The sequence below is a fragment of the Pseudoalteromonas sp. XI10 genome, assembly GCF_001469895.1.
GTDB lineage: Bacteria > Pseudomonadota > Gammaproteobacteria > Enterobacterales > Alteromonadaceae > Pseudoalteromonas.
Map to the genome: position 1 here is coordinate 115343 of NZ_LOPY01000052.1, position 57671 is coordinate 173013.

Sequence of the window (57671 nt, forward strand, 5' to 3'; positions counted from 1 at the left end):
CCAGGTATTAGCTATATTCGCCGTGAAGGTGGCTATCGTACTGTATATATCTACGGCAGTATCGATGAAGAAGCAATTGAACCGGGTGAAGTGGTTAAGCAAGTTGATGAGAACTTATTACCACAGTTAAAAGAAGAATACCCGTCAGTTAAAACTGAGCTAGGTGGTTCTATTGAAGAACAACAAGCGCAAGCTAATGAGCAAATCATGTTCTTCATCGGCGGTATGATTTTAGTGTATATCTTGCTTGCTGTACCGCTTAAGAGCTATTCGCAGCCTCTAATTGTTATGTCGGTTATTCCATTTAGCTTAACCGGTGCTATTTGGGGTCACTTCTGGTTTGGTTTAGATATTAGCTTGATGTCGGGCTTTGGCTTGATTGCTGCAGCCGGTGTTGTAATTAATGACTCGTTAGTTATGACCGACTTTGTAAACCAAGCACGCCGCGAAGGTATTTCAACTCGCCAAGCAGTTATTGAAGCAGGTTGTGCGCGCTTTAGAGCAATCACCCTGACATCAATTACAACCTTTGCCGGTGTATTACCGATTATGTTCGAAACCAGCTTGCAAGCTAAGTTTGTAATTCCAATGGCTGTAGCACTTGGTTTTGCGGTTATGTTTGCAACTCTAATCACTTTAGTACTAGTACCTTGTTTGTATATTGTAATGAGTGATGTGGGTAATGGCTTCTTGAATGTATTCCGCGCAGGGCACCGAGTCGCGACCAGAAGAAAGCTAGCAAGGGATTAATAACCCATTCGCGAAAAGCCAACCAAGCGGTTGGCTTTTTTGTACCTAACGCATTTGCTAGTAACTATTTGCTATATAAGACGTTTGGTTACATTCTTTTGTTTGATTTGTGATTCGGTCACGATTATACTCAGTCTTGTTTTTGGCAAACTAACTGAAAGGTTAGGACGCAAAGTTTCCGGTCTAAGGTTTTAAACTATGATAGCGGGACCGCTGATAAGCACATAATCTAGTGCTTTGGTTCACTTGCCTCAAACTAAAAGTATTTATTTTGTTCGGTTGTTAAATGCCTATTAGTTGTTCTTAGGGTGATATTTTGTTTATGCATACGTCAATGGCCTCCGGGAAGTGGTTGCCGATTGGTTGCTTAAATCATCATACCCAACTGTTTGTTGGAGATAGGGTGATTGTAACCTTTTATGACATGCAAGGAGAGCTAGTCGATTTATCATTCGAATACCCGATCAGCAGTTCCGATCAGGGTGAGCCTCATAATTGGCCACGTTCTGTTGCCGAGCATATAAACGTGCATGTTCCGCTGGTAAAAGCGGGCAAAATGACTGAACAAGGTTTAGTGGTTGCATACCGTTCAAACCAAATTTATGCCCTTGAAGGCTCGGGCATTACGCATGTAAAAGTGGCGTTTAATTGCATCGCAAAATGTAAAGAGCGAGTGCAAGATAGTTTGCAAGATTATGACTATGTATATCCACAAGCATGCAGCGATTACAGTGCAGGTGTTAAAGTACTACAGCCAAAAACAGGTCATATTTATATGTGTAAACCATGGCCATTTAGCGAGTTTTGTCGTGTTAAAGATTCACACAACCCGCTGTTTGAGCCAGGCGTAGGAAAAAGCTGGGCTATGGCTTGGCAGCAAGTATCGCATTAAAAGTTTCCCCCTAAATGCTATTTTAGCATTGCTTAGCCCACTCAATTTGAGTGGGCTTTTTTAATACCAACCCGCAATAATACTTAATCATTTTGAGGGATTAAACCTGTCGCTAACTGCGTTAAAAATTTCTCATTTAGAACAACTAAATAACGAAATTTTTGCCTTGTTATCAACGAGGTTCTATCGCCTCAAAATAGACTACTTAATTAAGCTGATTGGTATAATTCTGTGATAAACTGCTAGCAATTCGTTTTTTATTTTGGTTTTTTCTTGTGTCGTCAAATTCGTATTCTTTGTCTTTATTAGCGCATCCTCCTGTTGCAAAAAAACAGCCTCAGCAATTAACTACTCACCAACTGACTCGCACCGATAATTATTATTGGATGCGTGATGATGAGCGTGAAAATGAAGATGTATTAGCGCATTTAAATGCCGAAAACGATTATTGCGATAAACAACTTACCGACATAAAACCACTGCGCGAACAGCTATTTAATGAGTTAAAAGACCGTATTGTAAAAGACGACAACACGGTACCCGTGAAAGATGGCCAATATTGGTATCACTCAGAAGTACGTGGCGACGATGAATATGCACGCCATTATCGTAGCAGCTCAATAGAAGCGCGCGACAAGCACTTATTGTTAGATGTAAATCAATTAGCTGGCGATTACGAATTTTATGAGTTAGGTGAAGTTGCAATTAGCCCTGATGAGCAGTTGCTTGCTTACTCTGAAGACACCGAAGGTCGCCGTATTTATACCGTGCGTTTTAAAAATATTGCCAGCGGTGAGATGTTTAGTGATGTGCTGGAAAACACCGAAGGCCAAGTGGTGTGGGCTAATGATAACAAAACGGTGTTTTATGTGAAAAAAGACCTGCAAACCTTATTGGGCTTTCAGGTTTACCGCCATGTTTTAGGCACCCCGCAAGCTGATGACGTACTCGTTTATGAAGAGCAAGATAAAAGCTTCTTTATGGGGCTTGGCAAAAGCCGCGATGAAAGCCTTATTATTATTGACCTTGCGACCACAGAAACAAACGATACTTGGGTGCTTGATGCCAATAACCCAAAGGGTGAATTTAGTGCCTTAATGCCACGCGAAGAAGGCCATGAGTTCGATGTCGATAAGATAGGTGATACCTTTTACATTGTTACCAACTGGCAAGCGAAAAACTTTCGCTTAATGACCGCGACGCAAAGCACCATTGCCGATAAAAGTCTTTGGCAGGAGCATACACCGCATCGCGAGAATGTATTGTTAGAAGGGGTCGAAATTTTCGATGAGTATCTTATCCTCACTGAGCGAGAGCTTGGCCAAACACGTTTTGTGGTGGTGGATCAGCAAGCCGAGCGTCTTACTTTAGAGTTTGATGATCCTTGTTATTATGCTGCAATTGCAATGAATCCAGAGCCGAATGTGAGCTCTGCGCGTATTTATTATTCAAGCTTAACGACGCCAGGTTCTTTGTATGATGTTGATTTAAAAACAGGTAACAAAACCTTATTAAAACAACAGCAAGTGCTCGGGGATTTTAATCCAGAGCATTATCGCTCAGAACGTGTAATGGTTACTGCAAGGGATGGCGAGCAAGTGCCGGTTTCTTTGGTTTATCGTATTGATAAATTTAATAAAGATGGTACTAACCCGCTGTTGCAATATGGCTATGGCGCATACGGTATTACCATCGATCCTAGCTTTTCAAGTAGCTCACTAAGCTTGTTAGATCGCGGCTTTGTTTATGCGATTGCACATATTCGTGGCGGTGAAATGCTAGGTCGTCATTGGTATGAGCAAGGTAAAAAGCAATATAAACAAAATAGCTTTAGCGATTTTATTGATGTTACGCATGCGCTTACAGAGCAAGGCTATGCAAACCCAGAAAAGGTTTTCGCGTCTGGTGGCAGTGCTGGTGGTTTATTAATGGGCGCTGTGGTTAACCAAGCACCTGAGCTTTATTTAGGTATCGGCTGTCATGTGCCATTTTTAGATGTGCTAACCACTATGCTTGATGAGAGTATTCCACTGACGACCAATGAATACGACGAGTGGGGTAACCCAAATGATCCTGCGTTTTATGATGTGATTCAGGCTTACTCGCCGTACGATAATATTAAGTCGCAGGCTTACCCTAATATTCTTGTTACCACCGGGTTCCATGACTCTCAAGTGCAATACTGGGAGCCAATGAAGTGGGTTGCTAAGCTGCGTGAACTTAAAACCGATGACAACATTTTGGTATTTAAAACCGACATGGATGCAGGCCATGGTGGCGCATCGGGTCGCTTTAAAAGCCTTGAGGAAAAGGCATTAGAAATGGCGTTTTTTATTGCTTTATTACCGAATTAAGGCTTAGATAAATAAGTAAATAAATTTTATAAGCGTAAACTTAAGTTGTATTTCAAAGGGGTGAGCATGTTTAAAGCCCATGGTGATTGGCGTTATTTTGTTGAGCCGCCAGTGATTTATGTGGAAGTTAGTGGCAGCTTTAATAAAGAAGCCGTTGCTTCATTTAGTATTGAAGTCGGTCAAGAAATCATGAAGTACCCTGAAAATTCAATTCAGTATGCAGTGGTTAATTTGGAACAATTTGAATTAGCAACTGCAGATAGTATTGAGATTGCAAAGGCTTACTTTCAGGCTGTAAAAGCGCGGGGTTACAAACGCGTTGATTATATTAAAGCGAATATCATTGCTCGCAATTTATTAGAGACAGTTTGGTCTGGTGTTGAAATGGATATTAACTTTCACCCAGATGCTGAAAGCTTTTTTCAAGCAAGACCCGAGTACGATAATTTAAGAAAGTGGTTAAAGTAATGCTTTCTAAATATAAAAAAAGCCCTCATTTGAGGGCTTTTTCGTGTCAATTCTAAATATTAACCAAGGTAGGCTTTTAACATCCAAACAAGTTTCTCTTGTTCTTTAATGTAGTCGCCCATTAGCGATGCTGTACCTTCGTCATCTGCATCACCTGCTTGTGCAAGGATTTCACGCTGCATTTGAATAAGCGTGCTGTAACCTGCTAAAAGGTTTTCTACTGCAGCAGTACCTTCAGTGATATTTTTAGCTTCACTGATCTTGCTATCTTCGATGTACTCAGAGAATGCATGTACCGGTGTACCGCCTAATGTTAAAATACGCTCTGCAATCTCGTCTACTTTCTCAAGTAGTAAGTTATAAATTTCTTCAAACTTAAGGTGTAATTCAAAAAAGTTACGACCTTTAATATTCCAATGAAAGCCGCGTGCGTTCATGTATTGGATTTGGTAGCAGCTTAGTAAAGAGTTTAGTGAATTTACGATATCTTCACTTTTTGCGCTGTTTAAACCAATTGCATTTACCTGTGACATAGATTGCTCCTTAAAAAAACCGTTAAGTGTTTACTTGCTAGTGCTTGGTGTTAAGTATTAGCCATCTTGGTTAATCTGTAAAATGGTTTAATTCGAACACTGTGATAGGTTTTAGCTATCAAAGGTTGTTTTTGTCCATTTGTGCACTATCAACATAACTTTGAATTACTTTATATAGACTTGGGGCAACTGAGCAAAAAATCTACCTTATTTTGCAAATATTCAAAAATTAGGCAGAAAGTATGATCTAAAACAAGGTTTGTACTCGCTGATAAATAGGCCGATTTAGAACTTGATTTAGGTCAAAAAAACAACGAACCAGAAGCGCATAATGACTTTACCGCATTTAACCAGGAGAAGAAAAATGGACGGTAAAACAGTTAAAGAAAACAAAGCTGAAATAGTTGTTGTAGTGATTGCATTACTTGCATTTGTTATCGGTTTGGTAGGTCATCTAGCAGGTGCTAGCTTCGCAAACTTTGATACCTTTGGCTATATTGCTGCACCTGTACCATTGATCTTAGGGATCATTGTTTTAATCTCATATAAAGTGGCTGCAAGTGCTGAAGATTAAAGTATCACTCACTTTGATTTATAAGCTTAATAATGTAATCCATCACTTGGCGTGAGTAGATCATACTGGTGTGACTCAAATGAAACACCTTATGTTCTGCCATGCCATTGAGCTTGGTTTCATCTATCAAAACTGTACCATCAGAGACACTGCCTTTGGCAATTAGCGGCATTAGCCCTATTGGTAAGTCACCAGCAATACTATAAAGCTTGGCATTAAACGGCCAATCGCCATTCTCAGGTAATAAAAACTCCACGCTATTTTTTAACAGCATTTCAAAGCCCTTTTGCTGCATTTGCTTAGCAATATGACTGCCTTTATGCGGGGTGCCTAAGGTGATCACCTTTTCGACATGGCGGCTTTGAAGAGAATTGGCCTCTAAGTAAGCGCGAGCAACTAAGCCACCCATAGAGTGGCAAACTAAGGCGGTAGGTTTACCACCGATAAAGCGATCAATCTTGTCGAAAATCGCTGCTCTATCGGGAGAGAGCGTGTTATAGGTCAAATTGAGTATTTTTAGACCTGACTTTTCAAGACGCGCGCACAGAGGGCGCATCACAAAGCCCGACATATAAAGTCCGTGTAATACTACAACCTGCCTAATTGCCATCGCGTTCCTTACATTAACTGTTGCGGTTTAATTTCGATATTTGCTGTATCTGAGCTAACCCATACTTCACCATCTTGAATGGTAATAGTGAGCTTAATATTACGATCAGCTAAGTCGGCTAATGCCTGAGTCGCAGCATAATCGAGACTAAAAATACTTAAGTTTTTAAAATCATACAACTTAGGTTGATGTTTTTGCCACCAAATCGCTTGGTTATTTTCGCCGTAGGTATATAAAACAACTTGCTTCGACTTATTGCAGGCTTTTTTCAGGCGTTTTTCGTCTGGTAGCCCAAGCTCAATCCATAATTCAATTTCTTCGCTATAGTTAATGTGCCAAAGCTCAGGCTCATCATCGGCGCATAAGCCTTTAGTAAACTCTAAGCCTTCACGGGCATTTAGCGCAAAAGCCAACAAGCGAATCATCAAACGTTGTTCGGTTTCTGATGGGTGTTGTGCCAGTGTTAAATTGAAATCTTGATAAATGTGGCGATCCATATCACTTAACGATAATTGCGCTTTAATAATGGTTGATTTAAGAGCCATAACTGCTTACTTGAAAAAATTTGCGTCATTATAGCGCAATTCGTTGCCGAGCCAGTTAAAATACCGTGAAATTATCTTGTAGGAGTTAAAAATGGCCATCCAGTGGTTCCCGGGTCTACAGTCTTAACTTCCATCACTTTCCATACTCATTTTTAAATAAATCTAAGTCATTGAAATTAATTGTTTTTATTGCCGTTCTTTTCCGCGGTCTTCCACCAGCTGCCAGATGCTTTAGTACCCACTAAAGTACCCATGGGTTCTAAAAGCGTATATACTGACCTAAATTAAGCAGGAGTTTATATGCCTAGGCCAGTAACTAAACTAACAGATAAGAAAGTTAAAGCAGCAAAGCCGCAGGAGAAAGAGCAAACTCTTTCAGACGGTGGCGGTTTGCAATTGCGTGTCTTACCCAGCGGTACAAAATCCTGGCAGTTTAAGTACAAAAATCCAGTTACGGGTAAATACAACAAAATGCCTTTAGGTATTTACCCAGATAAATCCCTTTCAGACGCAAGGGATGATGCCGCTGATAAAAGAAAGCTACTAGCCAATGGCATTGATCCAAAAACACATAAGTTAGAGAAGAAGAAAGAGGAAGTCCGTAAGCATAATAATACTTTTTTCGCTGCAGCAGAGCTTTGGTTTGAGCGTAAAAAGCCCACTGTAACTGAGCAGCATGCATCTCGAGAGTGGAAGACATTAGAAAAGTATGTATTTCCAAAAATGAAAAGTATGCCTTTGGAAAGCATTACAGCACCAGAGACTATAGAGGTTCTTAGGCCTTTAGAATCCGATGGAAAGCACTCAACAGTAAAGCGTATTTGCCAGAGCCTTAATCAGATCATGGATTACTCTGTTAATCACGGCTATATACAAGCTAATCCATTAGCCAAAATTATTAAGGTGTTTTCTAAGAATGTGGTAGAACATATGGCAACTATTGAGCCAGATGAGTTGCCTGAATTCTTAAAAGCTTTATGGAATGCGCCAAATATTCAAAATAAGACTAGGTTATTGATTCTTTGGCAGCTACACACCATGACTCGCCCAAAAGAAGCTGCTAGGGCTAAATGGGAAGATATTCACTTTGATGAGAAAGTTTGGATAATTCCAGCTGAAGAAATGAAACGCAGAAGAGCGCATAGAGTGCCTTTAACACCTGCTACTTTAGCAATATTAGAGCAAATGAAACCACGCAGCGGCCATCAACAATATATTTTCCCTAATGAACGTGATCCTAATAGCCATGCAAGCACCTATACAGTGAATGCAGTTATAAAGCGCAGTTTAGGCTATAAGGATAAGCTGGTGGCTCATGGCCTTCGTTCTGTTGCATCTACGGCGCTTCATGAGCAAGGCTACGATAGCTTATTAGTTGAAGCTTGCTTAGCTCATGCTGATGAAAATGAAACTCGAGCAGCGTATAACCGCTCTGATTATTTAGAGCAACGCAGGCCAATAATGGAGTGGTGGAGTGACTATATCATTTCATCTTAAAATTTAATTTAGAGTATTTTTTCATGATTTTCTTTGATTAACGCAATCAAAAATTGATTCATGCTTATATTCTTATTTTTCGCGCTGAATTTTAACATCTGGTAAGTCTTTTTATCCAAATCAATAGTTACAGTTCTTATTGAGTTTTTTCGCCTTTTTGCTTGCCTCCAAGCGGTTAGAAATTGGGTTTTATTATTCTTCTTACTTAAGTAGCTGAATGCTTTTCCACCATTTTCTAGAGTGCTTAAACTCTCAAACTCCTTTGCAATGCTAGGGACCTTTTTCTTAAAGTAACTTTCACTCCACTTCAAGAAATCATCCATTTCGTCTTGAGATAAGTTTAAAGCGTAATCAAGAATGAATTCTTCTTTATTTGCCATATGTCACTAAAATGTGTTACTTGTATCGTTACTGTAACGTTACTTGTATTTTTTTTCAATAATGGAAAGTACCTTGAATGATAGTAGTGAAGAGTTTTTTAGTATAATAACCTCTCTTTCCCCTTACTCGCTTTATGCTTTTTTTAAGTTATATTTATGTCCAAGTTTAGCTTGCCACGAGTCAATATCAGAGCTCCAAACTACTAATTTAATAAAAAACCTAAGAGTCAGTTCGAGAGAACTGAAGTTGAGTATTGATGAGTTGACAGTGCATGACTTGATCAAAACATCGTTTCAAATTGATAGAGTTCGAGTAGGCAGGTCTAGCAAGGTCGTTCAAAAAATCAAGTCAGTTGAAGAGCTACTCCTGTCTGTAATCGACGAAGAAAGGATAGACTTAATAGTGTTAATTCTGAAGAATAAAGAAGGCTTCGAACGACCTTTGATGACCAGAGAGATTGCATTTTTAGTATTCTGCTTATGTCATAGTAAATCTATAGCTATGACGGATAAATATATCAAAACAAAGTTCAGAATCGATATTTGTAGCCTTATGACTAAAATCCAAGGTCATAGAAGGTTTAATTTCAAAAACAGTATTTTTCAATGTTTTAATAGAACTGAGGTGGATGTACTTTTTACCTGCTATTGTGCTATCGGATATAACCACTCTAAACCGGATGAACCTTTTGAACTAAGCATGATCGGACTACAAGTTCCGCTGGAGTTTAAGAACATTTTTGAATTTATGCTCAACTATATAACTGAGGAGAGGTTATATAGTTGCGTTGAACAAGTGAGTGATCATTCGAATAGATATAAAAATTTTGGGTGTGTCGGTAAAAGTAAGTATGTTGATTTCAACAAATTTTTTATCAATGCATTCAACTCGCAGGATTCAGTTACCAAAAAGCAACTACTTTGCGACATTGAAGTTTTGAAAGGTAAGGGGAAGGTTTCAACAATAAAAAAAGTAGAGGAACGTTTTCTTATGTATCTTTTTAAGAGAAATGAAGGCGGTTATAAGGAGGTGTATTTAGACAATATTGTTAGGTCTATAATAAAAGAGCTAGATGCTGTTAAGCAAATGACAACACTTTCTTTCTTAATAAAGACGTTTTGTACTTTCTACTTATCAGAGTTGATTAACCTAAGAGAACAGCTAATTCGACAACTAGAAGGAGAGAGTATTTTTCAGGTCCGTATGTCTGATGACGAACCTTCATTTTTTGATGTCCGTATTAAGGAAAATAGTAATATCTTGCTCGTTAATGAAGTATTTAGGTTCGGCTCTTAACTGCTTAAAGTAATTCTAAGTTATCACCACAAGTGCAGAGTGAAAGTCACTAAGGAACTGTAAGGCAGAACGGAATAAAATTGAAAATAGGCTAGGTAGCTTAGGTAAGGTTAAACCTTTGGAATTCGTATATTTAATATATATGTGATGCAACATGGCTTTAGCAAAGAGCGAGAATAAAAAAGTATAAATTTACAACTTACGCATTTGATGTGAACCCTCCAATAAAAGGTGTAATCATGCGTAATTTAAAAACTCTAAAGTCAATAGTAAATCCTTTTGATGAAAAATATGAAGTAGTTGAAAGTTACTTCAACTCAATCAAGAAGCGTCTCTCTGATGCGCAAGCATATAACCCTAGGCTTTCTGTCGTCAGGTTTGATATTCATTATCCTAACAATAATTCAGTTCAGCCAAGTGATCGCGATATTAGACGCTTTATTAACTCCCTAGCAGCTCAATTGAAGTGTAGTTACTCATTTAAGCAACATGGAAAAAAACAATATCTAGAATACATTTGGGTCAAAGAATTTGGTAAACAGAGCAATAAATTTCACTACCACTTTTGCTTGTTATTGAACAAAGATGACTTTGGATTTGTTGGTAGTACTGAGCCAAATACAGGTAAAAAGACGCTAGCCTATTTAATTTGCGAGGCATGGGCACGTACTTTAGGGGTTGATAGAAAAATAGCAAAGGGAGGCATCTATTTAGGTAGGAGGCCTATACACTGGTTATCAAAGAAGCAACCTGACTATGAAATAGAGTATAACAATGTACTCAAAAGGTTAGCTTATATGGCTAAACCAAGGGATAAAGTAAGAAATGGGATTAAAGGGAAGAGTTTCTCCATAGGTAGGTACAGCATTTATACTCCAAAGGAGAAAAAATGGAATGCAGACTTGCTTTAGCCTATTGGTAATCATAAGGCTACATGTGATGGATAAATAGGGGGCGTATTGCCCCCTTACTTATTTTTCATCAAGTACTTCTTTTAAGATAACTAAAATTGCAATAGCGTGACTCAGCAGTCTTGCAGTTTTGTTGTATCTAAGCATTTTACCTCCTCTGTTAGTTGGTTAATAAATTAAGTTCGGCAAATGAAGCATATGAGTTACCAATAATTAAGTGATCAAGAACAGCAACATCAATAAGAGATAAAGCATTTATAAGCTTTGTTGTAATCGCTTTATCAGCACTAGATATTTCACAACTTCCTGATGGATGGTTATGAGCCAATATGACGCTTGCTGCATTAGTTCTTAATACATCCTTCACTACTTCTCTTGGATAAACAGCAGCGCTGTTAATCGTTCCATAGAAGAGTTCTTTGTATTCAATTATTTGATTGCTACTACTAAGAAAAATAATCGCAAATACTTCTCTTTCTGATCCCCCTAGTTTGGCTTTTAAGAAATCGACTGTACTGAGTGGTGAGTTCAAGTTTCCTTGGTATTTAAGTCGCCTCCACAAAATTCTTGATGCTAATTCCACAATTTCGTCATCATTAAGGCTGGCTCGGCTTTCATTGCTTTTTATTTGTGCATTTAACATGTAAACCCTCTTAGGTTAGATATTTCAAAGAGGTTATATAGATCTGATTTTATTTCGATTTATGGTTGCTGAAGGAGTTTTAGGGATAAGTGTTTTTTTACATAAACTCCTCATTCGATGACAAATAAGGAGTCATCAAATGAGATTAATTAAATTAAAAGAAGTCATGCAAAAAACATCATTAGGTCATTCAAGCATTTATAAATTTATTGCTGAGGGCACTTTTCCTAAGCAAGTATCATTAGGTGCTAGGTCAGTGGCTTGGGTTGAGTCAGAAGTGGATGACTGGATAATGGAGAAAATAACAGACAGGTAAACCTGTCTGTTATTTAGCAAAAATAATATAGATACTATTGATTTAAAAAGCTGATTTCTTCTATTGGAAATAACTTGGTGGAAAGTAGGGTTTAAATTATGTGATTAAAATAAGGTCAATTGTTGTAGCAATTACTACTAAATTGTTTTCAGTTTGAGCAGACATTAAATAATGAAGCTTCTAAAGCGCCTTGGACCCTGAGAGCATTCGTAAATTGTCCTGATTCGTTCCCTTCTGTATATGTAAAATGATTAAAGTCACTTAAAGATAATTTTCTACTTACTATTTTAGGCTGCTTTTTGGGGCCATCATTTGGAGTGAATAATTCGTCTAAGCGAGGGTATTTGCTTATTTCGCTTGAGTCCCAAATAGTATAAACATAGTCTATTTGGTTTTCGAAACAGTATTCTAAATTACCGATATGAGACTTATCTAAGCCATAAAACCTTGTATCATGGGCTATTTCCAACTTTGAATTATCTAACCTATTGTTTTTAATTTCATATTCAGCATGGTTTAAAAACCTAGAGTTAACTGGACTGTGAGCTTTTCTAACTCTCCCCCTGCATGGATCTTTACGTTTAAATTCATGGAAGATTAATAAATCATTTTTTATCTCAATAGCATCAATATCAACAGGGAATTTTAAACCCTTGTTCATCAATACTCGTTGCGCAAGTAATGATTTTAATCTGGGAATATCTAAGTTACCTAACCACTTAGGAGCAAAAGATGCGCTACCTTCAAATTGAAGATTTAACAACCTATCTACTTCAGAGTTCATTTTTCTTAGAGAGAGTGGCTCCCCTTCCTTTTCATTCCATTTCTTCAGTTTATACTCGCCTTCTACCTTTACGCATTCTCGGATCACAAAGAAACTTTCTGATGTCTCAAGGGGGAGAATGAAAAAAAACCTTTGAGAGGAACCTTTCTTTCGCATTAGGCTGATAAATTTCTTATCTAGCTCCTTCTGGTCCCAACTTAAAAAATCAGGAATAACTTTGAACCAATGGCGTGATAAATGTATTTTTTTGATATTGCACCATTCGTATCTAGTACAACACCAACCTAATGTAGATTGATTTGCAATTTTCGGCAAAACAACTTTTTCAAAATATAATTCGGTGATATAAGCATCTCTTCTACCTGATTTTCTTTGAACATCAGGATCAAAATCGGCGTACTCTAATAAGTGTAATAAAGTGTTTCTATTTGCCCAAACTGTCAAGTAGAAGCTCCTCGTAAATTTATTTAATGATCTAAGATGCTTTTTTTATTGAACAGCTATCAAGAGCCAAAATCAGAGCTTGCTTTACTTCCACTGCTAAAGCATCTACGACTTTCATGCAAACGGAATTGCCAAATTGTTTGTAAATCTGGCCTTGAGATACCGCATCTACAATATACTCTTCAGGGAAGCCTTGTAATCGAGCGCATTCTCTAGGTGTTAACTTCCTAGGGCGTTTACCTAGCTCAGATTGATCAATTAGTATCTCAGAGCCATCTTTATAGTAGCGCGCACTTATTGTATTTGTATATTCACTTTCAGCATTGAAAAGTGAATAACCAAAGCCATTTCCTTTCGTTTTATGTTCTTCTTTTCTCCGCTGGTGGCCAGCCCAGAGTTTTTCGGATATAGTGAATTTATCATCACTCGGTGCTATTTCGCTTAAATCTTCTAAAATATCACCTACTTTAGTTGGTGTTTTAGGAGGCGTAGGCCATTTAAATAACTCATCAAAATCACATCCATCAAATTGATTCTTATCAAATCCAACTATAAATACCCGCTCTCTATTTTGTGGGGCACCAAAGTCACCAGCTCTAAGTACTTTATAATCAACCCAATAATTTAGTTTCTCTGATAACGCATGTCGTGTTTCTTCACTTAGAGGTACGTCATCAGGTATTTCTAGGTCAAAATTACCTTTTAAAATATCTAAAATAGTTTTTAAAGTACGGCCTTTATCATGCCCTTGAAGCTGTTTAACATTCTCAAGTACAAAAGCTTTGGGTTTTTTTTCAGTAAGAATTCTTTGAATTTCGAAGAACATTGTTCCACGGGTATCATTAAAACCTTGCTTTAGGCCAGCTTGAGAAAAAGCTTGGCAAGGGAAACCACCTAAAAGTATGTCATGATCTGGAATATCTGATGCAGCAATTTGAGTGATATCACCGTTGGGCATTTCACCAAAGTTAGTTAAATATGTTTTTTGAGCAAACTTATCCCACTCAGAAGTAAAAACACAGTGTCCACCGAGTTTTTGGAAAGGCAACCTTATACCCCCAATCCCTGCGAATAAGTCTATGAATGAAAATTCAGACTGAGATAAAGGTTTCTGTTTAAATGGTGCATTATCTAGATGTGATTTTAACTCCGTCTCTAGATTGAAAATATCAGTTAGCTTTTTTGATGTAGGTTTATGTTCACCAGTTTCCCATCCTCTAACTGTGCGTTCGCCACTAGATGCCATTCCTAGTAAATTTGCAAACTCAGTACGCCCTAAGCCTAAGTTTTCACGTATACTTTTGATTTGTATTGCTATATCTTTATTCATTAGAACTGTACTCTTGTCGCTATTCACTTATCCGGTTTAACACCCGGGAGAATAGCACTGTACAAATGATCAGTCAATAATTATAAGGAGTATTGGCATGGCTGAGCAACGAATTGACTTGCTTATAAATGAATGTAGCGCTCTTCAGAGTGAGATGGATTTAAGCTATAGAAATGTTTCGCCTAGTATTATTTTTTCTAATACAGGGAGAAGAGGCGGTAAAAAATACTTTAACCTCTCTCTTGTGGAGTTACTGCAGACTTTAAAAGATATTCAGGATAATTTGGAACTGTATCTTAATGCAGCTCAATACGTTGAAGGGGATATGAGAGATTTATTCTCAAACACTTTAACTTCACAAACAGTGAATGCTTTATCTACGGTTCAAACGCTTCCTCTCTTTAGCCTTATAAATAAAATATTGTATAAGACTAATCAGCTTAACGAAGATTACAATGATAAAAAGTTACACTTATCGGCTGATACGATTGCTCAAGCAATCACTTATGTTGAAAGTCAAATTCCAGATAATGAAGAGTACTTGAGGTCTATTGCCACTGAGCAGCCGATTGATATAGGTGTAGGAAAAGCTACAAATAAGATTTATTACGGCGCTCCAGGTACAGGAAAAAGCCACCGTATAGATGAAGTAACAGAAAACCACTCTCGTTATGTAACGGTATTTCACCCAGACACGCAATATAGTGATCTTATAGGTGCTTTAAAGCCTGTTATGATCGATGTAAATGGTGAAAAGAAGATTTCTTATAATTTTAGGGCTGGACCTTTCACAAAGGCACTTATAGAAGCTCTAAATGATACTAATAAACATGTTTTTCTTGTAATTGAAGAACTTAATAGAGCACCTGCAGCAGCTGTTTTTGGTGAGATATTCCAACTATTAGATAGAAATGCGCAGGGCGAAAGCCAATATAAGATAGAAGTATCAGATCCTGATATGTTGCTCCATATCAAGGAGCATCTAAATGAGCCTGATAAGTTTCATAAGCTTTACTTACCCTCAAACTTCTCAATTCTAGCAACTATGAATAGTAGCGATCAATCAGTCATGCCAATGGATACAGCCTTTAAGAGACGTTGGTTATTCGAATATTTACCAATAGATTTTACTAAAGCAGGCAATGGTAATTTTGAGATTGCACTTTCTGATGGTGAGAAGATAGAAGTGCCTTGGAAAGTATTTGCAGAAGTTGTTAATGATACTTTGTCTTCCTTACAAGTACCTGAAGATCGCCTACTAGGGCACCGCTTTGTATCTGATGATGAGCTTACGAGCATTGAGGAAGCCAATAATACATTAAAAGGTAAAATATTAGTTTACCTCTGGGATGATGTACTTCGTCATGGAAAGCGTGATGTGATTTTTAATACATCAGAAGTAAGCACTTTTGGTCAGTTGTCGCATAAATTTGGAGAAGGTGATCCTATTTTCTCCGAAACATTTGAAACTAAACTACAAGAGACGTTAAGCAGCGCACAAAAAGCCCAAGAAGTGGCCGCAGATGAACAAGCAGAATAGATGTAATTAAAAATGCGTAAATTACACCTATTTGAAGACAGGCAAAGTATTGTAAAAGCAATGCCCAAGAAGTTAGTTCAAAAACTGGATCAACTTGGGCTTCTTTACAGTAATAAGCAAAAAGTAATGTTTTGTGGCTTAATTAGCTTTGATGATCAAATTGCAGTGTTCCTTCCACGGAACAGTGATTTTGTAGAAGCTGATGAATTAAGTCAAAAAGAGGTATGTGCGACACTTTTGAAAGCACTGAAGCGTTATTTAGATAACAAAGACAACGCTATAAATGCTGATGAATTAATTGATGAAGGGGTATATGGAAAAGAGTACCTAGGTTTAATATTTGCCTTATTTGAAGACTACTTCAACAATGGTCTTTTTACACGTCGAATATCCGAGAGGAAGGTAAACTCAGGTAAAATAGATTGGAACCGTACTATTAAGCAATCAATACCATATATGTCAGGCGACAGTCCTGTTTATTTAGAGTTAGCTGGTTCTATCAAACGCGTATACTCTAATTGTGAAACTGCGAGGATTCATGCTGAAATATTACGCAAGTTAGATCAAAAAATTGGGTGGTTAATTAATGTTGATGGAGCAATAACTAGAGAGCTTATCGATGTTCCTGCCTCATTACTGAATAATGAGGCGAAGCTTTATCACCTGAATAATGAGCTAACAAGAGCATATTCAGATCGCGATATTTATCTCATTAAACAGTTAATAAATTATCTTAAATTAGAAAGTATGTCTCAGCAAAGTGACTTCTCTATTGGTGTAAAAAGGTTTGAAGGCATGTGGGAACATATGCTGTCAGAAGCACTGAAAAACGTATTTCCTATTAACAAAAAGCTAGCTAAGCCTGTATATAAAATAAATGGTGAATTGAAGTTAGCTAGTAGGAAAGGACAAAGAACCGATATAGTGCTTAGAGATCCTAAAACTGGTGACTTCACTGTTATTGATGCTAAATATTACTCTGCAAAAAGCATAGAGACGGCTCCAGGGTGGCCTGATTTAGTTAAGCAATTTTTCTACGTAAGGGCTGTGAAATCAATATATCCTGAGAACAGTGTCTCTAATATGTTTATTTTCCCTGGTAAGAATGGACCAATTGAATCTGCATATATGGCTGAACCAAGCAAACATGTTATTCAAGATGAAGACTTGCTTGCCGACTACGCTGAAATTAATTGCTTATATCAATGCCCATTAAAGATACTTGATTTATATAATAAAAACCAAAAAAAGGATTTATAAAAATGCAGCTTTCCCCAAAAAATGCTATTGAAAAGGGATTGGTCAAAGGTAGGGATGATAGTGAACTAAATCCGGAAGATTACGAAGGTAAGAGTAGTATCGACCTCGATGTTAGATCTATCATTTATAAAAGTGATAGATCTAACATTTCTGAATGTGATAGATATACGCTTGAATCTCAAGAGATGGCTTGCTTGATTTCGGAGCAAGTAATTGATGTGAAACCAGGCTACGTAGCTTATGTTTTTTTAAAGAATAGATTGTCTTCACAAGGTTTACTGGCATTTAACACTGGGATTGTTGATAGCGGCTTTAACGGTCCAATTTCTACATATGTTACTAATTTTTCAAAAGAAAGCATTCCTCTTGGACGAGAGCTACCTTTAACTGAACGATACTTTTTTAGAGTAGTTTTTCATAAGATTGATTTTGACTCGAATGATTACTTAAAGTGTAAGGAAAGAAAATATCTCTATCATAAATATGTTTCCGATCAGAAAAGGTATTTTCGACTTTTACCTAAAAGTTTTTTGGACAGAGATAAACTTCAGAAGACTGTTCGTGATGAGGTGAATAGCACTTCTTTATCAAGAGCTGCAATATATGCTGGTATATTTGCATTAGGGGCGACTTTTTTCACTGTTGTTATTCCACCATTAGCCGCAGATGCCAGAGATTATTTCTATCATGATTTTGACTCTAAATTAGACAAGGTTCAAACTGAATTAAAAGCAGTAAAAGCAGAGTTGGAAGAATTAAAAAAAGTTAAACCCAATAACTAAAGGCATCAATTTTATCGCTGAACGAAAAAAGGAAGGCTTTTAATCACAGATAAGTCTTCTTTGCCTTGCGGTTGCACAATTGAGTAATTGCTCACCTCAACCAGTTCTTTTTGGGCGTTAAAGGCAATAGATAGACCGACTACGCGAGCAAGAAATTTATCATTTTTTCCATCACCAACAAACGCACATTCAGAGGGAGGGACACCATATTCTTTTGCGATCTGTTGCATGAAGCTTGCTTTACCTTCGTTGTCTGTAGGTAAAAGGTTATAAAAATCGAGGTTACCGCAGTCATCGAAAAAGTACTCACATGCACTAAAAGCATGGTCTATCTTTAGCTCTCGTTGAACTTTATCGGCTAAAGCTTTTATTCCTCCACTAATCAATACAACCTTGGCATTTGTAGCTTTTATTGATTTTATTAGCTCATGTGCCCCATTATGTAACTTGGCTGATTTTACAATTTCATCTACATGCCATTTCTTGATGCCATGCTCTTGCTGAATACGAATTGTATCTTTCATCCAGTCTAAGTAGCCATTATATCCACCAGCGTTCCAGCGGTCTTTTGATAACTCTTCCTTTAAGTAACATTCCTCACTAATTAATTTAGCTAAAACAGTCCAAGCACTAGGGGCTACTTTACCATTATCTAAAGCAAAATCCTTTTGGAGTAAAGTGCCTTCCATATCGAAGAACCATATCTTCGGTAAGGTTTTTCCGCTTATATCTTTCATCTATGCCTCGGGCTTCAAAATCATATATATATTATCACAATGCGACAGAAGCTATTAGCTCTTTAGTTCGGAGAGCAGCTTAAGTTTTTTGATAGCAGTTGAATTAATCGGTTAGCCTCAAGCAGCCTTTTTTCAGGATGATTTACTAACTAAAACTTAGAGGTGAAACGCCTAGAGGTGAAACATGTTTCTATAAATAAAATTTTTGGTTTTTAAGCTGTAGAAATTAAATTTCTACCTGCTACTCTTTTGAGGTGGAAATTTACATTAGTAAATTTGGTTTATTTACTTTGTTTTATTGGTTTAATGTGGTTTTTAATCTGTACATAGTTTTTTATTTTTTTCGTATATTTCTCATATGTACGAAAATTGTTTGACATGAAACAAATATTTGTACAATATAAGTACAAATATTTGATTTGGAGTGATTCATGTCTAGAAAAGCTGATAGAGAAAAGTTTGTTGAATTAGCAGAAAAAAGAGTTTCAAAAACGCTAAAAGACATCAAGTTAATAGGTAATTTGTCAAATAAAAGTAACTACGAATACAGTGAGCAAGATGTTAAGAAAATTTATTCTGTATTAAAGAAAGCTCTAGAAGAAATGAAGGCTCGTTTTGATGCTAAAGGAAGTGCTGAAGATGAAGTATTTAAATTATAACAAGGAAGTAAGTAATGTCTGATTTCAAGTTTTATTTCCCTCCTCTATTCGGGGGGGAAAGAAAAGGTTTAAATGATGGTGGAATTGTTCAGTTTAGTGCTTCTAAAGCTTTGGCTCGTGAAACTACTCAGAATATTGGCGACAACCCCGATAATTCTGGAAAGCCAGTTATAGCAACATTTGAACATGTAAATATTGCAGCAAGTGAATTCCCCGGTAGAGATCAGCTTTATAGAATATTTGAGCAATGTTTAGCTCATGTAAAAAACGGAGTAGCGAATGAAAAGCTCTTTTTTGAAAATGGACTGGCTATTCTCAAGCAACCAGAGATTTCATTTCTAAAAATTAGTGATGAGAACACTACGGGCCTTGTCGGATCTGACAATGATGATACTCAATCTTTTTACAAATTAATTCGCTTATCAGGTTCTAGTTCTGCGCAGGCCAATGTTGGTGGAACATATGGTATCGGACAAAGGGCGCCTTTTGCTCACTCTCCTTTAAGGACAATATTTTATTCATCTATGACACCTGATGGCCCTGTTTTTATTGGAAAGTCAATTTTAGCTACCTTTCCAGATCCGGAAAAAAACACAGAAAATCAAAATATTGGCTGGTGGTGTAAACCCAATGATGATGGCTCTGATTGGGAGTCATGTAGGGATAACTCACTAATTCCTAAAGTTTTTAAACGTGATAAGGTAGGTACGGACATTTGGGTTTCAGGCTTTAGTGAGGATTCTTGGGAAACTACAATACGACACTCTATTTTAGAACATTTTTTTGCTGCGATTCAAAATAAACAACTAATAGTTCAGTTAAAAAAAGATAATGAGATTATAACTAAAATTGATCATGAAAACTTAGCAGAGCATATTGCTATAGCAGCAGACGAGGACAGAAGTGTTTCTCCTAGAACTGAGCATATGAGAGGTTTAGGCTCAACAGTATATTATGAAAAAGCTTTAACTAGCCCCTTAAATGGAACCCCATTCATAAAAGATCTTCCAGTTATTGGAGAAGTCAAATTATATGTTTTCGTGGACTCAAAAAATGAGGCGATGCCCAATAGATGGGCAACAATGAGAAGCCCTAGAATTATTGTAGAGCATTTTGGTAGTAACCTTTTAAAAGGATTTGCTGCCGTACTAATTTGTGACAACGAGAATGGCAATCAATATCTAGCGCAGTTAGAGGATGCTACTCATGAGCAATGGAATGAAGAACAAACTCGAAATTGGACATCAAAACAGAAAAGTGAAGCTAGAAGTGTTCTCAAGAGTATAACTAAATTTGTTCGTGAGACCCTTAAAGAAATTAGAGGAACAAGTCTGAAAGAGCAGGAGGATATTCCATTTCTTGGGGATTACCTTCCGGTAGATATCAATGAAGAAGAGCATGATGGGGCTAATGGGAGCGCGGAGACTCACTTCAATACGGATACTGAATCAGGAGCAAGAGTTACCAAGCCTTTCAGTGAGATAGTTTCTAGTAGGCCAATAAAGCAACCTCCACCAAGTGCTTATTATCGAGAAAATTTAACCCCTAAAAAGAAAAAGAAGAAGAAAAAGAAGAGCTTAATTCCTAGTCCGAAGCCCTCTCATATTCCTAGTAACAAGAAAGGGCCTAAAAGTAGTTTTGAAGGTAAGAAAGAAGGTGTATCTAAAGTCCTAACAACAAGAAATATTCATTTTAGAAGCTTTAAAGCTAAAAATGGATATCGCTTGATACTGCGTTCTGCAGTAGATATATATGGTGAACTGTCTTTGGACGCCGTTGGAGAAGACAATAGTTACTCGATAGGTGTAACTAGTGCAACGGATGTTAGTACAGGCACAAGTTTAAATTTTAGTGGTTCTAAAATTTTTGGCATAAAACTCAAATCTAATGAGAAAAAAGTTATTTTGGTCGAGTTAGAAGGCCCCGCTGAGATTTGTCTAACGATAGGGGATAAATAAAATGGCTACTAAAACAATTTCCTATCCATATCCGGTATTAGGTAATCGAGATGACATCTTATCAAGTGACATAGATTTTGATTTAGAAACAGAAGCTATTGATAATAGGCTAGTTTTAAAAATACCGCAATTGAATGTAGAACACCCTGAATTGAAAGAGCTTTTGGAAGTTGAAAGTGCTGCTTGGCTTATAAGAATTCGATGCTCTAGGACGTATTTTAGAGTTGTAGATTTAATATCTAAATCTTCATGGTCCAAAACATTGGATAGCTCAAATCTAGAAGGAGAAGTAGTTATTGATGTGTCCATTATAGCTACAAAGGATATTTCAGACTATTACCCAACCGGAATGAACGAGGACTACGGCAATCAACGTTTTGATATTGAAAATTGTAGTGTTTTGGCATTAGGGCCGAGTTTTAAAATACAAATAGATAAGCAATTTGATCCTTTAAAAGCGCCAATGGCTTCTTTTATAAAAATTAAATGTGGAGAGTTCAACTCCGGTCCATTTAATATAATTTTAGAAGATGACTTGATTGAGGTTGAACTCTCAAAACAAGATTGGTCTGAGTACTCGGGTATTAAAGATCGAGCGTATAATGTGTTACATAGCTCCTTAATACTGCCTATATTGAGTGAGGCTATAAGTAAAATAGATGATTATTCAGATTCTCTATGGTCATCTCGCCTAAAAGCCTTAATTGATGAGCAACAGCTTGAAATTGAGTACCCGTTGCACACAGCGCAAAAACTGCTTAGAAACCCTATTTCTCGTACATTTAAAAGCCTGAATTCATTTCTTGATAACTTGGAGAGGTAGAAAGTGCCAAAGCTCAAAATATTTTCGAGTGAAATAATAAATGAACTAAAAAATAAACTGGAATCTACCGATTACATAAAAGAAGTGTACTCAAAGAGTAGTCCTCCATTGGAATTTGATGTTGAGAAACTATTGGTGACGCATATAGAAGTGCCTATTGATGCCCCAATACTACAAGTTAAAGATAAAAAAACATATTATGAAGCTGAAAATGCAATCGCGCTTTTTGAATATCTAGGGGAGCTAAACTCAACTCAAGCTGCTGATATGAGATTATGGTCTACATTAGCTCATACTAAGTTTTGGGACTATAGTCTCAGCAGGTGGAACAGTATTGAAAAAACAGATAGATATATATTAGAACATTGGTTTGATAGCAAAAAAGGTGGTTTGGCAGCGCTAAGAAGGAACTCTATCTCAAGGCTTTGGTGGGCTGCGTATTTGACCGTTGCTCCTTGGGAAAAGGATAGCGAGTTAGAGGTTTATAAGTCGAGTGACCGGTTTGTATTTACTAAAATTTTGTTTTCACAGCAACAAATCTACTTCGATGTAATGGAAAGGCTATTTGGTAGTAATCTTCGGCTAAGAATTTGCTGGCTTCATACACTGTCTACTCATTTGGATAAAGTTACTAATAAAGATAACCTATCGAAGGCTTTAGCGAAAAGCTTAAGTATTGTTCTAAAAACAAAGCAATTAGAAGCTTTACCTGTTAATCAGTTAGAGCATTTACTTAGTACCCTTGCTGATGATTGTGTTAAGTCTATAAATTCTAAATAATCAGTTTTTTGATGCTTTAGTCGTCTAGGCTCTTTATAGCAAAGAGCTTAGACACGTTAAGATGCATGAGTAATAATCGTCTTTTTAATACGTAGTGGTTGAGCTTCAGTTTTAGGTGGCTCTATCAAAGTAACTAAACGATAAAGTTCAGGCACATTGATTGGACAATGTTTTTATCTAGTAAGAAAGTAGTTAAAAAAACTTTTTAAAGTATAGTAATCTTCACTCTTAAAGGCTATTCCAAGGCTACCAGCATAGACTTCAGGCTCTTCCGCACTACCTTCATTAATTGCTTCAATTATTGTATATCGGGTTGTATTCTCCTCTCTTCGCTCTTCGTCAGCATAATCCACCCATAGAACATAGTACTGTTCATCTACTTTGAAATAGAAGCTTGGGCAAAGGTCATTGTGCCAGCTTTTATCAATTAGATATGGATGCTCTTTTAAATCAAATCCTAAGTCGAAGTCTTGACCAAATTCTTGCTTGTATAAACTCACTTGTGAACTCCTTAAAATATAAATGAGATTTTTATTTATTCTTATTTATATTTTGTTGATGGGTTTAGGAATAAAGTAAACTTTTAAATAATCCTGCTCAATGTAGTAAACTATCCATATTAGCTAAGTACTAATAGCATATCTTTACTTTTAGTACCCACATTAGTACCCATGGCCAAGGGCCTGAAAATAAAGGTAATATAAATCAAATGAGTAGAACAGGAATACAGTGGTTCCCGGGTCACATGAACAAAGCCCGAAACGAAATTAAAGAAATCATGCCACAGATGGATGTGATCATTGAGGTACTTGATGCCCGTATTCCTTATAGTAGTGAAAACCCAATGGTTACTGCGCTGCGTGGCGATAAGCCAGTGATCAAAATCATGAACAAGGCGGACTTGGCTGATCCTAAGTTAACGCAAGCTTGGAAAGACTACTTTGAGCAGCAAAGTGGCGTAAAAGCGATTGATTTTGGTAATGATAAAGCGGGTGAAGTACATCGTATTAATGAGCTTTGTAAAAAATTAGTGCCGCATAAAGTAGGCGCTGATAAACAAATTAAAGCCATGATCATGGGTATTCCAAACGTTGGTAAATCAACGCTTATTAATACCTTAGCTGGCCGTATCGTGGCAAAAACAGGTAATGAACCTGCGGTAACCAAAGCACAGCAACGTATTAAGCTTGACGATGGCATTATGCTTTACGATACGCCGGGTATGTTATGGCCTAAAGTAGAGAACGAAAACTCAGGTTATCGTTTAGGGGCAACTGGGGCTATTCGTGATACCGCTATCGACTACGAAGAAGTGGCAAGTTACACCGCTGAATATTTATTGCAAGCATACCCAGAACTTTTAAAAAGCCGCTATAAAATTGATGAGCTACCAGAGTCTGACTGGGAGTTTGTTGAAATGGCAGGTAAAAAGCGTGGTTGTATCCGCGGTGGTAATCAAATCGATACTTACAAAATGTCTGAAATTCTTATTAACGAATTACGCGATGGCATTATTGGTCGTATTACCATGGAAACACCAGCTATGCGTGAAGAAGAAGAGCAAATGGTTGCTGAGCTTCGCGCTGCTGCAGAGGCGAAAAAAGCCGCTAAAGAAGAAGAGAAAAAACAACGCCGAGCTCGTGCGCGTAAGAATCGTCGATAAAATTAACACATTAATTTTGAGACATAAAAAAAGCCCTGTAAGGGCTTTTTTAGTTTCATATCTACCGTCACCGATATGAGCAATGTAGCAAGTAAAATAAGTAGGGTCGCTTATATGTTGCCAACATCAAGGGGCGTTGCGATTAGCAACATATAAGCTAAAGCTTTAACGTGGCGACACGTGTTTCAGGGTAGAGAAACAAATTTAATCTGAACAAGTCATCATACTTCGCTTGGCTTGTTGAGATTAATTATCAATTAGGTTTGCAATACTGTCAACATCTTTTTGAAAATAATTCTCATTTAGCTTGGGTTGTAGGTTTGGTACGAATTTTAGACATAAAAAAAGCCCTGTAAGGGCTTTTTGAGTTTCATATCTACCGTCACCGATATGAGCAATGTAGCAAGTAAAATAGTAGGGCGATCACCTGTTGCCAATATCAAGGGGCGTTGCGATTAGCAACAGGCGATCTTAGCTTTATCGTGGGCCACACGTGTTTCAGGGTCGAGAAACAAATCAGTTTATTCCGAACAAGTACTTTATCGTCTTGTTGATAGTGATTATCAATTAGATTTACGTATCTGTCAACACTCAATTGAAAATAATTCTCATTTCTTTGTGTTTATTTTTTAAGCTTCAGTTATACAATGCATTAGCACTAAAGTTAGGCTGTAAATTACGTGCAATAAAAACTATGCTGGGGCTATAACAATTAAAATAATCACATGCGATGTTCTCAATTTGGTCAATAAGCCTTCTTGCAATTGTATACTTGGCAATTTTATTTGCGGTTGCAGGCTGGGCTGATAAAAGAAAAGTATTGCCTTTTAAAGGCTTAACCTATGGTTTATCACTTGGGGTGTATTGCACCTCTTGGGCGTTTTTTGGTACCACAGCACAAGCTGCTTACAACGGTTGGTGGTTGGCTCCGACCTATGCCGGTACTATTTTGTTATTTATTTTTGGCTGGCAAGTTTATTGCCGCATAGCGCATATTTGTCGGCAGCAAAAAATAACCTCAATGGCAGATTTTATTGCGACTCGGTATGGTCAATCGTCGAGTTTGTCTGGGCTCATTTCATTGATTTCAGTGATTGCCATTGTGCCCTATATCTCTTTACAGCTAAGTGCAACTGCACAAAGCATCAACTTACTTACCGATCGCGCTGCCACACAAAGCCATGAGGTATGGGCCGATAGTACTTTTTACATCACGATTGTATTGGCACTGTTTGCTATTTTATTCGGCGCGAGGCGGTTAAAACCCAGCGAACATAACCCAGGATTGATTGCCAGTATTGCCTTTGAATCTGTGGTTAAATTATTGGCGTTTTTAGCGGTGGGTTTGTATGTGTGCTTTGCTTTATTCGACAGCCCAGTGGCTCTATTTGAAAAAGCGCATGACCTAAATATTGATCAGCAAGTGGCTGCAACGCAAAGTCCAACCTATGTGTATGTTGCTCATACTTTGCTTGGTATTTTGGCAACCTTATGTTTGCCAAGACAATTCCACATGAGTTTTATCGAAAAAAATAACGATAAAGAGCTGGCCACGGCACGGTGGCTATTTCCGATTTACCTATTACTTATTAACCTGTTTATTCTACCGATTGCATACGCCGGATTAATTTACTTTCAAGGTCAAGAAGTCGGCTACGACACCTTTGTATTGGCTTTACCTATGGCAGCTGATGATGCCTTTGTGGCGCTATTAGCCTTTTTAGGTGGCTTTTCAGCGGCAACCAGTATGGTGATTGTGTCATCAATTGTGCTTTCAGTGATGATCACTAATGACTTTATTAACCAGTTTATTTTACGCCGCTCGCAACTTACATCGAGTAGTCGCGGGCTTGATAAAAACAACCTACTACATGCGCGTAAAATCGTTATCGTATTGATTTTATTGCTTAGTTACTTCACTCACCGAGTGCTAGGCGAAAGTACAACCCTTGCCAATGTGGGTTTGATGTCGTTCACCTTAGTCGCGCAATTTTCGCCGGCCATGATCATTGGCTTATGGTGGCGACAAGCATCGTGTCGCGGTGCGCAATTGGGGATTTTAAGCGGTTTTATTATTTGGGGTTATACACTTTTACTACCGAATATCGCCGGAGGTTTAGGAAGCGATAGCTTATGGCTTGTGAATGGACCGTGGGGAATAAGCTGGTTAGCACCAACCGATTTATTCTCATTAGGCATGGAAAGCATTAGCCAAGCTCTATTGCTATCGTTAGGTGCGAACTGTTTAGTGTATTTCTTAGTGCCGTTATTTAGTCGTGCAACCTTGGCTGAACGCTTACAGAGTAATAAGTTTGTTTCGCAGCTGAATGATTCAAAGGTAAGCAATCATCTACAGCCTTTGAGCTACCATGACCTAGGTGCACTATTGCAACGATTTGCCGAAAAAGAAGCGGCACAGTCTTTGGTAAATCATTACTTTCCGGATGATAAAAGTAAGTGGAAGCGCCCTGCCAATGTCGAGTTAGAGCTATTGGTTGAGCGCGAGATGTCTGCGGTGATCGGCGGCGCATCGGCACGGCTTATTTTAGATGTAGCCAAAAATGAGCAGCGCCAGCCTCTAGAACAGGTTGCCGAGTTTGTTGATGAAGCAAGCCAAGTGCTTAAATTTAATCGTGATTTACTGCAATCAACAATCGAAAACATTCAACAAGGGATCAGTGTAGTTGATAGTGAGCTGCGCTTGGTAGCTTGGAACCAAGGCTACAAAAACATGTTCGCCTACCCAGATGATGCGCTTTACATAGGCCGCCCTGTTGCCGACATTATTCGTTTTAATGCCGAGCGTGGCTTATTTAGCGGCGAGAGCATGACCAGCGAGGTCGAAAAACGTTTAGCCTATTTACGCCAAGGCAGCGCTTATAAATATCAGCGCTCGCACAATGATGGCCGCGTGTTTGAAATGCAAGGTAACCCACTGCCAGGTGGCGGTTTTGTAACAACCTATACCGACATCACCGAGTTCGTAAAACAACAAAAAGCGTTAACAGAAGCCAATGTTAGCCTTGAAGAAAAAGTCGCAACACGCACCTTGGCATTGACTCAAGCAAACCAAGAATTGTCGATGGCAAAGCAAGTAGCGGAGCAAGCAACGGTCAGTAAAACGCGCTTTTTTGCTGCTGCTAGCCATGATTTGCTGCAACCTTTCAATGCTGCGAGCTTGTTTTGTTCTTTAATGAATGAAAAAGCCCAAGATACCGAACTTAAAGAGCTGGCGATGAATATTAAGAATTCATTGGGCAGCGCCGAAGAGTTGTTATCGAGTATTTTAGAGTTAACCAAGCTCGATTCGGGCTCGTTTAAAGTACAAATGAGCGAGTTTGCTGCCAGCTCCTTGGTTGAACCATTGCGTAATGACTACGAAGCCCTTGCCCGCGAAAAAGGCTTAAAGTTTATTATTGAAACCTGCGATGTTCGCTTGCATACCGACAAAGCGCTGCTGCGACGAGTGCTGCGTAACCTTTTGAGTAATGCGATTCGTTATACCGAGCAAGGTGAAGTGCGCTTAAAAATGCAGTACGACGACGACCATGTATCCTTTATTGTTGAAGACACAGGGATTGGTATTGCATCGAGCGATCAACAAACTATTTTCCAAGAGTTTAAACAGCTTGGTGCAAAGCCAAGCGCCGAGGGGTTAGGCTTAGGGTTGGCAATCACTAAACGTATATGTGACTTACTTAAAATACCCCTAGTGATGGGATCTGAGCTTGGTAAAGGCACGCAATTTACCCTCACTCTGCCTTGTAAAGTGAGTGCTGCGCCAGCGCAAGCGAAAGGTGCTGAGGCATCACAAGAAACAGAGCTGGGGCAATTGCGTATTTGGTTGCTTGATAACGACCGCAACGTGTTAGAGGCATTAAAGCAGCTACTCGAAAATTGGGGCTGTGAAATTTCAACAGCCACTAACTTAGCGGAGCTTGAGCAGCTAAAGGCAAGCCAAGCCCTGCCGCAATTGTTGATTATTGATTATCAGCTTGATGATGGGGTAACGGGCCTTGAAGTGATTGAGCAAGCGGCACTAACACGCTTACCTGCCATCGTTAATACTGCGAATCATGATGAAGGCATACGCGAGTTAGTGCTCGATGCGGGCTATCCATTGCTTTATAAGCCTCTGAAAGCGCCCGCTTTAAAACGCATGATTAAGCGACTGACTTAATCTGCGTTTTGCTCAGTTGCTGGGGTATTGGCTTTAATTAAGCGCTCTACCTCAGCGACAAACTTCTTATCTAAGTCATCTTCATGGCTCAAAAATAACAGCATTTCATCACCATTGTGGTCGATTACTGTTACCGTGGTGGTTAGTAGGGCGCTTTTAGCATAATCAACGTTGAGCTCTTTAATGTCACTAAAGCGGCGCTGATCTTTTTCGAGCACACCTTGCTCATTTTCCCAGTAACTAAAAATAGTGTTTTCTGTGATGCCGTTTCCATCAGTTTTAAAATCGAAAAATGCGTCACTATAAAAATAGTGCACATTCTCGTTGGCAGGAATAATTTCTTTTCTTTTTAGAAAGTTAACTTGATAAGACCAAAGCTTATCGCCGGTTACTATGGTTGAGCTTGGCAACAAATATAGTTCATAAATTAAGCCATAAAATAACCAAGGCAACATGAATATCGAAATGATAACCTGCCTCGCCCGCCATTGAGAGTGGTACTCAAGAGCCTGCTCTGGTTGCTTGAGGTTTTGAATGTAATTAACCAGTGGCAACCATAGAATAGGTATAACTAAAAACAGCCAAGTACCATATTCCCAGTTATAGCTTACGACTTCAGAAATGATAATCGCCAGCCATAACACGAACCCAACCGCGACGGGCATGATCTTATTTTTGCCAAAGGTTTGTTCGCTGTGCTTGCAAAGTTCAAGTAACAACGGAATAAAAAACAGTGGTGCGAATATCCCTCGAGCAATCGGCATAATATGGCTTTGTTGCTGCTCTTTTATCGCTTTCCAGTTGCGATAGCTCCAGTAGTGAATGAATATTCCTAAGCTCAATAAGCTGTAAATAACAAACTTACTGTTACTGACAGGGTAGAACTGTTGCTCAGCAAAAACTGGGCGGTTACTTGCTTCTATACGCCAAGCCGCGATGAAAAAGATGATTGCCGCCAAGTAACTTAAAATAAAAACGCTATACCAGTTAGTTTCGTCATCTGCTGGTGTGGTTGTTGAGCTATTTGTGCCGTATTTAATGATGCCGAAATGGGTCGCGTTATTGAGTTTTTTGCGCTCGCTTAGGTAAAGGTCTATTTGATCGGCTGGAATATGATCCTGCTTAGCACTGTAATCAAAGTATAAGGTCAACACAGAATCTTTAAATGTCACGCGTTTTTCGAAATGAAAAAATGGGTTGTCGATCGTGACCTGCTCATCATCAAACTGCCAATTAGTATCCGTAAACGTAACCTTTATGGTTGTTTCGATATTATTAGGGTAACGAAACCACATTGGTGCATTGTTACGCTCTCGCTGTTCTGGCTTATAAACTGAGTTTTGAATTTCACTGGCGTAAAAGTCGTTTTGAAAATCATTACCCTCAGGTCGCCAAAAGTCATCAATAGTATAGTACTCATTGGTAATTAGCTGACCGGTGTCCTTTGGAGATTCAACCAGCATAGGTTTGGCTGTTTGTAAGCCTTTGTAGGTATCTTGATAATATTCTCGGTAATCATCTTCTACGCTTTTTAAGCTGTTTTTAGCGATTGAACTGCGGCGGTTAATTGCTTCAAAGTCGCCGTATTTATATTGAGTTGAAAAACTAACTGGCTCATTAATACCTTCTGGGATCTGATAATTATCAAAAACCTGAACGCGTTTTAGGGCAGGTTCTGTGAACATATCTGTAAAGCCTGTTTCACCTTGCTTTATTATTAACGCGACATCGTAGTTCGGTTGAGCTAAATGTGCTAAATCGCCGCGCTGGTAAGAAATGGTTGGATCAAGCCAGTAGCGTTTACCTTGGTGCTCTAAGGTGACAATGACATGGTCAAATAAACTAGGGGAGACCGGTAAGCTAGCAGTACGTTTTCTGTCTTCAGTGTTAACTAAAGCTGGATGAGCCTCTACGCCGAGCGCTTTAAGTAAAGAAATGAGCAAGACGGTTTTGTCTTTACAGTCGCCATAGCGCAGTGCCAAAGTTTCTGATGCAGGAGTAGGCTGGTGCGAGTTGGTGCCCATTTCTAGGCCCAAATAACGTACTTCGTCTTGGCTAAAGCGCAGGGCAGCCACAATTTGAGACTCTAAGTCGGCATGTTGAAACTTAATTTGACGAGCAATTGTTTCAATAGCAGGGCTTACTTCGATGGCTGATTGGTACAAAGGTAACGACCAATTGACTACCTCTTGCCAATTATTTACTTCAGAAAAATACACTTCTTTGTAAGGCGAATACCAATGCGGTACTTCGCTTGCAGAGCTAAGGGTCGGCTCATTGTGTTGGCTAATTTGGTAGTCAAAACCCGTATCTAACTTGGTTTTAGTAACTGGCGACTCGCCATTCATAAAGTTGATATATAAGGGCGTAGGCTTTTGCCACTTTACCCGCATAAATTGCTGCACTATCGGCACCGACCAGTTCAGTGTACGCTTGGTGCTGAAGTGCTGATAAACCGGATTACTTCCCGAAACCGTATAGCTGTAATCTAAAATATCCATGACCCGCATATCATCAATAATGACATTTAGGCTTAAGGTGCCATTGTATATACGACTTGCTAAGTCGGTCTCGCGTTGTAACACCTGTAGCTCGGCACTATTTAGTTTATCTATATATTGGCCGTCACGAATAATGCCTAAACTATTGAGCGTAAGAGATTGATAATTTGGGTCAAAATCAATATTCAGCTGGCTAATATAATCAACCCCAGACTGATTGACCGCTTGCATTACGGTGCGATTAAAGCGTTGCTGTGGGGCTTGCTCAGATACCTGAAGCTGAGTGTCGAGCATCAGGTAGAAAGTCCCGTCTCGTATTTGGTCTCGAGGAATCTCAGGGGTGAGTAACTTATGTTGTTTTACCCAGTTAGCTGCGGGTGCAACCTGATACTCTTCTGCGGCTGCAAAAGAGCTCACAAAGAATAAAAAAACAGCCAGTACCTTAAGTTGTAAGTGCATCCATTTCATTGTTATTTTCTAATTACGTTTAGTTTTATATGACAAATTACTGAATTTCACGGCATGAGCCAAATAAAATTCAATATAAATGCTTCTTTTTAGGTCCAATGCTTAATAAGCGCTAGTTTTCAGTGCTTTCTTTATTAGGTAAATCAGTGATTGTTACTCTGCCTTTTTCTTCAAAATATCGTTGGGCAATTTTTTTCAAAATCTCAAGTCGAAGTCTACTTACGTGACCTATTTGCTTAACGTAATTAGCCCCGCTTCTTTCAAAACTATCACTGAAGCCATCGGCCACAATACTCGGGTCATTAACTGTAGAGGTACCGCCCCCATATTGTGGGTCGCTACCTATAATGTCGGTGATATTGTAATTACTTATACTCAAAGACAATCTACTAATAACCTGTTGATCAGCAGGTTGATTAACTAACAACGAAAGGAGGTGGTCAGTCAGATCTTCTTCAAAGTTTGGAAAGTAGTTTTGTTTTTCGAGGTAAAGTGATGAGACATATGTTGCGTGACCCCTAATGACAACACCTCGGTTAGAGTTTACAAATTGCAGGGCATTTGCTTTGAGTGTTGGGTAAACGTTTTTCGCGGTAAAAGGATATGTAACTAGGCTTGGGCCACCAATGTAGCCGCGATAAAAACCGTACATAATAAGTGGATCATTGTTAAATAGTGGTGCGACTATGTTGTATTCAATATCATTAAGAGAGTATTGATTGCCATTAAAGGTAAAGCGAGACTTATCAAAAAAGTTATCTTTGCCCTTTAGTAATCTTAATATGTTTTGTACCGGATACTGCTGAACTAATGCATTAATTACAGTGACACTATATAAATTAAGCCAGTAGGCGAGCTGCTCAGCTTTTGAAAGTGTTGCTAAATTAATAGTGTTAGGAATATTAGCCATTTTTTCTTGTACTTGCTGCAAAACCTGCTTCATGTGAGGGTTGTCTTGGTAAGAAGTATAGAAAAAACGATTAGACTCAGTAGCTGTGGAAGGTTTTGGGTTTCTCGCTATTCGCGTACCAATTTGCCCTGTGTTACTAGAGATATTGTAGCGGTCAGACATGCCTAAATTGATGGCCGATGCATCAAGTATTTTAGCATAATCGCTGTAATCAAGAGTGATTGTGGAGCTTTCATCATATTGATGAAATAGACTGAACTTCTCTTGGTTATTGTCTGTAATGGTTGTTTTATTTACAGGCTCTGTTGCTTTACAGCCCGCTAATATAAGAATAGAAACAGCTAATAGAGCTGAGGTGAAAACACTATTCATCTATCACTTTCCTTAGTACAAAAAACGATTATTTTTCTTCAGACTCTTTAGCTGGTAAGTCTTTTATTTCAACGCGACTATTTACTTCATAGTATTTTTGCGTGATTTTTTTCAAAATCTCGCGGCGCAATGTGCTTACAGTGCCAGCTTTAGTTAAGTGGTTACCATAGGTCGTAAATGTTTTATCCCAGCCCAGTGCCACAATACTAGGATCGACAACAACTGCATTACCTCCACCATAAGCAACATCGGTACCTAAAATATCGCTAATATCGTAATTATCGATACTAAAAGAGAGGTTTTGCACAACTTGGTCTTTATCTGGTTCTTGAATAACTAATGATTGAAGATGGTCAGCTAAGTCTTCTTCAAAGTTAGGGAAATAGTTTTTCTTTTCAAGGTATAACGAAGAAACACGTGTGCTATGAGTATCAATAACACTGCCTCGATTTGAATTTACAAATTGCACTGCATTGTTAGTCAGGGCGGTAAATACATTTTTCGCTGTATATGGGTAGTTAAGTAAATTTGGGCTACCAATATAACCACGGTAATAGCCATATATTAATAGTGGGTCATTGTTAAATAGCGGTGCAACAATGTTGTACTCTATATCGTTCAATGAATATTGATTACCGTTAAAATTAAAGCGTGGCTTATCAAAAAAACTTGGCTCTTCGTTTATTAGCTTAGATAAGTTTTTTACTGGGTACTGCTGGACTAACTCATTGAGTACCGTCACGTTATAAAGATTGAACCAGTAAGCAAGCAGTTCAGACTTTGGCAAGTTATTCAAGTTAATCTTATTTGGCAGGTCGGCCATATTTTTTTGTATGACCTGCAAGGCTTGCTTCATTTTAGGATTGTCTTTATATGAATCATAATAAAAGCGGTTTGCTTCTGTTGCTGTTGAAGGTTTAGGGTTAGATGACAACCGTGTACCAATCGTCGTGGTGTGTGAGGTGATGCGGTAGCGGTCAGACATGCCTAAATCAATGACCGAAGCACTTAATATTTGCCCATAGCCAGCGTAATCAAGAGTAATGTTTGAGTTTGCATCATACTGATGAAATTGGCTAAATTTTTCTTGGTTAATTGCTGTTATGGCTGTTTTATTACTAGGTGCCGTTGAATTACAGGCCGTTATCAAAATAAGTGATGTTGTTAATGTGGTGGTCTTTATAGCGCTTTTCATTTTTATCACCTTCCTTAGTACAAAAATAAACATATTACTTTTGCTTTAAATTGGCAATATCCAGGTAATTAACACAGAAATAATAAGACTTAAAGTTGGCTATTGCGGTTTTGCTAAGTGTTTTAGTTGGGTATTAAAGGGGGTATTAAAGCGGCTCATAGCGAGCCGCTTTAGGTTTATATTATTTATCTTCAGACTCTTTAGCTGGTAAGTCTTTTATTTCAACGCGAGTATTTGCTTCATAGTATTTTTGCGTGATTTTTTGCAAAATCTCGCGGCGTAACGGGCTTACATGGCCGACTTCTTTAGTTAAGTTTGCACCATAAGTAACAAAGTTATTATCAAAGCCCTCTGCTACAATACTCGGATCGGCGACAGTCGCGTTACCTCCACCATATTCAACATCGGTACCTAGAATGTCGGTAATATCGTAGTTATCGATACTAAAAGAGAGGTTTTTTACAACTTGGTCTTTATCTGGCTCTTGAATTACTAACGATTGAAGGTGATCAGCTAAATCTTCTTCAAAGTTAGGAAAGTAGTTTTTCTTTTCAAGGTATAACGAAGAAACACGAGTGCTATGGTTACCTATCACACTACCGCGGTTTGAATTAACAAACTGCACCGCATTGGTGGTCAGGGCTGCAAACACATTTTTTGCTGTATATGGGTGGTCAAGCAAATTTGGGCTGCCAATGTAGCCACGGTAGTAGCCATATATTAATAGCGGGTCATTGTTAAATAGCGGTGCAACAATGTTGTACTCAATGTCGTTTAATGAATACTGGTTACCGTTAAAGTTAAAGCGTGGCTTATCAAAAAAACTTGGTTCTTCATTTAATAACTTAGTCAGGTTCTTAACAGGGTACTGCTGCACTAACTCATTGAGCACCGTCACGTTATAAAGATTGAGCCAGTAAGCGAGCAACTCTGATTTTGGTAAGTTACTTAAATTAATTTTGTTTGGCAGGTCGGCCATATTTTCTTGCACTATTTGCAAGTCTTGCTTCATCTGAGGGTTCTTTTTGTACGAATCATAATAAAAGCGGTTTGCTTCTGTTGCAGTCGACGGTTTTGGGTTCGACGACAACCGGGTGCCAATTTTGGTTGTGTTTTGTGAAATGCGATAGCGGTCTGACATACCTAAATCAATCACCGAGGCATTTAATATTTGCCCGTAGTCAGTGTACTCAAGGGTGATATTTGATTTTTCATCGTACTGATGAAATTGGCTAAATTTTTCTTGGCTTATGGCTGTCGTTGCTGTTTTATTAATAGGAGCCGTTGAATTACAGGCTGTAACTAGAATAAGTGATGTTGCTAATACGATGGGTTTTATAGCGTTTTTCATTTTTATGACCTTCCGTAGTTTAAAAAATAAACATAGCGTGGTTTTTCTGAAAGCGCAACAATCTGTTGTTTTTGTGAATTTTATTAAAAAATAAGCGTATAGTAGAAGAAATAAAAATAAAAAAGGACAACTCATGGAAGAAGCAAAACAACAAAACCAAATCGAAACACCAGAAGCTAAAAGCTCCGTAAATGATGACTTAGTTGGCATAAAAGGTTGGCTCATTCTTGTGGCGATAGGTGTAGTGATCAGCCCTTTTAGAGTGTTTATCGAATCAATTAATACCTTTAAACCCATTTTCACGACCGAGATGTGGCAACGTTTAACGTCGCAATTTGGTGATATGTATCATCCGCTTTGGGAGCCTTTACTAATCATTGAAATGGCTTTTAATGCAGCATTATTTTTAGCTTCGCTTTATTTAATCGTGTTGTTTTTTAAGCATAAGAAAGCGTTTGTAAGTTGGTACTTAGCGATATTATTTGGTGGATTAGCGTTTATTGCTCTCGATGCCTACGCGGTTAGTTTAATTGTGCCCGATGTCGATGTGTTCGACAATGAACTTAGAACTATGATTATCAGAGGCCTTATTCAAGCTGTGATCTGGGGACCTTACATGCTGTTATCTAAGCGTGTGAAAGCGACATTTGTAAAATAAGTTAGCTGGGCACTGTAATTGTAGCTTGTGTGCCTTGCTGGGGTTTTGAATTTATCGATAACTCAAAACCTTGGTTGCGCACAAGTTCTCGGGTGATCACAAGTCCTATTCCTGTGCCATTTGCTTTGGTTGAGTAAAATGGTACGAACAAGTTATCGGGGTTTTGAATACCACAACCTTGGTCGCTAATTGCAATATTTAAGCTATCACCCTGCCTTGACCAAGTGAGGGTAGGGGCAGAATTGCTGCCTGCTTCAAAGGCATTTTTTATCAGGTTGATCAATGCTTGTTCTAGCTGGCCGAAGTCGGCATTAATATGTAACTCTTCGCTGTTATTTATCACTAGTTCAGGAAAGATAGCACTTAAACGAGTGTTTAATTGCTCGCTACTGATTGCCTGCTTTTGTGCGGGGGGGAGCTTGGCAAACGCACTATAACTGGCTACAAAATCAAGCAAGTGTTGAGCGCGCTTTTCTATAACTTGCAGCATATCTAGGGCGAGATCATCGTGACTGCTTATTTGCCCTTGGCGCTTAAGGGTTTGCAATGACTGACTCATTGAATAAATCGGCGTGAGTGAGTTACGTACTTCATGATTTAACACTCGAATTAACCGTTGCCAAACAAGTTGTTCGTTATCGCGAAGCTGTTGCTCAATTGAAAAGAAGGTTAGTAATTCAAAGTTTCTGCCGGTCCGCCAAAAAGTCTGCGATGAAATTTGAAAGCGTTGTTTAAACAGTGAGTCACTGTTTTGTTGCCATTCGCCATCATGCAGGGCAATGCCTAAGTCGCTGGCCGATTTACCTTCAATCTGGCGATGACTAATACTGTTTATAAACGCCTTATTACTAAAGTAAATTAAGCCATGGGGGTCTAGTATAACGATGGGTAAGTCCAGCATGCTGGCAAACTCAAAAACAAACTCTTCTGTTTGCATATAATGGCGTTTGTTCTTGGCTATTTTATTGCTGAGCTTGGCAAAATCTTGCTTAAGCGCTGCGACTCGTCCACTTTGATAAGACGCTAAATGCCAACTATTACTTTCGTCATTTGCTAATGCATCTAGTTGCAAGCCAAAGCGTTCAACCACATCGGTGATCGCACGGTAGCTTTTAATTAAAGCAAAAGCGCTTATCCCGATAAACGGCAATAATAGGCTGATACTAGCAAACCAATCTAGTTTTAAGCTGAGCGAAAGGGCAATACCAAGCGTTAATAGCACCGCTATAAGCATATAAAAATAGCGTCGAACACGCTGCTCTAACGACAACTTGTTACTCATTTAGCGTTCTACTTCTTTTAAATCGAGCTGATGTTTATCAATGCGACGATAAATCGCCGATTTGCTTAACCCTAAAAATTCTCCTGCGGCGATAACATTGCCATTAAATTGCAGCAGTGCTTTTTGAATCATCTGTTTTTCAAGCTCTTCAAGGGGCAATAGTGGCAAAGCCTGTTCGGCATTGCTATTTGTTTGCTCGCAACTTGGTTGATCTAAAATGAGGTCATTGGCTTGAATATTGTTGTTATCGCTCATGATCACCGCGCGTTCAATACAATGGCTTAGCTCACGAATATTACCAGGCCAACTGTAATTTTTTAGCGCCTTTAGGGCATCATCACTGAGCGCCATATTCGCTCGTTGATATTTTTTACCATGCACCAATAATAAGTGTTCTGCTAAGGGAGCGATGTCGTCTTTTCTGTCACGAAGCGGTGGAATGTGCAGTTCAATGGTATTGAGTCTAAATAATAAGTCACGGCGGAACTCACCCTGCTCAATAGCCGTAGCTAATTCACTATTGGTGGCAGAAATAATGCGAACATCGGCGGTTTTGGTTTGGCTTGAGCCTAGCACTTCAAATTCTTTGCTTTCTAGCACTCGGAGCATTTTACTTTGTAGCTCAAGGCTTAAAGTCGCAATTTCATCTAAAAATAAGGTGCCGCCTTCGGCAATTTCAAAACGCCCTAGGCGGTCTTCTTTGGCGTCAGTAAAAGAGCCTTTCTTATGGCCAAATAATTCGCTTTCGAATAGCGTCGGGGCAATGGCGCCAACATTCACGCTTACATAGCGTTTATCAGCTCTGAGCGAGTGCTGGTGGATATAATGTGCCAATAAGCTTTTGCCAGTGCCATTTTCGCCGGTAATTAAAATGCTGGCATCGGTTTTAGCTGCGCGCTCAGCTTTGGCAAGCAACAGCTGCATGATTTCTGATTGAGCTATGTAATGTGCTTGTGTGTCACTGGTAAGCGCCTTTAAGCACGCGTTATCGTGATTACTTTGCTTGAGCTTGAGTTGTTGTTGTACAACGGCGGTTAAGCGTAAGTTATTCCATGGCTTTTCAACAAAGTCGACTGCCCCTAATTGCATGGCTTTAACAGCGACGTCAATGCTGGCCCATGCGGTCATCACAATGACAGGTATGGTCGAACCTAATTGATTTAGTTGCTTTAAAAAGCGTAACCCTTCTTCACCTGAGGTCGTGTCGAGCTTGTAGTTCATATCAAGCAAAATCAGGCTAATGTGCTCCGATTTTAATAATTCAAGGGCATGTTCAGGGCCTTCGGCCTCAAGGCAGTGTAAGCCTAATTGTTGTAATGCAACAGTAGCAGCCAGACGTACATCAGCTTGATCGTCTATGACTAAGATTTTGTCCATGATGTTTTCTTATTATCCTGTTGAGGTGGCTTAAATTTAAGCCACCATTTTGTGCTGTTAATCGTTACGTAGTGCGGCCATAGGTTTTGCTTTAAGCAGTAAAACCAAAGGTCTAAAGCAAGCGAATAGCGCAATACATAAGGTAATACTCCAAGCGAGTAATTGCAGTCTTACATCAAGTATCAGCCAAGACATTAGCTGTCCTTGTAACATGTAAAAACCCACTATTACCGCGGCGAGAGCAACCGCAAAACCAATGAGCACAGGGATAATAGCTTCAACACTCATTAGCTTGAATAAGCGTGCTTTTTTGGCACCTAATGCCATACGAATACCAAACTCATAACGGCGTAGACCCAGGTTGTAGCTCAGTACCCCAAAAATACCGATTGCTGCTAATAATAGAGTAAATAGCGCTAAGGTACTACACAGAACCACGGTCAGTCGGCTCATATACAGTAAATTGTCGTACTCTTGTTGCAGGTCATTAAACTGCCACATGGTTAAGTCGCTGTTCTTTTCTTTTAGCGTATTAAGTATTTGTTTGTTAGTCAGCTTAACGCCATCAGAAGCTTTGATAGTAAACATGTAACTATACGGTGTCGCAGGCCACCAAATGTGACGACCAAACGACTCATCGTAGTATTTAGGGTGATTAAAATCTTCGGTTACACCCACCACTTCATACATCTTTTCTTCTAAGCCTTGGTAGCTCTTGCCGATGATATTTCGATAGTCTTGGCCTGGTAATAAGTTCTCTGCCACGCTGACTGATACCAGTATCTCGTTGGTTTCACCACGTATAGCTTGTTCAGTAAAGGTGCGGCCAGCGAGAATTTTGGTGTTAACTAACGCAAAGTAATCAGGCCCTACCCACTGGCTAGGGAAGAAAACGGAGCTTTTACCGTTTACATCAGTCAAGGTGTGGGCGTTTTGTCTTTGCGAAACAGGGCTGTGACCCAGGGCAACATCATCAATACCTTGGCTATCAAGCAAAACCTGCTTGTATTGCAGCATGTGTTCGTAGCGTTCAGCCAATGACATTTGATTATTTGGCTGGAATAGGTTGGCAAAATATAGGTTTTCGGTATCACTGCCGAGCGGACGGTTTATCGTGCCCATGGCTTTACTCACTACCATCACTGAAAAGCTAACGAGCAACGCGGCAACAAACATTTGTGAGCCAATTAAAATACGCACTGTACGACCTGATACCTGCGAAACTCCGCCTTTACCACTGTTCTGCATTTGCGTATTTAGGGTTTTGTAATTTACCAAACGCGCTGTAATTACAGAGAAAATATAAGCAAGAGCAATACAAAGTATGATGGCAACAATGACCAACGTGCTATCCACGGCCAAGCTATTAACCAGTGGTAATCGGCCTTCTGCTAGTACTTTAAATAAACGTATGCCCCATACCGATAAAAACAGCGCAATGCTTACCGATAAGGTCATTAAAATCAGTGACTGTAAAAAGATACTTTTAAATAATGTGCTGCGTTTTGCACCTAACACCGCCTGCAAAGCGAGGGTTTTATGTTGAGCAAGAGCGCGCGAGAAGAATAAAGTGCTTACATTAAGTACTGCAATAATTAGTAGCCCTACTGCACCGGCTAACATCATTAAGCTTAAGTCATCGTTATTACCCAGCTCAACATCACGATACGGGGTTACTTCAGGTTTTACATCGGTGATACCGCCATTGTTTAGCCACTCCGATTTAACCGTATCAATTTGCTGTTTTAAATCGACTTTAACTTGATCTATGGTGACCCCAGGCTTTAAAACTGCAATCAGTTTTAGGTTTTTAAAAGTGTTTGTCCATGGGCTTTGCCAATCGTCATTGTGAAAGAAGCGACGGTCCGCACTTGATGGAAACCACACTTCAACATCACTTGCTTTAAACATATAAGGTGGGCTGAATGAGTCATCAACAACGCCGACAATACGGTGAACGTAATCGGTTTCACCCGCCATGACTGAAAGTGTTTTACCAATAATGTTCGGGTCGCTGTTGTAATGCTGGCGCCAAAAATTGGCAGATATAACAACGCGGTCATCAGGAGTTTCCAGCGTTTCTCCAAGATCAAAACCTTGTCCCATTAAAAATGGCGTGTTTAATAAGTCAAAATAGTTGCCGCCAACATACAGCACTGGTTCTTTCGGTTCGCCATCTAGGTTTGCAAAGATTTGCTCACCCGCATTGATCATCATACTTTGTTCAAAGCTTTGATTATGCTTAAGCCAATGAACCATCGACTGATAGCTTTGAAAGCCGGTAGCATCGTAGTCATCATAAGTAAGTGATTGCTCAACCACCACCATGCGGCTTTCATCGTACACATCAAGGGGCTTTAAAAAGTAGCTGTTAACAAGGCTAAGTACCACAAACAAGGTGGCCAATGTTAAAGCAAGCGTTGCGATAACTGCAGTGACAAAGCCCGGTGCATTCATTAATGATGCCCACGCTAAGCTTAATTGGGCGCGTGTTTTGGTTAATTTCATTACATCACCTCAGCGCTTTCAAGTGCATGCTCAGTATTGTCGCTGCTAGGTGCTTGGCGAGCTTCAGAGTAGGAAACAATTTCACCATCTAGCAATTTAAGTTGCGTTTTAGCACGTCCGGCATAACGTAAATCATGGGTTACCATGCAAATCGTGGTGCCTTTTTTATTCAGCTCATCAAGCAAGTCCATGACGGCATCACCATTTTTTGAATCTAAGTTACCAGTTGGCTCATCCACCAATAAAATGCTTGGCTTGCCAGCCAGTGCGCGGGCAATAGCAATACGCTGTTGCTGACCACCAGATAATTGATTTGGTTTGTGCTGAGCGCGGTGGCCCATTTCAACTTCATCAAGGGCCTGTTTTACCGCAAGCTCAATTTCGCTCGGGCTCATGGCTGGCTCTCGGTAAGTGAGTGGCAGTGCTACGTTGTCAAAAACGGATAATTCATCAATTAGGTTAAACGACTGAAATATAAAACCAATGTGAAGGTTTCTAAGTTCAGCTTGCTGATCCATATCGAGGGTTTTTGTGTCGACTTCTTTAATGAAATAGTCGCCAGCAGTTGGGCTATCGAGTAAGCCTAATAATGACAGCAACGTCGATTTACCGCAGCCAGATGGCCCGCTAATGCAGATATAGTCACCTTGGTTAATATTCAGGCTGATGTCTTTTAATGCATAGGTTTCAACATTTTGGCCGCGATAAACTTTGGCGATTTTGTTTAATGAGATAAGCGTATTGGTTTTCATAAACTGTCCTGTTCGATTTTTATTGTTGCCAAATGCTGCCATTTAGAAAGGTCTGAAATGATCAGCTGTTCGCCCACGGTGGCACCGCTCAAAAGTTGAATTTGATTGTCACTGAGTGTACCAAATTCGATATTGGTTGGCGTTGCTAACTGGGTATTTGGATTAAGTTTAAATAGCGTGGCTTCGCTATTTGCTTGCGCCTTTTGTGGCACGTTAATGGTTAATGCATCGGGAATAATGTTGCTAACCACATAGCCTTCAATGCTTAAATCTGGGCGGGCATTCGCAGGCAATGTGCCTTGTAAATCAAGTTCGATAATGACTCGACCATCGGTAACAATAGGGTCAATTCGGGTGACTTTGGCATCAACTTCACCGTGATCTGCTTGGCTAAAGGTGTTTACTTTCGCTGCCATATTGAGTGCCACTTTTTCGGCATCTGCTTGCTTAACGCTTAGCTCTGCTTTGAGTGCTTTATTTGAGCCAACCACCGCAAGGCGGGTACCGGGCACGAGATTTTGGCCAAGTTCAACATTCAATTCTTGTAGCATGCCATCTATACCTGCCGTTATTTGCAGCTGATCAAAAGCGCGTTGCTCAACTTGGTAATTAAGCTCAAATTGGCTTAATAGTTCTTGCTGTATTTTGCTACGTTGTAAGTGCATTTCTTTAAGCTGTGTAAGACGTTGCTGCTCGATACTTACGCGCTCTGTAAGCTGTGCAACGTTTAGCATGCTTCGTTTGTAATCGAGGCTTGACACAATCCCTTGCTCGATAAGTTTACTTTCGGCATCGACTCTAAGCTCTGCACTTTGCAGCTCACTTTTTAATATGGCGAGATTTGCTTGGCGCTCAAGTAGCTCACTTTGCTGGTTAATTCTTTGCTCATTAACACTGGCTTTTTGGCGAGCAAGTTCTAGCCGAGCGACCGATAAACGCTGTGCTTGCTGTGGGTTGACGAGGCTTAAAATCACTGTGTCTTTTTTAACGATAGTGCCGGGGTATACATGGATAGCTTCGACCATTGCGGTGTCGGTATTGGTTAAATAACGTTGATACTTTGGCTTTAAACGGCCAAAGCCACGTATTTTTACCACAAAATCGGCTTGTTCTACGGTTGCTATTTGCAGTTGGCTTGCAGCAACTACAGTGGGTGTCGCCCATTGATACACCATTAAAGCGCCAAGAGCCGATACGCCTATAGCTGCACCAGCCAGCCATTTTTTAGCTTTTGATTGCTGAGGTTTGCGTTTTAGTGTGCTGTCTAAATCCATGATACTGAGAAATATAAATAATCATGGAATAGCTAAGGCGAGTTTTGTGCCAAAAGTTAAGGTGTTGAAAAATAATAACTTGTTTTTTTTGCAACGTGAGCTTTTCCCACTACTGGGAAAGCGAGTTTTAAAACTGGGAGTGAATGTTTAAATTAGCTTTCTTCGATTTTGCCAACTTGTGAAAGCTGGTTAAACAAAATGCCCGCTTGGGTACGGTTATAGACATTGAGTTTGCGTAAAATCGCTGACACATGTTGTTTGATTGTGGTTTCTTGAATCGACATTTCAAAGGCGATTTGTTTATTCAATAAACCGTCGGCAATCATCGCTAGTACGCGGTATTGCTGGGGGGTTAGTTTTTCAAGGTTACGAGCAAATTCGCTTTGTTCGTCGTTGATCACCACATCGGTTAAATCCACTTCAGGTGGTAACCAAGTGTCGCCGTTGAGTACATGGCTAATTGCTTCACTGATGACATCTAAAGAAGATGACTTAGGAATATAGCCAGCAGCACCAAGGCTCATCGCTTGTTTGATTATGGCGGGTGTCTCATTGGCAGAGACCATGATTACTAAGATATCAGGGTAGTGGTTACGCAGCTGCGAAAGGGCTTGTAGGCCATTTGCACCTGGGATCGTAAGGTCTAAAAATATTAGTTCAATCTCAGGGTGAGCGCTTAACAGTGCAAACAAACCATCAATGTCACTGGTTTCTTTAATATGTTCTTCAGGCACTGATGTCGCGGCAGCTTGACGCAGCGCACTTCTAAATAACGGGTGATCATCGGCGATTATGGTGTTCACAGCTAAAGACATTCCCTCGATTCTCCAATGCGTTATGTTATAAGTGATTTTGCGCTTTGAAACAAGGTTTGCCTGAAGGGAAGTTTCAGACAAACCTTTCTCACACAAGGATTTAGATTCTATTTTAGAAACGGTAACCAACAGTGAAGGCTACAGTGCGAGGGTCGCCGTAGTAACCAATCAGGGTATTATCACCACCTAAACCTGGGGTGTATTTGCTGGTATCTGTTGGGTCTGTTGGATCAGGTGCCACGAATTGGTAACCACCAATCATGTACTCTTCATCCGTTAAGTTTTTACCGTAAAGACCTGCAGTCCAGTGACCATCTGTGCTGTACCAAGTGATACCCATATTAAAGATACCGTAAGCATCTTGCGTTAATAGGCTATCTTCTTCGAATAGCGCGTAGTCGCCTCTGTGGTAGTAGTTACCATTGACAACAAAATCACCCATTTCTGTGTACATACGGTACGTTGCACCCAGGTTAAAGGTTAAATCAGGTGTGTTTGATACCGTAAAGCGGTCTGATTTATCGAATGCTTCACCGGTTTCTGGGTCGTAATCAATTACGTTATCGAAGCTACTATCGATGTAACCTACTGATGCATCAAAGCTGAGTGATTCTGTTGCAACATAGTTAAGCTCAAGCTCAATACCATCTGATGTTGACTCACCAATGTTACCTAAACGTTGGTTCAGATCTGCAGCACTGTCGCCCGGTAATACCGAAATATATTGACGATCTTTATGATCAAGGGTGAATAAGGTGACGTTTGCTCGTAAGTTGTTGTTCCACTCACTCTTCATACCGATTTCGAATGAATCAACGATTTCTGGTTTTGCTGCTGGCTCTGCAGTGGTTGCACGTGGGTTGAAAGTACCTGACTTAAAGCCTTGCGCATAACTTGCAAAGAACATGATGTCACGATTGTATTGGTATTCAACACCTGCACGTGGTGTGAAGCGTGACCATTCTTCTTCATCATCGAGTACTGTTGGAACCAGTTGGCCTTCTGGGCGAGTATAACCTGGCACCCAACCTGACTCAGGGTAAACAATATCAAAGATTAGGCCATTGTTAACCTGTGCTTCTTTTTTGTCTTTGGTGTAACGCGCGCCGAGTGTCATTGACCATTTATCGGTTAAATCAATTGAGCTTTGGATATACGCTGCTTTACTGTTTGAGTTACTACAGCCGCTTACTTCACGAGTCAGACCCGGAGCACCTAGGCTTTGACCTAAGATACCTAAAATAGCCTCAAATTGACCGCAAGATTCACCATCATAGTAGTAAAGACCCGAAACCAGTTTGTAGTTATCGCCTTGATGATTTAGCTGTAACTCATGAGTGGTTTGCTCATCATCGTAAATAGCAGGTACATCGAAAATTTGAATTGACGTGTTATCAAAGTCGATATTCGTTGGTGAGTAGCTCTCACGGCTTGAACCAATATATTTAATGCTAGTGCTGTCAGTCATATCCCAACGAGCAGTTAGGCTATAGCCTTCGAGTTCAACTTTATTCCATGTTGGTAAGCTGGTGTAAGAGTCATACACGCTGTCTGGAACTGGCGCATCAGTAAGAATACTTGGTAGTAAACGGTAACCACCTTTTGCGTTTGATTTGTCTTCTGTTTTATCCCACGCGAAACGGAAGAATAAGTCATCGGTCGGAGTGTATTCGAGTGTAACGCGAGCTGCGGTTACGTCTTTGTTGTAGTTTTCGCGGTCTTGGTTATCAAGAGCCGATGTTAAAAACTCACCAAAACCATCACGGTTAAGCGTTGCAAAACCAAAGCCCACGTAAAGTTTTTCGTCAACAATCGGTAATTGGCCAGTGATTTTTAAATCTTTTTGGTTATAGCTACCTACAGTGCCTTGAATATTTAAGGTTGCATCACCGCTCATTTCTTTGGTGACATATTTAATCGCACCACCTATGGTATTTTTACCGTAAAGCGTCCCTTGTGGACCACGTAATACTTCGATTTGTTGCACATCAAGAAGGTCAAGCACGGCACCCTGTGGACGAGCAAGGTAGACATCATCGATATAAATACCTACGCCTGGCTCATACCCCCAAAGAGGATCTTGCTGACCTACACCACGAATAAACGCGGTAATTGTAGAGTTAGTACCACGACTTGCTTGCAGGGTGGTATTTGGCGAGAACTGCTGAACTTCGGTCATAACGACGATGCCATTTTCTGCCAGTTCTTCAGCACCTACTGAGGTTACAGCAACAGGAACTTCTTGCAGGTTTTCAACAGTTTTACGTGCTGTTACCTGAATACGTTCAAGTTCACCTTTTTTTGCTGCAGGTTCGGCTTGTTCTGCCGCTTGAGCACTGACACCTGCCAAAGCAAGTGATACAGCCAGAGTAAGTGGCGCGACTTTTGGGTTAAGCTTTATCATGTTGTATTCCTTGTTATTGTTGTCATTAGTCTTATGGCCACTCACATTGATGTTGCCGAAGACTTAATAAGATTTGCCCGTGTCACCTGTCAATTAATGTAGAAGATAGTTGCAGAAATTGAATTAGTACCATAGTGCTATAGCCGCCACAGCCCTTTATTTATCAAGCAATTAAGCTATTTTTAAAGCAGATAGTACCTTAGTGTTATGTATTTTTTTAACGCTTAGGGTAAGACTGAAAGCATTATTCCGATGTCACCTCATCTGTGTAATAACAATAATTATAGGAATGTCTATGCTGAGCATGATAGGACTGTTAGGCGGTTTAATACTGCTGATCATTTTAACGCTGCGTGGGGTAAATTTATTTATCGCTGCGCCAATCTGTGCACTGTTAGTTGCACTTAGTAGTGGCATGGCCATTTTCCCTGTATCGGCAGATACAAACTTTATTAACGCCTATATGGATGGTTTTGCAGGCTTTTTAAGTGCGTGGTTCTTTATGTTCTTACTGGGTTCTTTATTCGGTAAATTCATGGAAGACACCGGTGCTGCAGACAGTGTAGCAAGCTACATTGTGGGTAAACTAGGTATGAAACACGCCGTTCTTGCGGTTGTAATTGCTTGTGCTGTTTTAACCTATGGTGGCGTGAGCGTATTTATCGTTGCGTTTTCTGTCTATCCAATGGCATTAAGTCTGTTTAAAGATGCAAACTTACCGCGCCGCTTTATTCCAGCAACGCTGGCATTTGGTTCGGTGACCTTTACCATGACTTCGGCAGGCTCGCCAGAAATTCAAAACTGGATCCCGGTTAAACACCTTGGTACGTCACCCTATGCGGCATGGGAAGTAAGCTTAGTCGTGGCTATTTTTATGGCCACAGCAGGTTACTTTTGGTTAAACAAGATGATCAAAAAGGCCGTTGCTAATGGCGAAACCTTTGAAGCGCGTGATGATGATCCTGTCATTATTGAACGTCGTCGTCCGCATCCAATTACGGGTGTGATCCCGCTTATCGTGGTGCTGCTTTTATCATTTACGCTTCATGATGTACTACAGCAAACAGCGCTTATTGTTGCCTTACTTGGTGGTGTACTGAGTATTGTGATTATTAACTTTAAGCATTTTCACGATATGGGTAACGCTATTAATGTTGGTACAACCGGCGCTTTAGTAGCAATCGGTAATACCGCTGCTGTGGTTGGTTTTGGCGCTGTGGCGAAAGTATCACCGGCATTTACCGCTGCTGTCGATGTGATGACCCATATGCCTGGGAATGAGTTAGTTGGTGCTGCGGTTGCGGTCAGTGTAATTGCCGGTTTAACAGGCTCTGCTTCTGGCGGACAAGCCATTGCATTACCGCTTGTCGCACCAGGTTATTTAGACATGGGAGTAAACCCTGAACAACTGCACCGTGTGGTGGCGATTAGTTCTGGAGCCCTCGATACCTTGCCGCATAATGGGTATGTGGTCACAACAATACGCGCTATCTGTAAAGAAACGCATCAACGAGCGTATTGGTCAATGGCAGCACTCACTGCGGTTATTCCGCTTATCGGTGTCGCATTGGCACTTGGACTCTTTATTATCTTTTAAGGAACAGCAATGAAAACCAAATTAATAATTTTGCTATGGCTGGTTGTATTTAGTAGCACTGCCTTTGGCGCTGCAAACAAAGCCGACACCATGCTGGTGGAAAAACAGCATTTTACGACAAAAGATTTTACCACTGTGTCTGGTGTGACGTTAGAGCAAGTGGATATTGGCTGGGAAAGCTATGGAAAGCTAAACGCCAATAAAGATAACGTGATTTTAATCACTCACTATTTCTCTGGTACTTCTCATGCCGCAGGTAAATATAAAGCGGATGATGCCCTACCGGGTTATTGGGATGCGATTATCGGCCCAGGTAAAGCTATCGATACTAATAAATATTATGTGATTAGCTCAGATACCTTAGTGAATGCCAACTGGCATGATGAAAATGTAATCACCACAGGCCCTGCATCAACTAATCCAAAAACAGGCAAACCTTATGGTTTAGATTTTCCTGTGGTTACGATTACTGACTTTGTGAATGTGCAAAAGCGCTTACTCGACAGCCTAGGTATCACTAAATTGCATGCCGTGATGGGCGCATCAATGGGCTCGTTTCAAGCACTTGAGTGGGCAACACGTTACCCAGATAAAGTAGAGCGTTTAATTCATGTGATTGGCGCTGCAACCATGGATGCATGGACAGTCGCTGCACTTGAAAAATGGGCGTTACCAATTCGTTTAGATAAAAACTGGCAGCAAGGTAATTATTACGGTAAAGAGCGCCCGTTAGATGGCTTAGCGGCAACCATGCTTAATATTACGCAAGATGCGATGCATCCAATTATTTATAACGCGAGCTTCCCTGACTTTAATGTATTGGATGAAGGTGCATTAAAAGATATTCGTACCTTGCCTAAGTTAAACCAAGTACTCGCTCAGCGCGCAATGGCACGAGCGAAAACGCAAGATGCCAACCATGTACTTTATTTGGTCCGGGCATCACAACTATTTACCGCTGGCATGCAAAGTGATTTAACAACGGCGCTTAAAAATGTCTCTGCCAAAACATTATTACTACCCGCAACGAACGACTTACTACTTCGCCCTGAAAACATGCGTACTGTGTTTGACACCATGAAAGCGGCAGGTAAAGACGTTGAGATTTCAGAAATTGAAGGGGGCTGGGGACACCTTGATGGTATTTTCTCAATCACCCCTAAAGCGCAGCTTATCAGTGAGTTTTTAGAGGAGTAGCCCGATGAGCAAAACAGTTTTAATTACCGGTGCAGCCAGTGGTATTGGTCTATATGTTGCCCAGCAACTGGCGATGCAAGGTCACACTATTATTGTGACTGATTTAAATCAGCAAGCAGCACAACAAGCGGCAGCAGGCATTGTTGAGCAAGGTGGTAGCGCCGAAGGGTATGCACTTAATGTGGCTGATAGTGATGCAATAGAGCAGTTTTTCACTGAGCTTAATCAGCCAATTGATGTACTTATTAATAACGCGGGTATTCAGCACGTTGCAAAGCTTGAAGATTTTCCGGCTGATAAATGGCAGTTCTTACAGCAAGTTATGCTCGTTGGCCCGGCGATGATGACCAAGGCGGTACTCCCTCGCATGCGTGAGCAAGATTTTGGTCGCATCATTAATATTGGCTCAATTCATGCGATGGTGGCGTCTAAATATAAGTCGGCTTATATTGCTGCAAAACATGGCTTAATCGGCTTTGCTAAAACCATGGCACTCGAAACGGGTGATGCCAACATCACGATTAATACTGTGTGTCCAGCCTATGTAAAAACGCCGCTTGTGGAGCAACAAATTGCCTCGCAAGCTAAAGAGCATGGTATTTCTGAGCAACAAGTGATCGACACAATTATGCTAGCACCGATGCCGAAAAAAGCATTTATCGGCTTAGATGAGATCCTGCATACCGTTAGCTTTTTAATGGCCGATGCAGCACGCAATATTACCGCCCAAGCAATCGCCATTGATGGCGGTTGGACTGCACAGTAGGAGGAGCCAATGGCAGGTTTTGATAAAGTAGTTACAAGTTACAGCGAAGCGATGGCTGGCCTTGAAGATGGCATGACAGTGATAGCCGGTGGTTTTGGTTTATGTGGTATTCCTGAAGGACTGATTGCGCAAATTAAACGTCAAGGCACCCGTGGTTTAACTGTGGTATCGAATAACTGTGGCGTTGATGGTTTTGGTTTAGGAGTGCTGCTTGAAGACAAGCAAATCAGCAAGATGGTTGCCTCTTACGTTGGTGAAAACGCGTTATTTGAGCAGCAGTTATTAAATGGTGAACTTGAAGTTGAGCTCACACCGCAAGGCACTTTAGCTGAAAAAATGCGAGCTGGCGGTGCGGGTATTCCTGCATTTTATACCGCAACGGGCGTGGGTACTCCGGTGGCTGACGGTAAAGAAACCCGCAATATTAATGGTCGTGACTATTTATTAGAGCCAAGCATTACTGGCGACTTTGCGATAGTTAAAGCGTGGAAAGCAGATCGCTACGGTAACTGCATTTATCGTCATACGGCGATGAACTTTAATCCGATGGCAGCAACCGCAGGCAAAATTACGGTTCTTGAAGTTGAAGAAATTGTTGAGCCAGGGGAGCTAGAGCCAAGCCAAATTCACACGCCGGGTATCTATATTGACCGAGTGATTAAAGGTGAATTTGAAAAACGCATCGAGAAAGTTACCACTAAGCAAGAGAATCAATAAGGAGCACGCTGATGGCATTATCACGAGAACAAATCGCTAAACGCGTGGCGATGGAACTACAGGATGGTTACTACGTTAACTTAGGTATAGGTATTCCAACCTTGGTTGCTAATTATGTCCCTGATGGCATCGAAGTGATGCTGCAATCTGAAAATGGTTTACTCGGTATGGGGCCATACCCAAGTGCAGACCAAGTTGATGCCGATATGATCAACGCAGGTAAAGAAACGGTCACCGCTGCAACGGGGGCGGCTATATTTAGCTCCGCAGAAAGCTTTGCCATGATCCGCGGCGGCCACGTTGATTTAACCGTGCTGGGCGCGTTTGAAGTAGACCAAAACGGCAACATAGCCAGTTGGATGATCCCGAAAAAGCTGGTTAAAGGAATGGGCGGTGCGATGGACTTGGTGGCTGGTGCTAAAAACATTATTTGTACTATGACCCATGCCAACAAGCATGGCGAATCAAAACTGCTGACCGAATGTAGTTTGCCGTTAACGGGCGTTGGTTGTATCAATAAAGTGATCACCGATTTGGCACTTTTAGAAATTAAAGACGGTGCATTTCATTTATTAGAGCGTGCTCCAGGTGTCTCGGTTGATGAGATTATTGCTAAGACACAGGGCAAACTTATTGTCTCTGGTGACGTTCCTGAGATGACTTTTAGCTAGTTTTGCGACTTTTAAGCAGCTAATTTGCCTAGATTTTATACTAACCCCCAGTAATGTGCTTTTTGTTCATGAGTTTTATGAACAAAAAGCCATTTATCACCATCAATGCAACTTACCCCCTAAACATTTCGTTAATCTATCGTTAACACTATGCTCCAAACCAGATCGCCATTTGCAGTAGGCCGATCAACGACAACAAATAATTATAATCTGGTGTGGAGTAATTCATGAAAGCAAGTAACACACAGCTCGCTTTAGCCGTTGCAGCGGCGTTAGCAAGTACATCAGCATTCGCACAAAGCGACACTGAACAACTACAGCAACAACTCGATGCACTTCAAAAAGAAGTGGATTCATTAAAAACATCTAGCGGCTTCAACCTAGAATTTGGTGGTCGCGTGCAACTTGATTACAACTATTTCGACGGTGCTTACAATGCCGACAATGATGGCGCTGGAGGCAGCGACTTCTTCCCACGTCGTATCCGTACTTATGTTGAAAGTGAACATGGTAACTGGGATCACAAATTACTACTGGAATTTTCTGAAGGCACGGCTGAAATCGTGTTAGCGCGGGTACGTTATGCATTCGACAACGGCTTAAAAGTAAAAGCCGGTAAAATTCGTGAAGACATGTCGCTCAATGCGCTAACCAGTTCTAAACACATTAATACCATTGAGCGTAGCACCCTTGCTAACACCTTCTCGCCTTTCTTCCGCTGGGGTATCTCGGCTTATCAATATTTTAAAGATTCAGGCTTACGTTACGCCGTGGGTGTTTACAAAAACGATGCGTTTGGTGCATCGGGCCATGACGAAGATGACAAACTAACATTGGCTGTAACAGGTCGCTTAACTTGGTCTAGTGCAGCGCCGGGTGATGTGATTCATTTAGGTGCTTGGCACTCTTATCGTGATATGGGCGACAATGATTTAAGCGCTCGTTTTGCCCGTGGTGAAGTGCGTGAAACCAATGTTCGCTTAGTGGATTACGCAGTCGGTGGTGAAACCGCAGCGCTAAATAGCATGTCGCAAAGCGGTCTTGAATTTGCCTACCAAGCAAATGCATTCACTCTAGAGGCTGAATATGCCAGCCGTTACCTTGATACGGTAGATAGCAGCAACGAACTTGATGGTGAGCGTTTTGATGGCTTTCATGTCTCGGCAAGTTACTTCTTAGGCGGTGAGCAGCGCCGTTACAAAGCAGGTTCAGCGTTATTTGTTCAGCCAAAAGGGATTAAAGATGCATGGGAACTTGTTGCCCGTGTGTCACAAATGAATGCCAGCAGCAAACAGCAAGGTACCGACGTAACCACTTATACATTAGGCACATCTTATTACCTAAGCAGCGATATCAAATTTATGGGCAACCTGATTTACAGCGATGTTGATGGTGCCGGTGCTTCTACGCTGGTAGGTGATGAAGATTCAGGTATGGGCATCAGTGCTCGTATGCAGTACTTATTTTAGGAGTCGTGCATTATGACTATGTTTAAATCATTAAAAAGATCTGTTTTAGCAGCTTCATTATTAGTAGCCAGCCCACTGGCATTAGCAAACTTACACTTTTTGGTACCGGGTGGCCCAGGCGGCGGTTGGGATACCACCGCGCGTGGTGTCGGTGAAGCAATGGTAAAAGCGGGCATTGAAGACAATGCATCGTTTCAGAATATGTCGGGCGGCGGCGGTGGCCGTGCAATTGCTTACTTGATTGAGTCGGGCACTAAAAAAGGCGATATGTTGATGGTTAACTCAACGCCTATCGTACTGCGCGCATTATCAGGCAAAATTCCTTACAGCTATCGCGATTTAACACCAGTTGCCAGCATGATTGCTGATTATGGTGCGTTTGTTGTGCGTAATGACTCGCCATTTAAAACATGGCAAGACGTTATTGATGCAATGAAAAAAGACCCAGGCTCTGTAAAAGTAGCAGGTGGCTCTGCGCGCGGCAGCATGGATCACTTAGTGGCAGCACAAGCGGTGAAGGCGGCGGGTCTTGATGGCCGTCGATTACGTTACATCCCTTATGATGCCGGTGGTAAAGCGAAAGCTGGTTTATTGTCGGGCGAGGTCAACTTACTTTCAACAGGCTTAAGTGAAGCACTCGAAGTCGCAAATGGTGGTCAGGCACGTATTTTAGCGGTGACTTCCGCAGATAAATTGCCAGATTACCCAGCAATTCCAACCCTAAAGTCGCTAGGTTACGACATGGAGTTCGTAAACTGGCGCGGCTTTTTTGCAACCCCAGATTTACCAGCAGACAAACTAGCCGAGTACACAGAAAAGCTACGTAAGTTGCAACAAACCCCTGAATGGGAAGCGGTTCGTGCCCGCAATGGTTGGCTAAATCTATTTCAAGAAAAAGAAGCGTTTATTAAATCGCTTGAGCAGCAAGAAGCGCAATTACGCGTTGTAATGAAAGAACTTGGTTTTATCCGAGGCTAAGGTTAGACGATGTTAAACCGTGAACTAATTGGACCAAGTTTATTCTTGGTCCTCTTTACCCTATACGCCCTTGTGGCTTGGCAAATTCCACTTATGCCATTTGAAGAGTACGAAAGCGTTACTTCTGCAACCTTACCAAAAGTATATGCAGTATTTGGTATCGTGGTGTGTGTACTTTCGATTGGTGCCAACTTATTAAAGCAAGCGCCAGCAGAAAAAGCAGAGCTACTCAGTAAGGGCAACTTACTACGTACCTTTGCACTGTTGGTTTTAATGGTTGTTTATAGCGCCATGCTTGAACCGTTCGGCTTTTTAATTGCCACCAGTGCATTTTTAATTACGGGCTTTTTTATCATGGGCGAACGCCGTAAGGCAGTGTTGTTGTTTGCTTCTGTGCCTGTGGCCGTAGTTTTTTGGTTTTTAATGACACAAGTACTGGGCATTTACTTAGTACCTGGCAATCTGTGGAGTTAAGTTATGCTTGATGGAATTATGTTAGGTTTGTCGACCGTACTCGACTGGAACAACTTGTTATATGTGATTGTAGGCTGCTTTGTTGGCACGTTCATCGGTATGCTACCTGGCCTTGGTCCAATTACCGCGATTGCGTTGATGATCCCGATCACTTACAGCATCGGTGCTGATTCGGGCATGATTTTAATGGCCGGTGTTTACTACGGGGCTATATTCGGTGGCTCTACTTCTTCTATTTTGATTAATGCGCCGGGTGTAGCGGGGACAGTAGCATCATCGTTTGATGGTTACCCGCTAGCAAAACAAGGCAAGGCTGGTAAAGCCCTTGCGATTGCAGCTTATTCATCCTTTATAGGCGGGACGATTGGCGCCATTTTATTGATGGTGGCTGCGCCATTATTAGCGAAAGTGTCATTAAGTTTTCAGTCGCCTGATTATGTTGTACTGATGTTTTTAGGCTTAACGGCGATTGCTGCGTTCTCTAATAAAGGGCAATTTTTAAAAGCCATGATGATGACGGTATTTGGTTTAATGTTGGCAACGGTAGGTATTGATCCCTCTTCAGGTACCGAGCGCTTTACTTTTGGCCAAGCTGATTTATTAGATGGTATTAGCTTTTTATTAGTAGCAATGGCAACGTTTGCGTTGGCCGAGGCACTGATTAATGTGGCGCGCCCTGAAGCTGAGCCAGATAAAAAAATTGATGATCCTGATACGCCAAAAATTGGCTCGACAAAACTGACTAAAGAAGAAGTAAAAGACATGGCTCCTGTGGTTGGTCGCTCATCTTTACTTGGTTTTATTGTCGGTGTTTTACCGGGCGCAGGAGCAACCATTGCCAGCTTTATGGCCTATGCTACTGAACGTAACCTTGCTCCAAAGGCACTGAAAGATAAATTTGGTAAGGGCTCAATGCGTGGCTTAGCCGCACCTGAGTCGGCTAATAATGCTGCCTGTACGGGCTCATTTGTACCATTACTGACTTTAGGTATTCCAGGTTCTGGTACGACAGCTATTATGCTAGGTGCATTAATTGCCTACGGTATTCAGCCGGGTCCTATGTTAATGCAAGAAAACCCAAGCGTGTTTTGGGCAGTCATTGTTAGTATGTACTTTGGCAATATTGTACTGCTGATTTTGAATCTGCCGTTGATCCCATATTTCGCTAAAGTGTTGGCAATGCCTAAATCTGTGCTGACAGTGATGATTTTATTCTTCAGCTTAATTGGTGTGTATTTAGTGTCATTTAACACCTTTGATTTATTTATGATGGTGGGCTTTGCGCTGGTGGCCTTGGTGCTTCGATTGTTAGCTTTCCCGATGGCGCCTTTATTACTTGGCTTTATCCTCGGTGATATGATTGAGCGAAACTTCCGTCGTGCCATGATGATTTCAGATGGCTCGCTGAGCTTTTTATGGGACCGCCCATTAACACTGAGTATTTTTGTGATTTCGATCTTAGTGTTGTTGTTCCCACTGAAAGACTATATTGTCCAACGTCGTAAAGAAAAAGCAGCTACGCAAGCAGAGCAACATGCGTAGAACAAGGCACTGATATGAGATACACCAATACGCTAAACCCATTTCAGCATGTGGTTAAAAAACCTAAGCGCTTAGAAACGCGACTCATTATTTGGGTTACCGGTCTATGTGTTTTACAGGCTGTATTGTTTGGCGCTTTGGTGTATCAGATCACTGCAGAAAGCTTACATAACCACATGGGTGATAAAGCGCTTGCGCTTGCAACCAGTATTGCCTCACGGGATGACGTGCAAAACGCATTGCAAACCAAGCAAGGGCTTGATGAGTTAAATACGCAAATAGAGCATATTCGTGAACTCACCGCAGCCAGCTTTATTGTGATTGGCGATAACAATACCCGCCGCATTGTTCACCCAGACCCAGACAAGCTAGGTAAGCCGATGGTGGGTGGTGATAGTAAAGCGGCGCTGCGTGGTGAGCGGTATGTGTCAATTGCTAAAGGGAGTTTGGGCGAGTCTATTCGTGGCAAAGTCCCCGTGCTCTCAGAGCGAGGCGAAGTCATCGGCTTGGTATCGGTTGGCTTTTTAGTGCAATCAATTGAACCGCTTATTCGTGCTCGCAGTGCTGAAATTATGCTTTGGGGTTTGTTGTTAGTAGGTTTAAGTATTTTGGCCGCGGTGTATATTGGTCAACGGGTTCGTAATGCTATTTTTGGTTTACAGCCAGATGAAATAGCACGGTTGTTCTCTGAGCAAGATGCTATTTTGAATACTGTTCGTAGCGGCATTATCGCCCTCGATCCTGAGGGTAATGTGCGTAACTTAAATCAACGTGCCTGCGAAATCCTCGGCAAACCGACCAGCTGTATTCATCAACCACTTAAACTTGCAGACTTACTTCCTGAACATAGCGAGTTTTTAATGCATAACCAACAGCGTCCGATTGTAGGTTTTGAATTATTTGCCGCCGATAAACGCATTGTGTTGTCGCGATATGCATTGCAGGTGCAAGGCCAGGCTGATGGTATTTTGCTAAGTATGCGCCCTGCGGATGAGCTTGAATATTTATCGCAACAATTAACCAAAGTACAAGCCTTTGCTGAGTTATTACGAGTGCAAACGCATGATTACTCGAACAAGCTAAACTTAATTGGTGCGTTAATTCAGATGGGGCAAACGGATCAGGCGATTGATCTCATTGGTCAAGAAAGTAAAGGCTCGCAAGCGCAGATCCATCATTTACTCGAAAGGATCCAAGATCCGGTACTAGCAGGTTTATTGGTTGGTAAATACCATAAAGCCCGTGAATTAAACGTGATTCTTGAGCTCAACCCAGACAGCTTATTGGGATCGATCACCCGTAAAGATATGCTCGAACGGGTTGTCTCGATACTTGGCAATTTGATTGATAACGCAATTGAAGCTGCTATTCGAGCTAGTGATACACGTACCCCTAAGGTTCGTGTTACGGTTGACGAAACCAGTAAAACATTATTGTTTGATGTTGAAGACAGCGGCTTTGGTTTAGGCGATGACAAGGATGTGATATTCACACCACAATACAGTTCTAAGTCAGGGGCAGAGCATGGTATTGGCTTATATTTAGTTAAAACCAACTTAGATTCGTGTCGTGGTAGTTTAGAAATAGGTGAGTCTGATCTGATGGGGGCACGTTTAAGTGTCTACATTCCAAAATAATAAAAACTGATCAGCCTCTAAATAAAAGGTAAAGAACATGACTTAT

The 57671-nt window shown here is 40.4% G+C and carries 50 protein-coding genes and 1 riboswitch (2 of these 51 running past the window's edge); of the genes, 30 read left to right on the forward strand and 20 right to left on the reverse strand.

The features are described from left to right. From AUR67_RS16295 to AUR67_RS16310, 4 genes are all read left to right on the forward strand, one after another. Positions 1-750, forward strand: partial view of an efflux RND transporter permease subunit gene (locus tag AUR67_RS16295; RefSeq protein WP_054562956.1) — the final stretch only. The gene continues 2388 nt to the left of window position 1, outside the view; 750 of the gene's 3138 nt are visible here — the last part of the coding sequence; its start codon lies beyond the left edge, outside the window; it ends in the stop codon at positions 748-750. Between the two features lie 134 nt (positions 751-884). Next, positions 885-968, forward strand: a riboswitch (cyclic di-GMP riboswitch). A gap of 104 nt (positions 969-1072) precedes the next feature. Then, the gene (locus AUR67_RS16300; RefSeq protein WP_055020585.1) at positions 1073-1642 is read left to right on the forward strand and encodes a hypothetical protein; all 570 of its coding nucleotides are present in this window, start codon (positions 1073-1075) and stop codon (positions 1640-1642) included. 275 nt (positions 1643-1917) lie between these two features. Then, positions 1918-3996, forward strand: a complete 2079-nt coding sequence (locus AUR67_RS16305; protein ID WP_058586061.1) for a S9 family peptidase — start codon at positions 1918-1920, stop codon at positions 3994-3996. Between the two features lie 66 nt (positions 3997-4062). Beyond that, positions 4063-4464, forward strand: a complete 402-nt coding sequence (locus tag AUR67_RS16310) for a hypothetical protein (RefSeq protein ID WP_095209738.1) — start codon at positions 4063-4065, stop codon at positions 4462-4464. A 59-nt stretch (positions 4465-4523) separates the two neighbouring features. Here AUR67_RS16310 and AUR67_RS16315 read toward each other — a convergent pair whose 3' ends face one another. Then, positions 4524-4997: a Dps family protein gene (locus AUR67_RS16315; protein WP_054562953.1), complete on the reverse strand. Its 474-nt coding sequence runs from the start codon at positions 4995-4997 to the stop codon at positions 4524-4526. 364 nt (positions 4998-5361) lie between these two features. On the opposite strand from AUR67_RS16315, the gene AUR67_RS16320 reads away from it, so the two are divergent. Then, positions 5362-5571, forward strand: a complete 210-nt coding sequence (locus tag AUR67_RS16320) for a hypothetical protein (protein ID WP_054552311.1) — start codon at positions 5362-5364, stop codon at positions 5569-5571. Positions 5572-5575: 4 nt separating this feature from the next. Here AUR67_RS16320 and AUR67_RS16325 read toward each other — a convergent pair whose 3' ends face one another. Together AUR67_RS16325 and AUR67_RS16330 are read right to left on the reverse strand one after the other, a co-directional pair. Then, positions 5576-6181 carry a lipase/acyltransferase domain-containing protein gene (locus AUR67_RS16325; RefSeq protein ID WP_058586062.1) on the reverse strand — a complete coding sequence of 202 codons (606 nt, stop codon included), beginning with the start codon at positions 6179-6181 and terminating at the stop codon, positions 5576-5578. Between the two features lie 8 nt (positions 6182-6189). Beyond that, a complete protein-coding gene (locus AUR67_RS16330) occupies positions 6190-6726 on the reverse strand; it encodes a YaeQ family protein (RefSeq protein WP_054562950.1) in 537 nt (178 codons plus the stop codon). A gap of 300 nt (positions 6727-7026) precedes the next feature. On the opposite strand from AUR67_RS16330, the gene AUR67_RS16335 reads away from it, so the two are divergent. Then, positions 7027-8223 carry a tyrosine-type recombinase/integrase gene (locus AUR67_RS16335; protein ID WP_058586063.1) on the forward strand — a complete coding sequence of 399 codons (1197 nt, stop codon included), beginning with the start codon at positions 7027-7029 and terminating at the stop codon, positions 8221-8223. A gap of 8 nt (positions 8224-8231) precedes the next feature. On the opposite strand, the gene AUR67_RS16340 is transcribed toward AUR67_RS16335, so the two are convergent. Beyond that, the gene (locus AUR67_RS16340) at positions 8232-8603 is read right to left on the reverse strand and encodes a hypothetical protein (RefSeq protein WP_058586064.1); all 372 of its coding nucleotides are present in this window, start codon (positions 8601-8603) and stop codon (positions 8232-8234) included. 73 nt (positions 8604-8676) lie between these two features. On the opposite strand from AUR67_RS16340, the gene AUR67_RS16345 reads away from it, so the two are divergent. Both AUR67_RS16345 and AUR67_RS16350 read left to right on the forward strand, forming a co-directional pair. Beyond that, a complete protein-coding gene (locus tag AUR67_RS16345) occupies positions 8677-9900 on the forward strand; it encodes a hypothetical protein (RefSeq protein ID WP_058586065.1) in 1224 nt (407 codons plus the stop codon). 239 nt (positions 9901-10139) lie between these two features. Next, positions 10140-10811 (forward strand): YagK/YfjJ domain-containing protein, encoded by a 672-nt coding sequence (locus AUR67_RS16350; RefSeq protein ID WP_058586066.1) that lies wholly within the window; start codon positions 10140-10142, stop codon positions 10809-10811. Between the two features lie 160 nt (positions 10812-10971). On the opposite strand, the gene AUR67_RS16355 is transcribed toward AUR67_RS16350, so the two are convergent. Next, on the reverse strand, positions 10972-11454 hold the full coding sequence (locus tag AUR67_RS16355; protein ID WP_058586067.1) for a JAB domain-containing protein: 483 nt from the start codon (positions 11452-11454) through the stop codon (positions 10972-10974). 139 nt (positions 11455-11593) lie between these two features. Here AUR67_RS16355 and AUR67_RS16360 point away from each other — a divergent pair, with 139 nt between their 5' ends. Continuing rightward, complete coding sequence (locus AUR67_RS16360; RefSeq protein ID WP_058586068.1) at positions 11594-11770, forward strand: AlpA family transcriptional regulator; 177 nt, start codon at positions 11594-11596, stop codon at positions 11768-11770. A gap of 148 nt (positions 11771-11918) precedes the next feature. On the opposite strand, the gene AUR67_RS16365 is transcribed toward AUR67_RS16360, so the two are convergent. Continuing rightward, positions 11919-12998, reverse strand: a complete 1080-nt coding sequence (locus AUR67_RS16365; RefSeq protein WP_058586069.1) for a hypothetical protein — start codon at positions 12996-12998, stop codon at positions 11919-11921. A 31-nt stretch (positions 12999-13029) separates the two neighbouring features. Beyond that, entirely contained in the window at positions 13030-14328 is a 1299-nt protein-coding gene (gene dcm / locus AUR67_RS16370; RefSeq protein ID WP_058586070.1) for a DNA (cytosine-5-)-methyltransferase, read from the reverse strand. Positions 14329-14425: 97 nt separating this feature from the next. Between dcm and AUR67_RS16375 the strand changes: the two genes are divergently transcribed. The 3 genes from AUR67_RS16375 to AUR67_RS16385 are packed head-to-tail and all read left to right on the forward strand — an operon-like array spanning position 14426 to position 17910. Next, entirely contained in the window at positions 14426-15868 is a 1443-nt protein-coding gene (locus tag AUR67_RS16375; RefSeq protein ID WP_058586071.1) for an AAA family ATPase, read from the forward strand. A 12-nt stretch (positions 15869-15880) separates the two neighbouring features. Next, entirely contained in the window at positions 15881-17128 is a 1248-nt protein-coding gene (locus AUR67_RS16380; protein ID WP_058586072.1) for an LlaJI family restriction endonuclease, read from the forward strand. Positions 17129-17130: 2 nt separating this feature from the next. After that, positions 17131-17910, forward strand: coding sequence for a hypothetical protein (locus AUR67_RS16385; protein ID WP_058586073.1), 780 nt, complete (start codon positions 17131-17133; stop codon positions 17908-17910). Positions 17911-17921: 11 nt separating this feature from the next. On the opposite strand, the gene AUR67_RS16390 is transcribed toward AUR67_RS16385, so the two are convergent. Then, entirely contained in the window at positions 17922-18647 is a 726-nt protein-coding gene (locus AUR67_RS16390; protein ID WP_058586074.1) for an HAD family hydrolase, read from the reverse strand. A gap of 431 nt (positions 18648-19078) precedes the next feature. Here AUR67_RS16390 and AUR67_RS16395 point away from each other — a divergent pair, with 431 nt between their 5' ends. Genes AUR67_RS16395 through AUR67_RS16410 form a run of 4 tightly spaced genes read left to right on the forward strand, consistent with a single transcriptional unit; the run spans position 19079 to position 22867 of the window. Then, on the forward strand, positions 19079-19306 hold the full coding sequence (locus tag AUR67_RS16395; protein WP_058586075.1) for a hypothetical protein: 228 nt from the start codon (positions 19079-19081) through the stop codon (positions 19304-19306). A gap of 14 nt (positions 19307-19320) precedes the next feature. Beyond that, complete coding sequence (locus AUR67_RS16400) at positions 19321-21264, forward strand: hypothetical protein (RefSeq protein WP_058586076.1); 1944 nt, start codon at positions 19321-19323, stop codon at positions 21262-21264. 1 nt (position 21265) lies between these two features. Next, positions 21266-22087 carry a hypothetical protein gene (locus tag AUR67_RS16405; RefSeq protein ID WP_058586077.1) on the forward strand — a complete coding sequence of 274 codons (822 nt, stop codon included), beginning with the start codon at positions 21266-21268 and terminating at the stop codon, positions 22085-22087. Between the two features lie 3 nt (positions 22088-22090). Continuing rightward, positions 22091-22867, forward strand: coding sequence for a DUF6339 family protein (locus tag AUR67_RS16410; protein WP_058586078.1), 777 nt, complete (start codon positions 22091-22093; stop codon positions 22865-22867). A 173-nt stretch (positions 22868-23040) separates the two neighbouring features. Here the strand turns inward: AUR67_RS16410 and AUR67_RS16415 are convergent, their stop codons facing one another. Continuing rightward, complete coding sequence (locus tag AUR67_RS16415; protein WP_058586079.1) at positions 23041-23367, reverse strand: hypothetical protein; 327 nt, start codon at positions 23365-23367, stop codon at positions 23041-23043. Positions 23368-23576: 209 nt separating this feature from the next. On the opposite strand from AUR67_RS16415, the gene ylqF reads away from it, so the two are divergent. Together ylqF and AUR67_RS16425 are read left to right on the forward strand one after the other, a co-directional pair. Beyond that, on the forward strand, positions 23577-24530 hold the full coding sequence (gene ylqF, locus AUR67_RS16420) for a ribosome biogenesis GTPase YlqF (RefSeq protein WP_058586080.1): 954 nt from the start codon (positions 23577-23579) through the stop codon (positions 24528-24530). Between the two features lie 730 nt (positions 24531-25260). Further along, on the forward strand, positions 25261-28710 hold the full coding sequence (locus tag AUR67_RS16425) for a PAS-domain containing protein (protein ID WP_058586081.1): 3450 nt from the start codon (positions 25261-25263) through the stop codon (positions 28708-28710). Here the strand turns inward: AUR67_RS16425 and AUR67_RS16430 are convergent. The 4 genes from AUR67_RS16430 to AUR67_RS16445 form a co-directional block, all read right to left on the reverse strand. Then, entirely contained in the window at positions 28707-31679 is a 2973-nt protein-coding gene (locus AUR67_RS16430; RefSeq protein WP_058586082.1) for a DUF3857 domain-containing transglutaminase family protein, read from the reverse strand. The two genes, AUR67_RS16425 and AUR67_RS16430, sit on opposite strands and share 4 nt — an antisense overlap. A 112-nt stretch (positions 31680-31791) precedes the next feature. Beyond that, positions 31792-32961 (reverse strand): DUF547 domain-containing protein, encoded by a 1170-nt coding sequence (locus AUR67_RS16435; protein WP_058586083.1) that lies wholly within the window; start codon positions 32959-32961, stop codon positions 31792-31794. A gap of 28 nt (positions 32962-32989) precedes the next feature. After that, positions 32990-34156 carry a DUF547 domain-containing protein gene (locus tag AUR67_RS16440; protein WP_058586084.1) on the reverse strand — a complete coding sequence of 389 codons (1167 nt, stop codon included), beginning with the start codon at positions 34154-34156 and terminating at the stop codon, positions 32990-32992. A 181-nt stretch (positions 34157-34337) separates the two neighbouring features. Beyond that, complete coding sequence (locus AUR67_RS16445) at positions 34338-35507, reverse strand: DUF547 domain-containing protein (protein WP_058586085.1); 1170 nt, start codon at positions 35505-35507, stop codon at positions 34338-34340. 133 nt (positions 35508-35640) lie between these two features. Here AUR67_RS16445 and AUR67_RS16450 point away from each other — a divergent pair, with 133 nt between their 5' ends. Then, positions 35641-36165, forward strand: coding sequence for a DUF2569 domain-containing protein (locus AUR67_RS16450; RefSeq protein WP_058586086.1), 525 nt, complete (start codon positions 35641-35643; stop codon positions 36163-36165). 1 nt (position 36166) lies between these two features. Here AUR67_RS16450 and AUR67_RS16455 read toward each other — a convergent pair whose 3' ends face one another. From AUR67_RS16455 to AUR67_RS16485, 7 genes are all read right to left on the reverse strand, one after another. Continuing rightward, positions 36167-37447 carry a sensor histidine kinase gene (locus AUR67_RS16455; protein WP_058586087.1) on the reverse strand — a complete coding sequence of 427 codons (1281 nt, stop codon included), beginning with the start codon at positions 37445-37447 and terminating at the stop codon, positions 36167-36169. Beyond that, the gene (locus AUR67_RS16460; protein ID WP_058586088.1) at positions 37448-38824 is read right to left on the reverse strand and encodes a sigma-54-dependent transcriptional regulator; all 1377 of its coding nucleotides are present in this window, start codon (positions 38822-38824) and stop codon (positions 37448-37450) included. Between the two features lie 57 nt (positions 38825-38881). Continuing rightward, complete coding sequence (locus AUR67_RS16465) at positions 38882-41332, reverse strand: ABC transporter permease (protein WP_058586089.1); 2451 nt, start codon at positions 41330-41332, stop codon at positions 38882-38884. After that, positions 41332-42084 (reverse strand): ABC transporter ATP-binding protein, encoded by a 753-nt coding sequence (locus AUR67_RS16470; protein ID WP_055198568.1) that lies wholly within the window; start codon positions 42082-42084, stop codon positions 41332-41334. Before AUR67_RS16470 ends, AUR67_RS16465 begins: the two co-directional genes overlap by 1 nt. Beyond that, the gene (locus tag AUR67_RS16475; RefSeq protein WP_058586090.1) at positions 42081-43358 is read right to left on the reverse strand and encodes an efflux RND transporter periplasmic adaptor subunit; all 1278 of its coding nucleotides are present in this window, start codon (positions 43356-43358) and stop codon (positions 42081-42083) included. The genes AUR67_RS16470 and AUR67_RS16475 overlap by 4 nt, the downstream gene beginning before the upstream one ends. A 152-nt stretch (positions 43359-43510) precedes the next feature. Continuing rightward, positions 43511-44173, reverse strand: a complete 663-nt coding sequence (locus AUR67_RS16480) for a response regulator transcription factor (protein WP_054552322.1) — start codon at positions 44171-44173, stop codon at positions 43511-43513. A gap of 112 nt (positions 44174-44285) precedes the next feature. Beyond that, entirely contained in the window at positions 44286-46577 is a 2292-nt protein-coding gene (locus AUR67_RS16485) for a TonB-dependent receptor (protein ID WP_058586091.1), read from the reverse strand. A 295-nt stretch (positions 46578-46872) separates the two neighbouring features. Between AUR67_RS16485 and AUR67_RS16490 the strand changes: the two genes are divergently transcribed. From AUR67_RS16490 to AUR67_RS16540, 11 genes are all read left to right on the forward strand, one after another. Next, positions 46873-48174, forward strand: a complete 1302-nt coding sequence (locus AUR67_RS16490) for a GntP family permease (RefSeq protein WP_054562937.1) — start codon at positions 46873-46875, stop codon at positions 48172-48174. A gap of 9 nt (positions 48175-48183) precedes the next feature. Further along, on the forward strand, positions 48184-49371 hold the full coding sequence (locus AUR67_RS16495; RefSeq protein WP_058586092.1) for an E22 family MetX-like putative esterase: 1188 nt from the start codon (positions 48184-48186) through the stop codon (positions 49369-49371). A gap of 4 nt (positions 49372-49375) precedes the next feature. After that, on the forward strand, positions 49376-50137 hold the full coding sequence (locus tag AUR67_RS16500; RefSeq protein ID WP_054552326.1) for a 3-hydroxybutyrate dehydrogenase: 762 nt from the start codon (positions 49376-49378) through the stop codon (positions 50135-50137). Between the two features lie 9 nt (positions 50138-50146). Continuing rightward, entirely contained in the window at positions 50147-50854 is a 708-nt protein-coding gene (locus AUR67_RS16505; RefSeq protein WP_054552327.1) for a CoA transferase subunit A, read from the forward strand. 11 nt (positions 50855-50865) lie between these two features. Beyond that, positions 50866-51525: a 3-oxoacid CoA-transferase subunit B gene (locus AUR67_RS16510; RefSeq protein WP_054562936.1), complete on the forward strand. Its 660-nt coding sequence runs from the start codon at positions 50866-50868 to the stop codon at positions 51523-51525. Between the two features lie 227 nt (positions 51526-51752). After that, positions 51753-52994: an OprO/OprP family phosphate-selective porin gene (locus AUR67_RS16515; protein ID WP_054552329.1), complete on the forward strand. Its 1242-nt coding sequence runs from the start codon at positions 51753-51755 to the stop codon at positions 52992-52994. 12 nt (positions 52995-53006) lie between these two features. Further along, positions 53007-53972, forward strand: coding sequence for a Bug family tripartite tricarboxylate transporter substrate binding protein (locus AUR67_RS16520; RefSeq protein WP_370316435.1), 966 nt, complete (start codon positions 53007-53009; stop codon positions 53970-53972). Positions 53973-53981: 9 nt separating this feature from the next. Next, complete coding sequence (locus AUR67_RS16525) at positions 53982-54446, forward strand: tripartite tricarboxylate transporter TctB family protein (protein WP_058586093.1); 465 nt, start codon at positions 53982-53984, stop codon at positions 54444-54446. Positions 54447-54449: 3 nt separating this feature from the next. Beyond that, positions 54450-55988 (forward strand): tripartite tricarboxylate transporter permease, encoded by a 1539-nt coding sequence (locus tag AUR67_RS16530; RefSeq protein ID WP_054552331.1) that lies wholly within the window; start codon positions 54450-54452, stop codon positions 55986-55988. A 14-nt stretch (positions 55989-56002) separates the two neighbouring features. Then, on the forward strand, positions 56003-57625 hold the full coding sequence (locus AUR67_RS16535) for a sensor histidine kinase (RefSeq protein ID WP_058586094.1): 1623 nt from the start codon (positions 56003-56005) through the stop codon (positions 57623-57625). A gap of 37 nt (positions 57626-57662) precedes the next feature. Further along, positions 57663-57671, forward strand: the beginning of a protein-coding gene (locus AUR67_RS16540) for a response regulator (protein WP_058586095.1). Its footprint extends 720 nt past the window's final position; only the first 9 of its 729 coding nucleotides appear in the window; it begins with the start codon at positions 57663-57665; the stop codon falls past the right edge of the window.

Coding starts and splice junctions, on each gene's coding strand:
- AUR67_RS16470 (WP_055198568.1), bottom strand. CDS start 42,084: ATGAAAACCAATACGCTTATCTCATTAAACAAAATCGCCAAAGTTTAT.
- AUR67_RS16335 (WP_058586063.1), top strand. CDS start 7,027: ATGCCTAGGCCAGTAACTAAACTAACAGATAAGAAAGTTAAAGCAGCA.
- AUR67_RS16385 (WP_058586073.1), top strand. CDS start 17,131: ATGCAGCTTTCCCCAAAAAATGCTATTGAAAAGGGATTGGTCAAAGGT.
- AUR67_RS16495 (WP_058586092.1), top strand. CDS start 48,184: ATGAAAACCAAATTAATAATTTTGCTATGGCTGGTTGTATTTAGTAGC.
- AUR67_RS16475 (WP_058586090.1), bottom strand. CDS start 43,358: ATGGATTTAGACAGCACACTAAAACGCAAACCTCAGCAATCAAAAGCT.
- AUR67_RS16320 (WP_054552311.1), top strand. CDS start 5,362: ATGGACGGTAAAACAGTTAAAGAAAACAAAGCTGAAATAGTTGTTGTA.
- ylqF (WP_058586080.1), top strand. CDS start 23,577: ATGAGTAGAACAGGAATACAGTGGTTCCCGGGTCACATGAACAAAGCC.
- AUR67_RS16435 (WP_058586083.1), bottom strand. CDS start 32,961: ATGAATAGTGTTTTCACCTCAGCTCTATTAGCTGTTTCTATTCTTATA.
- AUR67_RS16325 (WP_058586062.1), bottom strand. CDS start 6,181: ATGGCAATTAGGCAGGTTGTAGTATTACACGGACTTTATATGTCGGGC.
- AUR67_RS16460 (WP_058586088.1), bottom strand. CDS start 38,824: ATGGACAAAATCTTAGTCATAGACGATCAAGCTGATGTACGTCTGGCT.
- AUR67_RS16465 (WP_058586089.1), bottom strand. CDS start 41,332: ATGAAATTAACCAAAACACGCGCCCAATTAAGCTTAGCGTGGGCATCA.
- AUR67_RS16300 (WP_055020585.1), top strand. CDS start 1,073: ATGCATACGTCAATGGCCTCCGGGAAGTGGTTGCCGATTGGTTGCTTA.
- AUR67_RS16315 (WP_054562953.1), bottom strand. CDS start 4,997: ATGTCACAGGTAAATGCAATTGGTTTAAACAGCGCAAAAAGTGAAGAT.
- AUR67_RS16485 (WP_058586091.1), bottom strand. CDS start 46,577: ATGATAAAGCTTAACCCAAAAGTCGCGCCACTTACTCTGGCTGTATCA.
- AUR67_RS16360 (WP_058586068.1), top strand. CDS start 11,594: ATGAGATTAATTAAATTAAAAGAAGTCATGCAAAAAACATCATTAGGT.
- AUR67_RS16400 (WP_058586076.1), top strand. CDS start 19,321: ATGTCTGATTTCAAGTTTTATTTCCCTCCTCTATTCGGGGGGGAAAGA.
- AUR67_RS16395 (WP_058586075.1), top strand. CDS start 19,079: ATGTCTAGAAAAGCTGATAGAGAAAAGTTTGTTGAATTAGCAGAAAAA.
- AUR67_RS16525 (WP_058586093.1), top strand. CDS start 53,982: ATGTTAAACCGTGAACTAATTGGACCAAGTTTATTCTTGGTCCTCTTT.
- AUR67_RS16380 (WP_058586072.1), top strand. CDS start 15,881: ATGCGTAAATTACACCTATTTGAAGACAGGCAAAGTATTGTAAAAGCA.
- AUR67_RS16450 (WP_058586086.1), top strand. CDS start 35,641: ATGGAAGAAGCAAAACAACAAAACCAAATCGAAACACCAGAAGCTAAA.
- AUR67_RS16530 (WP_054552331.1), top strand. CDS start 54,450: ATGCTTGATGGAATTATGTTAGGTTTGTCGACCGTACTCGACTGGAAC.
- AUR67_RS16355 (WP_058586067.1), bottom strand. CDS start 11,454: ATGTTAAATGCACAAATAAAAAGCAATGAAAGCCGAGCCAGCCTTAAT.
- AUR67_RS16445 (WP_058586085.1), bottom strand. CDS start 35,507: ATGAAAAACGCTATAAAACCCATCGTATTAGCAACATCACTTATTCTA.
- AUR67_RS16480 (WP_054552322.1), bottom strand. CDS start 44,173: ATGTCTTTAGCTGTGAACACCATAATCGCCGATGATCACCCGTTATTT.
- AUR67_RS16515 (WP_054552329.1), top strand. CDS start 51,753: ATGAAAGCAAGTAACACACAGCTCGCTTTAGCCGTTGCAGCGGCGTTA.
- AUR67_RS16425 (WP_058586081.1), top strand. CDS start 25,261: ATGTTCTCAATTTGGTCAATAAGCCTTCTTGCAATTGTATACTTGGCA.
- AUR67_RS16440 (WP_058586084.1), bottom strand. CDS start 34,156: ATGAAAAGCGCTATAAAGACCACCACATTAACAACATCACTTATTTTG.
- AUR67_RS16490 (WP_054562937.1), top strand. CDS start 46,873: ATGCTGAGCATGATAGGACTGTTAGGCGGTTTAATACTGCTGATCATT.
- AUR67_RS16455 (WP_058586087.1), bottom strand. CDS start 37,447: ATGAGTAACAAGTTGTCGTTAGAGCAGCGTGTTCGACGCTATTTTTAT.
- dcm (WP_058586070.1), bottom strand. CDS start 14,328: ATGAATAAAGATATAGCAATACAAATCAAAAGTATACGTGAAAACTTA.
- AUR67_RS16505 (WP_054552327.1), top strand. CDS start 50,147: ATGGCAGGTTTTGATAAAGTAGTTACAAGTTACAGCGAAGCGATGGCT.
- AUR67_RS16340 (WP_058586064.1), bottom strand. CDS start 8,603: ATGGCAAATAAAGAAGAATTCATTCTTGATTACGCTTTAAACTTATCT.
- AUR67_RS16350 (WP_058586066.1), top strand. CDS start 10,140: ATGCGTAATTTAAAAACTCTAAAGTCAATAGTAAATCCTTTTGATGAA.
- AUR67_RS16390 (WP_058586074.1), bottom strand. CDS start 18,647: ATGAAAGATATAAGCGGAAAAACCTTACCGAAGATATGGTTCTTCGAT.
- AUR67_RS16310 (WP_095209738.1), top strand. CDS start 4,063: ATGTTTAAAGCCCATGGTGATTGGCGTTATTTTGTTGAGCCGCCAGTG.
- AUR67_RS16430 (WP_058586082.1), bottom strand. CDS start 31,679: ATGAAATGGATGCACTTACAACTTAAGGTACTGGCTGTTTTTTTATTC.
- AUR67_RS16510 (WP_054562936.1), top strand. CDS start 50,866: ATGGCATTATCACGAGAACAAATCGCTAAACGCGTGGCGATGGAACTA.
- AUR67_RS16535 (WP_058586094.1), top strand. CDS start 56,003: ATGAGATACACCAATACGCTAAACCCATTTCAGCATGTGGTTAAAAAA.
- AUR67_RS16405 (WP_058586077.1), top strand. CDS start 21,266: ATGGCTACTAAAACAATTTCCTATCCATATCCGGTATTAGGTAATCGA.
- AUR67_RS16500 (WP_054552326.1), top strand. CDS start 49,376: ATGAGCAAAACAGTTTTAATTACCGGTGCAGCCAGTGGTATTGGTCTA.
- AUR67_RS16520 (WP_370316435.1), top strand. CDS start 53,007: ATGACTATGTTTAAATCATTAAAAAGATCTGTTTTAGCAGCTTCATTA.
- AUR67_RS16375 (WP_058586071.1), top strand. CDS start 14,426: ATGGCTGAGCAACGAATTGACTTGCTTATAAATGAATGTAGCGCTCTT.
- AUR67_RS16330 (WP_054562950.1), bottom strand. CDS start 6,726: ATGGCTCTTAAATCAACCATTATTAAAGCGCAATTATCGTTAAGTGAT.